The organism is Yinghuangia soli, assembly GCF_021502675.1.
In the GTDB taxonomy this organism is placed as follows: domain Bacteria; phylum Actinomycetota; class Actinomycetes; order Streptomycetales; family Streptomycetaceae; genus Yinghuangia; species Yinghuangia soli.
On sequence record NZ_JAKFHA010000006.1, the window covers coordinates 226,530 to 282,529 of the forward strand.

Annotated in this window: 54 protein-coding genes (1 of these 54 only partly in view); 28 read left to right on the forward strand and 26 right to left on the reverse strand. The window is 71.2% G+C overall.

What is annotated here, in order from left to right; translation table 11 throughout:
• Positions 1-303: 303 nt before the first annotated feature.
• The 3 genes from LZ495_RS14075 to LZ495_RS14085 all read right to left on the reverse strand — a co-directional run bounded on the left by LZ495_RS14075 (position 304) and on the right by LZ495_RS14085 (position 3,376).
• Positions 304-846, reverse strand: coding sequence for a DUF6069 family protein (locus tag LZ495_RS14075; RefSeq protein ID WP_235052498.1), 543 nt, complete (start codon positions 844-846; stop codon positions 304-306).
• A gap of 284 nt (positions 847-1,130) precedes the next feature.
• Complete coding sequence (locus LZ495_RS14080) at positions 1,131-2,174, reverse strand: acyl-CoA dehydrogenase family protein (RefSeq protein ID WP_235052499.1); 1,044 nt, start codon at positions 2,172-2,174, stop codon at positions 1,131-1,133.
• A gap of 35 nt (positions 2,175-2,209) precedes the next feature.
• A complete protein-coding gene (locus LZ495_RS14085; protein WP_235052500.1) occupies positions 2,210-3,376 on the reverse strand; it encodes an acyl-CoA dehydrogenase family protein in 1,167 nt (388 codons plus the stop codon).
• 120 nt (positions 3,377-3,496) lie between these two features.
• Here LZ495_RS14085 and LZ495_RS14090 point away from each other — a divergent pair, with 120 nt between their 5' ends.
• The 5 genes from LZ495_RS14090 (at position 3,497) to LZ495_RS14110 (ending at position 7,297) form a co-directional block, all read left to right on the forward strand.
• Positions 3,497-4,663 carry an acetyl-CoA C-acetyltransferase gene (locus LZ495_RS14090; protein WP_235052501.1) on the forward strand — a complete coding sequence of 389 codons (1,167 nt, stop codon included), beginning with the start codon at positions 3,497-3,499 and terminating at the stop codon, positions 4,661-4,663.
• 316 nt (positions 4,664-4,979) lie between these two features.
• Positions 4,980-5,375: a hypothetical protein gene (locus tag LZ495_RS14095; protein WP_235052502.1), complete on the forward strand. Its 396-nt coding sequence runs from the start codon at positions 4,980-4,982 to the stop codon at positions 5,373-5,375.
• A 257-nt stretch (positions 5,376-5,632) separates the two neighbouring features.
• Positions 5,633-6,415 (forward strand): transcriptional regulator, encoded by a 783-nt coding sequence (locus LZ495_RS14100; protein WP_235052622.1) that lies wholly within the window; start codon positions 5,633-5,635, stop codon positions 6,413-6,415.
• 70 nt (positions 6,416-6,485) lie between these two features.
• A complete protein-coding gene (locus LZ495_RS14105; RefSeq protein ID WP_235052503.1) occupies positions 6,486-6,869 on the forward strand; it encodes a roadblock/LC7 domain-containing protein in 384 nt (127 codons plus the stop codon).
• 44 nt (positions 6,870-6,913) lie between these two features.
• A complete protein-coding gene (locus LZ495_RS14110) occupies positions 6,914-7,297 on the forward strand; it encodes a hypothetical protein (RefSeq protein ID WP_235052504.1) in 384 nt (127 codons plus the stop codon).
• A 146-nt stretch (positions 7,298-7,443) separates the two neighbouring features.
• Here the strand turns inward: LZ495_RS14110 and LZ495_RS14115 are convergent, their stop codons facing one another.
• Positions 7,444-8,133, reverse strand: coding sequence for a hypothetical protein (locus LZ495_RS14115; protein WP_235052505.1), 690 nt, complete (start codon positions 8,131-8,133; stop codon positions 7,444-7,446).
• Positions 8,118-8,882, reverse strand: a complete 765-nt coding sequence (locus tag LZ495_RS14120) for an SDR family oxidoreductase (protein WP_235052506.1) — start codon at positions 8,880-8,882, stop codon at positions 8,118-8,120. Before LZ495_RS14120 ends, LZ495_RS14115 begins: the two co-directional genes overlap by 16 nt.
• 239 nt (positions 8,883-9,121) lie before the next feature.
• Between LZ495_RS14120 and LZ495_RS14125 the strand changes: the two genes are divergently transcribed.
• The 5 genes from LZ495_RS14125 to LZ495_RS14145 all read left to right on the forward strand — a co-directional run bounded on the left by LZ495_RS14125 (position 9,122) and on the right by LZ495_RS14145 (position 13,356).
• The gene (locus LZ495_RS14125) at positions 9,122-9,778 is read left to right on the forward strand and encodes a hypothetical protein (protein ID WP_235052507.1); all 657 of its coding nucleotides are present in this window, start codon (positions 9,122-9,124) and stop codon (positions 9,776-9,778) included.
• A 105-nt stretch (positions 9,779-9,883) separates the two neighbouring features.
• A complete protein-coding gene (locus tag LZ495_RS14130) occupies positions 9,884-10,837 on the forward strand; it encodes a hypothetical protein (protein WP_235052508.1) in 954 nt (317 codons plus the stop codon).
• Positions 10,834-11,547 (forward strand): hypothetical protein, encoded by a 714-nt coding sequence (locus tag LZ495_RS14135; protein WP_235052509.1) that lies wholly within the window; start codon positions 10,834-10,836, stop codon positions 11,545-11,547. The genes LZ495_RS14130 and LZ495_RS14135 overlap by 4 nt, the downstream gene beginning before the upstream one ends.
• A 137-nt stretch (positions 11,548-11,684) precedes the next feature.
• Complete coding sequence (locus LZ495_RS14140; protein ID WP_235052510.1) at positions 11,685-12,896, forward strand: MFS transporter; 1,212 nt, start codon at positions 11,685-11,687, stop codon at positions 12,894-12,896.
• A 61-nt stretch (positions 12,897-12,957) separates the two neighbouring features.
• Positions 12,958-13,356, forward strand: a complete 399-nt coding sequence (locus tag LZ495_RS14145) for a RidA family protein (protein ID WP_235052511.1) — start codon at positions 12,958-12,960, stop codon at positions 13,354-13,356.
• Between the two features lie 49 nt (positions 13,357-13,405).
• Here LZ495_RS14145 and LZ495_RS14150 read toward each other — a convergent pair whose 3' ends face one another.
• A complete protein-coding gene (locus LZ495_RS14150) occupies positions 13,406-13,738 on the reverse strand; it encodes a PASTA domain-containing protein (RefSeq protein WP_235052512.1) in 333 nt (110 codons plus the stop codon).
• A gap of 297 nt (positions 13,739-14,035) precedes the next feature.
• On the opposite strand from LZ495_RS14150, the gene LZ495_RS14155 reads away from it, so the two are divergent.
• From LZ495_RS14155 to LZ495_RS14170, 4 genes are all read left to right on the forward strand, one after another.
• Positions 14,036-14,629 (forward strand): HhH-GPD-type base excision DNA repair protein, encoded by a 594-nt coding sequence (locus LZ495_RS14155; RefSeq protein ID WP_235052513.1) that lies wholly within the window; start codon positions 14,036-14,038, stop codon positions 14,627-14,629.
• A 142-nt stretch (positions 14,630-14,771) separates the two neighbouring features.
• The gene (locus tag LZ495_RS14160) at positions 14,772-15,278 is read left to right on the forward strand and encodes a SigE family RNA polymerase sigma factor (RefSeq protein ID WP_235052514.1); all 507 of its coding nucleotides are present in this window, start codon (positions 14,772-14,774) and stop codon (positions 15,276-15,278) included.
• Between the two features lie 59 nt (positions 15,279-15,337).
• The gene (locus tag LZ495_RS14165; RefSeq protein ID WP_235052515.1) at positions 15,338-16,183 is read left to right on the forward strand and encodes a hypothetical protein; all 846 of its coding nucleotides are present in this window, start codon (positions 15,338-15,340) and stop codon (positions 16,181-16,183) included.
• 22 nt (positions 16,184-16,205) lie between these two features.
• A complete protein-coding gene (locus LZ495_RS14170) occupies positions 16,206-17,336 on the forward strand; it encodes an acyltransferase family protein (protein ID WP_235052516.1) in 1,131 nt (376 codons plus the stop codon).
• Between the two features lie 96 nt (positions 17,337-17,432).
• Here LZ495_RS14170 and LZ495_RS14175 read toward each other — a convergent pair whose 3' ends face one another.
• Genes LZ495_RS14175 through LZ495_RS14190 form a run of 4 tightly spaced genes read right to left on the reverse strand, consistent with a single transcriptional unit; the run spans position 17,433 to position 20,938 of the window.
• Complete coding sequence (locus tag LZ495_RS14175; protein WP_235052517.1) at positions 17,433-18,506, reverse strand: NAD(P)H-dependent flavin oxidoreductase; 1,074 nt, start codon at positions 18,504-18,506, stop codon at positions 17,433-17,435.
• Positions 18,503-19,291, reverse strand: a complete 789-nt coding sequence (locus LZ495_RS14180; RefSeq protein WP_235052518.1) for a CoA-transferase subunit beta — start codon at positions 19,289-19,291, stop codon at positions 18,503-18,505. The genes LZ495_RS14175 and LZ495_RS14180 overlap by 4 nt, the downstream gene beginning before the upstream one ends.
• Entirely contained in the window at positions 19,288-20,160 is an 873-nt protein-coding gene (locus LZ495_RS14185; RefSeq protein ID WP_235052519.1) for a CoA transferase subunit A, read from the reverse strand. Before LZ495_RS14185 ends, LZ495_RS14180 begins: the two co-directional genes overlap by 4 nt.
• Before the next feature lie 19 nt (positions 20,161-20,179).
• On the reverse strand, positions 20,180-20,938 hold the full coding sequence (locus tag LZ495_RS14190; RefSeq protein WP_235052520.1) for an enoyl-CoA hydratase family protein: 759 nt from the start codon (positions 20,936-20,938) through the stop codon (positions 20,180-20,182).
• Positions 20,939-21,219: 281 nt separating this feature from the next.
• Between LZ495_RS14190 and LZ495_RS14195 the strand changes: the two genes are divergently transcribed.
• Together LZ495_RS14195 and LZ495_RS14200 are read left to right on the forward strand one after the other, a co-directional pair.
• Positions 21,220-22,023 (forward strand): SDR family oxidoreductase, encoded by an 804-nt coding sequence (locus LZ495_RS14195; protein WP_235052521.1) that lies wholly within the window; start codon positions 21,220-21,222, stop codon positions 22,021-22,023.
• Between the two features lie 4 nt (positions 22,024-22,027).
• The gene (locus LZ495_RS14200; protein WP_235052522.1) at positions 22,028-22,675 is read left to right on the forward strand and encodes a TetR/AcrR family transcriptional regulator; all 648 of its coding nucleotides are present in this window, start codon (positions 22,028-22,030) and stop codon (positions 22,673-22,675) included.
• A 217-nt stretch (positions 22,676-22,892) separates the two neighbouring features.
• Here the strand turns inward: LZ495_RS14200 and LZ495_RS14205 are convergent, their stop codons facing one another.
• From LZ495_RS14205 to LZ495_RS14245, 9 genes are all read right to left on the reverse strand, one after another.
• Entirely contained in the window at positions 22,893-24,158 is a 1,266-nt protein-coding gene (locus LZ495_RS14205) for a hypothetical protein (protein WP_235052523.1), read from the reverse strand.
• Positions 24,155-25,381 (reverse strand): hypothetical protein, encoded by a 1,227-nt coding sequence (locus tag LZ495_RS14210; protein ID WP_235052524.1) that lies wholly within the window; start codon positions 25,379-25,381, stop codon positions 24,155-24,157. Before LZ495_RS14210 ends, LZ495_RS14205 begins: the two co-directional genes overlap by 4 nt.
• Complete coding sequence (locus LZ495_RS14215; RefSeq protein ID WP_235052525.1) at positions 25,378-26,610, reverse strand: hypothetical protein; 1,233 nt, start codon at positions 26,608-26,610, stop codon at positions 25,378-25,380. Before LZ495_RS14215 ends, LZ495_RS14210 begins: the two co-directional genes overlap by 4 nt.
• Positions 26,611-26,641: 31 nt before the next feature.
• Positions 26,642-27,841 carry a hypothetical protein gene (locus tag LZ495_RS14220; protein ID WP_235052526.1) on the reverse strand — a complete coding sequence of 400 codons (1,200 nt, stop codon included), beginning with the start codon at positions 27,839-27,841 and terminating at the stop codon, positions 26,642-26,644.
• A 31-nt stretch (positions 27,842-27,872) separates the two neighbouring features.
• The gene (locus tag LZ495_RS14225) at positions 27,873-28,844 is read right to left on the reverse strand and encodes a hypothetical protein (protein ID WP_235052527.1); all 972 of its coding nucleotides are present in this window, start codon (positions 28,842-28,844) and stop codon (positions 27,873-27,875) included.
• A gap of 283 nt (positions 28,845-29,127) precedes the next feature.
• Complete coding sequence (locus LZ495_RS14230) at positions 29,128-30,312, reverse strand: hypothetical protein (RefSeq protein WP_235052528.1); 1,185 nt, start codon at positions 30,310-30,312, stop codon at positions 29,128-29,130.
• Between the two features lie 70 nt (positions 30,313-30,382).
• Entirely contained in the window at positions 30,383-31,996 is a 1,614-nt protein-coding gene (locus tag LZ495_RS14235; RefSeq protein WP_235052529.1) for a sigma-70 family RNA polymerase sigma factor, read from the reverse strand.
• A 520-nt stretch (positions 31,997-32,516) separates the two neighbouring features.
• Positions 32,517-33,434: a CAP domain-containing protein gene (locus LZ495_RS14240; RefSeq protein WP_235052530.1), complete on the reverse strand. Its 918-nt coding sequence runs from the start codon at positions 33,432-33,434 to the stop codon at positions 32,517-32,519.
• A 333-nt stretch (positions 33,435-33,767) separates the two neighbouring features.
• Entirely contained in the window at positions 33,768-34,925 is a 1,158-nt protein-coding gene (locus LZ495_RS14245) for an acyl-CoA dehydrogenase family protein (protein ID WP_235052531.1), read from the reverse strand.
• 190 nt (positions 34,926-35,115) lie between these two features.
• Here LZ495_RS14245 and LZ495_RS14250 point away from each other — a divergent pair, with 190 nt between their 5' ends.
• From LZ495_RS14250 to LZ495_RS14275, 6 genes are all read left to right on the forward strand, one after another.
• Positions 35,116-36,633 carry a class I adenylate-forming enzyme family protein gene (locus LZ495_RS14250; RefSeq protein WP_235052532.1) on the forward strand — a complete coding sequence of 506 codons (1,518 nt, stop codon included), beginning with the start codon at positions 35,116-35,118 and terminating at the stop codon, positions 36,631-36,633.
• 257 nt (positions 36,634-36,890) lie between these two features.
• On the forward strand, positions 36,891-39,092 hold the full coding sequence (locus tag LZ495_RS14255; RefSeq protein ID WP_235052533.1) for an acetate--CoA ligase family protein: 2,202 nt from the start codon (positions 36,891-36,893) through the stop codon (positions 39,090-39,092).
• Positions 39,093-39,167: 75 nt separating this feature from the next.
• Positions 39,168-40,031, forward strand: coding sequence for an enoyl-CoA hydratase/isomerase family protein (locus LZ495_RS14260; RefSeq protein WP_235052534.1), 864 nt, complete (start codon positions 39,168-39,170; stop codon positions 40,029-40,031).
• A 267-nt stretch (positions 40,032-40,298) separates the two neighbouring features.
• A complete protein-coding gene (locus LZ495_RS14265) occupies positions 40,299-40,805 on the forward strand; it encodes a flavin reductase family protein (protein WP_235052535.1) in 507 nt (168 codons plus the stop codon).
• Between the two features lie 247 nt (positions 40,806-41,052).
• Positions 41,053-42,063: an SCO4651 family lipoprotein gene (locus tag LZ495_RS14270; protein WP_235052536.1), complete on the forward strand. Its 1,011-nt coding sequence runs from the start codon at positions 41,053-41,055 to the stop codon at positions 42,061-42,063.
• Positions 42,064-42,121: 58 nt separating this feature from the next.
• Positions 42,122-43,144: an SCO4651 family lipoprotein gene (locus LZ495_RS14275; protein ID WP_235052537.1), complete on the forward strand. Its 1,023-nt coding sequence runs from the start codon at positions 42,122-42,124 to the stop codon at positions 43,142-43,144.
• 120 nt (positions 43,145-43,264) lie between these two features.
• Here the strand turns inward: LZ495_RS14275 and LZ495_RS14280 are convergent, their stop codons facing one another.
• The 5 genes from LZ495_RS14280 to LZ495_RS14300 form a co-directional block, all read right to left on the reverse strand.
• The gene (locus LZ495_RS14280) at positions 43,265-44,332 is read right to left on the reverse strand and encodes a Zn-dependent alcohol dehydrogenase (RefSeq protein ID WP_235052538.1); all 1,068 of its coding nucleotides are present in this window, start codon (positions 44,330-44,332) and stop codon (positions 43,265-43,267) included.
• 119 nt (positions 44,333-44,451) lie between these two features.
• Positions 44,452-44,973 (reverse strand): hypothetical protein, encoded by a 522-nt coding sequence (locus LZ495_RS14285; RefSeq protein WP_235052539.1) that lies wholly within the window; start codon positions 44,971-44,973, stop codon positions 44,452-44,454.
• A 179-nt stretch (positions 44,974-45,152) separates the two neighbouring features.
• Complete coding sequence (locus LZ495_RS14290) at positions 45,153-45,932, reverse strand: SDR family oxidoreductase (protein WP_235052540.1); 780 nt, start codon at positions 45,930-45,932, stop codon at positions 45,153-45,155.
• Positions 45,929-47,113, reverse strand: a complete 1,185-nt coding sequence (locus LZ495_RS14295; RefSeq protein WP_235052541.1) for an acyl-CoA dehydrogenase family protein — start codon at positions 47,111-47,113, stop codon at positions 45,929-45,931. The genes LZ495_RS14290 and LZ495_RS14295 overlap by 4 nt, the downstream gene beginning before the upstream one ends.
• Positions 47,114-47,229: 116 nt before the next feature.
• Positions 47,230-48,150, reverse strand: coding sequence for an SDR family oxidoreductase (locus tag LZ495_RS14300; RefSeq protein WP_235052542.1), 921 nt, complete (start codon positions 48,148-48,150; stop codon positions 47,230-47,232).
• Between the two features lie 194 nt (positions 48,151-48,344).
• Between LZ495_RS14300 and LZ495_RS14305 the strand changes: the two genes are divergently transcribed.
• Entirely contained in the window at positions 48,345-49,271 is a 927-nt protein-coding gene (locus LZ495_RS14305; RefSeq protein WP_235052543.1) for a cyclase family protein, read from the forward strand.
• 372 nt (positions 49,272-49,643) lie between these two features.
• On the opposite strand, the gene LZ495_RS14310 is transcribed toward LZ495_RS14305, so the two are convergent.
• Positions 49,644-50,765 carry a PDDEXK nuclease domain-containing protein gene (locus tag LZ495_RS14310; RefSeq protein ID WP_235052544.1) on the reverse strand — a complete coding sequence of 374 codons (1,122 nt, stop codon included), beginning with the start codon at positions 50,763-50,765 and terminating at the stop codon, positions 49,644-49,646.
• Positions 50,766-50,767: 2 nt separating this feature from the next.
• Positions 50,768-51,283: a DUF1016 N-terminal domain-containing protein gene (locus LZ495_RS14315; RefSeq protein ID WP_235052545.1), complete on the reverse strand. Its 516-nt coding sequence runs from the start codon at positions 51,281-51,283 to the stop codon at positions 50,768-50,770.
• 405 nt (positions 51,284-51,688) lie between these two features.
• Here LZ495_RS14315 and LZ495_RS14320 point away from each other — a divergent pair, with 405 nt between their 5' ends.
• The 5 genes in view from LZ495_RS14320 to LZ495_RS14340 are tightly spaced (at most 17 nt apart) and all read left to right on the forward strand, a layout consistent with a single transcriptional unit that may run on beyond the window.
• Positions 51,689-52,876 (forward strand): acyl-CoA dehydrogenase family protein, encoded by a 1,188-nt coding sequence (locus LZ495_RS14320; protein ID WP_235052546.1) that lies wholly within the window; start codon positions 51,689-51,691, stop codon positions 52,874-52,876.
• Positions 52,877-52,893: 17 nt separating this feature from the next.
• On the forward strand, positions 52,894-54,060 hold the full coding sequence (locus LZ495_RS14325) for a CaiB/BaiF CoA transferase family protein (protein ID WP_235052547.1): 1,167 nt from the start codon (positions 52,894-52,896) through the stop codon (positions 54,058-54,060).
• Entirely contained in the window at positions 54,057-54,599 is a 543-nt protein-coding gene (locus LZ495_RS14330; RefSeq protein ID WP_235052548.1) for an FAS1-like dehydratase domain-containing protein, read from the forward strand. Before LZ495_RS14325 ends, LZ495_RS14330 begins: the two co-directional genes overlap by 4 nt.
• Positions 54,596-55,081, forward strand: a complete 486-nt coding sequence (locus tag LZ495_RS14335; RefSeq protein ID WP_235052549.1) for a hotdog family protein — start codon at positions 54,596-54,598, stop codon at positions 55,079-55,081. Before LZ495_RS14330 ends, LZ495_RS14335 begins: the two co-directional genes overlap by 4 nt.
• A gap of 16 nt (positions 55,082-55,097) precedes the next feature.
• A protein-coding gene (locus LZ495_RS14340; RefSeq protein ID WP_235052550.1) for an acyl-CoA dehydrogenase family protein crosses the window boundary here: on the forward strand, positions 55,098-56,000 show its 5' portion. Its footprint extends 225 nt past the window's final position; the window shows 903 of its 1,128 coding nt (coding positions 1-903); the start codon lies at positions 55,098-55,100; its stop codon lies off the right edge, out of view.

The following is a 56,000-nucleotide window of genomic DNA, read 5'->3' on the forward strand; positions in this document are numbered from 1 at the left end:
TGTGGGCCCCCGGCCCCCCCCCCCCCCCGGGGGGGGGGGGGCGGGCCCCCCCCCCCCCCGGGGAGGTTGCACCATGCCGCGCGACCCCCCTCCCGCGGTTGACTCGTCCGTAAGGCAAGGCGACGTATGCCGGGCAGACGGAGAGGAGAGGGCGATGGGCGCCCTCGGAGGGCTGGTCACAGCGGTGGGGCTGCTGCCCGCACTGGTGATCCTGGCCGCGGGTGCGGCCCTGGAACTGCGCTCCTGCGGCCGGCGCACGCGGTCGGGCGGCCCGGTCCGCAAACAGGGAGCCGGGCCCGGAGGTCAGCGCCGCGGAACGACCCCGGACAGCCGGGCGGTGACCGCGGGGATCACGATCGCGGCGACGACCACGTGGGAGACGCACAGCATGAGCTTGGTGGACACCGCGGTGTCGCCGGCCAGCAGCGGCGGCACGAACGACAGCACGGTCAGCGCGAGCGCGGTGCGCAGGTAGGTGCGGGCCGGCGCCTTGGCGAAGCGGGCGATGAGCAGGGCCAGGACCGTGCCGAGCACCACGTTCACCGCGGTGCCCATCGCGAACATGCCGGTCTGGATGGGGTCCGACTCCGAGGCACCCACACCGCCCGCCCGCATCGGGACGCCCAGCGCGTCCGCGGCCAGCCCGTACAGCTCCGCCGCGACAGCCGCGACGACACCGGCGCCGAGGCTCACCAGGGCGAGCGGGCGGGTCCGTACGGTTCTTGCGACCGCCGGGCGGATGCCGGAGCGGGCGGAGGCGGGACCGGAGGCGGGAACAGTGGCGGCAGGGGCAGCAGGGGCGGACTGGGCGGCAGGGGCGGACTGGACGGGCTCGGCGGCGTTCATGGCGGGCTCCCTGAGGCGTGGGCGGCGGTACGTCTGCCCGTAGGTCGAACCACGCCGGGCCGCCTCGACATCGGAGCCGGGATTCCGCGGAAACTTCTTCGGAGCGCCGCGGCAGCCGCAGGAACCCACCACCCGAGCCAAGCAGGTACAACAGGTACGCAGGCATGCGACAGGGGCGGCCTGGAGACCCCTGAGGGTGCTGAAATCTCCAGGCCGCCCCTGTTTCTGCCGCAGGCGGGGCGCTGCCCTGAATGGTTCCCCGTCCGCGGAAGTCCGGCAGGCCGTCAGAACGTCGGCGTCAGCTCCGCAGGCGCGTCGCCGAGCAGGTCGGCCGCCACCCGGGCGCGGTGGTACCCCGCGTCGCCCCACGCCGCGCCGAGGGCCCACGCGCGCTTCATGAAGAGCTGCAGGTCGTGCTCCTCGGTGTAGCCGATCGCGCCGTGCACCTGGAGGCCGTTGCGGGCCGCCAGGTCGGCCGCCTCGCCCGCGTAGATCTTGGCCATCGAGACGTCGCGGGCCGCCGACGGCAGGCCGCGGGCCACCGAGTACGCCGCGCGCATCACGACCGGGCGAGCGAACTCGATCTTGATGAGCACGTTCGCCAGGTGGTGCTGCACCGACTGGTGAGTGCCGATCAGGACGCCGCGCTGCACGCGCTGCTTGGCGTACTCGACGGACATGTCGAGCATGCGCTTGGCCAGGCCGAGCAACTGCGCGGCCGCACCCAGCGCGCCGCGGTCGGCGGCCCGGGCCAGAGCCGCGGCGGCCGCCTCGCCCGAACCCACGAGGGTCTCCGGAGAGGGCGTGAAGCCGACCTTGAAGAGCTTGCGGCTGCGGTCCACCGAGCGCTGCGCGACCAGGTCGCACTCCGCCGGGTCGACGACGTGGATCTCCGCGCCGTCCTCCCCCGCGAGCCCGATGACCAGCAGGTCGGCCTCGCCCGCCTCGATCGCGAAAGGCTGCCCGGGAAGCAGGACCGCGGCGGTGGCCTCGCCTGCGGAGATCTTCTCGAGCCAGCCGGACGCGGGGGCGAACTCGGCCAGCAGGCCGGCCGCGACCGCGGACTCCAGGAGCGGCTCGGGCAGCGCCGCGTAGCCGGCCTCCTCCAGGACCGCGGAGAGCTCCTCGTCGGTCAGACCGAGGCCGTCCTGCTCCTCGGGCACCACAAGGCCGGTGACGCCGATCTTGGCCAGCTCGGCCCAGCGCGCGGACACCGCGGTGTCCGCCGCCCATGCAGCGCGCAGCTGCTCGGTGGTGCAGTTGGCGGCCAGGAAGTCCCGCACGGTCTCCCGGAACATCTGCTGGTCTTCGGTGAATGCCAGACGCATCGTCAGTTTCCTTTACTCACAGAGCTCAGCAGTGCTCACTTGGCCCGGGGAAGGCCGAGGATGCGTTCCGCGATCGTGTTGCGCTGGATCTCGTTGGTGCCCGCGTAGATCGGGCCGCCGAGAGCGAACAGGAAGCCGTCCAGCCAGCGCGCGCCGTCCACGGCGTCCGGCGAGCCCTCGTCCAGCTCGCCGTACCCGCCGAGCAGCTTGAGCGCGGTGGCGTGCAGTTCGACGTCCATCTGCGACCAGAAGACCTTGTTGATGGACGAGTCGGCGCCGATCTGGCCGCCGTCCAGCAGCTTGGTGACGGTGCCGAACGTGAAGAGCCGGTACGCCTCGGCATCCATCCAGGCCTGCACGGCCGCGTCGCGCAGCACCTGGTCGCCGTTGCCGCGCTCCTTGTAGAGCTCCAGGAGGCGGTCCGCGGGGGCCAGGAAGCGGCCCGGGCTGCGCAGGTTGAGGCCGCGCTCGCTGCCGGTGGTGGCGATCATGATCTTCCAGCCCTCGCCCGCGCCGCCGAGCACGTCGGCGTCCGGCACGAAGACGTCGTCGAGGAAGACCTCGGCGAAGCCGGGCTCGCCGTCCAGCTGCGGGATCGGGCGGACCGTGACGCCCGTGGACGCCAGGTCGACCATGAAGTACGTCAGGCCGTGGTGCCGCCGGGACTCCGGGTCGGTGCGGAAGAGGCCGAAGAGGCGGTGCCCGTAGGTGCCGCGCGAGCTCCAGATCTTCTGGCCGTTGAGCACCCAGCCGCCGCGCTCCTCGTCGCGGTCCGCGCGCGAGCGGACGTTGGCGAGGTCGGAGCCGGCCTCGGGCTCGGACCAGCCTTGCACCCAGATCTCCTCGCCGGAGGCCATCTTGGGCAGGTAGCGGTCCTGCTGCTCCTTGGAGCCGAATTCGAAGACCGTCGGGGCGAAGAGGAAGATGCCGTTCTGGCTCACGCGGCCCGGGGCGCCCGCGCGGTAGTACTCCTCCTCGAAGATCAGCCACTCGGTGAGGCCGGCCTCGCGGCCGCCGTACGCCTTGGGCCAGGACACGACCGCCCACCGGGCGTCGAAGAGCTTCTTCTCCCACTCCTGGTGGAGCCGGAAGCCCTCCTCGGTGTCCATCGACGGCAAGGGCGTCGCGGGAACGTTGGCTTCCAGCCAGGAGCGGACCTCCTGACGGAATTCCTGCTCCTTCGGCGAGAACTCGAGATCCACCGGGACACTCCTCACACTGCTCGCCTCTTCGGCGCTTCGCCGGGCGCGAGTAGCATATAACTGACGGACCGTCAGGTAAGCGGTCCAGGGGATGTCCGTTAAATCACTCTGGGAGTTCCGATGCCCGAGGCATACATCGTCGAGGCGGTCCGTACGCCGGTCGGTCGCAAGAAGGGCTCCCTTGCGGGCGTCCACCCGGCCGACCTCGGCGCGCACGCCCTCAAGGCCCTGGTCGAGCGCAGCGGCATCGACCCGGACACGGTCGACGACGTGATGATGGGCTGCGTCGACGCGATCGGCCCGCAGGCGGGCAACGTGGCGCGCACCGCGTGGCTGGCGGCCGGCTACTCGGAGGCCGTACCGGGCGTCACCATCGACCGCCAGTGCGGCTCGTCGCAGCAGGCCATCCACTTCGCCGCGCAGGCCGTGATGTCCGGCACGAACGACGTGGTCATCGCCGGCGGCCTGCAGAACATGAACCAGATCCCGATCTCGGCGGCCATGACCTCGGCCGCTCAGTTCGGCTTCACCGACCCGTTCTCGGGTTCCAAGGGCTGGGTGGACCGATACGGGAACGAGCCGGTCGACCAGTTCTACGGCGCCGAGCTGATCGCCAAGCGCTGGGGCATCACGCGCCGCGAGATGGAGGAGTTCGCGCTCGCCTCGCACGACCGCGCGATCGCCGCCATCGACAACGGGCACTTCGCCAAGGAGATCGCCCCCATCGAGGTCGGCGGCACCCTCGTCGACACCGACGAGCCCCCGCGCCGCGGCACCACGCTGGAGAAGATGGCCGAGCTCAAGGTGCTCATGGAGGACGGCAGCATGACCGCCGCCGTCGCCTCGCAGATCTCGGACGGCGCCGCCGCACTGCTCATCGTCTCGGAGCGCGCGCTGGAGCAGTACGGCCTGACCCCGCGGGCCCGCATCCACCACATCAGCGTGCGCGGCGCGTCGCCGATCGAGATGCTCTCCGCGCCGATCCCGGCCACCGAGTACGCGTTCGCCAAGACCGGTCTCACCATCGACGACATCGACGCGGTCGAGATCAACGAGGCGTTCGCCCCGGTCGTGCTGTCCTGGATGAAGGACATCAAGGCGGACCACGCCAAGGTCAACCCGAACGGCGGCGCCATCGCGCTGGGCCACCCGCTCGGTGCCACCGGCGCGCGCCTGATGACCACCCTGCTGCACCAGCTGGAGCGCACCGGCGGCCGCTACGGCCTGCAGACCATGTGCGAAGGCGGCGGCCTGGCGAACGTCACCATCATCGAGCGCCTGGGCTGATCCGCCCGCGGGCGGCGCACCCGCCGCACCGCACCGCGTACGCCGAAGGGCGGCCTTTCCCCTCCCCGGGAAGGGCCGCCCTTCGGCGTTCCCGGGCAGGCCCGGAAGAACCGATCCCGCAGAGATCCCGCATAGATCCCGGGCAGGCCCGGCACAGATCCCGCACGCGAAATGTTTGGCAACTCCCAGAATGCGGGCGGAGATTCTAGACCCAGGGCACGGGGGGTCCGCTGGGAAACAGCTGATTTCACCCGTTCGCGGAAGGACCCTGCGTAGCGTCTCGGTCACTGTCGCCACGCAGGAAGGGGAGCCCGGCGTGCCAGGGATCGACGAATGCCTACTGGAGGCCATGGACCTGCCAGGGGCGTTGGGTGCCTCGGTGGTCGAGTGGATCAGCGGCTTGGCCCTGGGCGCGGTCGGCGAGTCGCCGAACGGCGATCACGAGGCCACCGCCGCGGAGACCGCCGAACTCGCGCGGCTGGCCGCGGAGTACGCCGCGTTCTCGGCGCGCGAGGTGCGCTACATCGCGGCCGATACGCCGGTGGAGGACATCATCGTCACCACCCGGACCGGGTTCCACCTGCTCCGGTTCGTGGAGACGCAGTTCGACAGCAGCGTGTTCGTGCACCTGTGGCTGGACCGCGCGACCGCCAACCTGGCGCTGTCCCGAATACGGCTCCAGGACCTCGCGGAACGGCTGGCCCTGTCATGACCATCGCCGCGGACACCTGGACATTGGCCACCGTCCCCAGGGCGCCGGGCGACGGGATGCCCTGGGGGCCGGGCGGATTCCTGTCCGCGCCCGAGCCCGCCAGGGGCGGGGCGGGCGCCGACCGGCCGCTCGACGACACCACCCGCGCGACCGGCCCGACCGGCCCTTCCGACACGACCGACACTGCAGCCGCTCCGCAGCCGCCTGCCGACTCGGACGCGCCGTCCGAACCGGCCGAACCGGTCGGCCCGGAAAGCCTGTTCGACGACGAAACGGCGACCGGCACCACGCTGCTCCGGCTCGCCGAGCAGCACGCCACCGGCGTCCTGCTCGGCGACGCCGGGGCGGTCTACCTCCTCGACGGCGAGGTGGTGCACGCCGAAAGCCCCGCCTCCCCCACGCTCGACGTCCTGCTCGCGGCGGCCGGCCGGCTGTCCCCGGAAAGCTGGCAGGACGCCGTCGACCAGGCCGGCCGGCACCATCAGGTCGGCCGCTTCCTGGTCGAGCAAGGCCGTCTGGCCGAGGGCGAGTTGGAGATCTGCCACCTCGGTGCGCTCTTCGACGCCGCGTACTTCGCACTGGGACCGGGCGCCGGGCAGCTCCGCTTCCGGCACGGTGCCGCGCACTGGCTCGGCCCGATCCGCCCGGTCTCGGCCCGGACCGTCGCGCGCGAATCGCGGCGCCGCCGCGAACTCCTCGACCAGGTCTGCCCGCAGCCGCGGCTGGACGTGTCGCCGGTCGCGCGCCGCTGCGGCAGCACCGCCACGGCGTCGTGCAGCGCACGCCAGCAAGCGCTGCTCGACCTCGCCGACGGCGTGCGGACGCCGTGCACGATCGCGCACTTGCTGGGCCGGCCCGCGTACCACGTGCTGGTCGACGTGCGCCGCCTGGCCGCCGCCGGGCTGATCGGCACGCCGTACGACGAAGAACCGCTGAAGCCCACGCCGTTGCCCACGTGGCTCGGCCATGCGGCGACCGCGGAAGAGCCCGATGTCGCGCTCCTGCGGCGTCTCCGGGACCTCCTGGAGGCGCGGCTGTGAGCACGCCTACCGATGAACCGACGTCATGAGGCGTGCGCTGTGGCAGCGCGCCGGGAGGAGGAAACCGAAAGTGCCGGCGGCGGAAGCCGAAGTCCTCGACGAGATACGCCGACTGCGCGCCAGGCTGCCGCAGGTCACCGGTGCGGTGGCGGCCAGCGCGGACGGATTCGTCATCGCCCAGGACGCGGCCGGGCCCGAGGCCGAGGGCATTGCCGCGCTCACCGCGGCATCGCTCGCGGTCGCCGTCCGGCTGGCCGCCGCGACCGGGCGCGGCGAGTTCCGGGAACTCCTCGTGCAGGGCGAGGACGGCTACGTCGCCACCTATGCGGCCGGGCCCACCGCGGTCCTGACCGTCCTCGCGGAGCCGCGTACCAACGTCGGCCGCCTGCACCTGGAGTCGCGGATCTCCGGCGCGCGCATCGCCGAACTGGTCACCAGGAGCGACCCGACATGACAGCACCACGCCCCACCCCACCCAGGAGAGGAAGACCACCCGCGATGGCAGCGAACGCGAACACCGACACCGCCCTCAAGGAAGCGATGACCACGATCGAGGGGACGATCGGCATCGCCCTCGTGGACTACAACAGCGGCATGGCGCTGGGCACACTCGGCGGCGGAAAAGATCTCGATCTGACCGTCGCAGCGGCCGGCAATACCGACGTGGTCCGGGCCAAGGCGCGGACCATGGAAATGCTGGGCCTCAAGGAGGAGATCGAGGACATCCTCATCACCCTCGACACCCAGTACCACATGATCCGGCTGCTCAAGGGCCGCGGGAAGACCGGACTCTTCCTCTACCTGGCCCTCGACAAGAACCGTGCGAACCTCGCCATGGCGCGCCATCAACTCAAGCGCATCGAGGCCGAGTTGGAGGTCTGAGCCGAACCCCCGGGCGAACCGGGGACGGCTGCGGGCCCCGCCTGGGGCTCCGGGGGCGGGTCGCGGGGGTCGCCGCGGCCCGCCCCCGGACCGTTCTCCGGTCCAGTAGCCAGTACGGCCAGGACAGTCAGGACAGTCAGGGCGGCTCAGGCGCCGGTCGGCACGGCCGAGCGCGCGGGCGGCGGTGCGTCCTCGGCCCTGCGCACCACGACGCCGACCGTCACGATCATCACGGCCATCCCGCCCGCGCCCAGCCCCATGGCGGCGCCCGGGTCGAGCGAGGCGAGGGTCCCCAGGCTGGGGGCGACCCGGTTGGCCGGGTCGTACACCGCGAGGAAGCGGTCCCCCGGCGCGCCGGGGCAGGCACCGGACTCGCGCAGTTCGTCGCGGGAGCCGTCCGGCAGGCGTACGACGCAGAACTGCGTGGGCTCGGAGCCCGGCGTCACCTCGCGGGTGCGCTGCTCGACGACGGTGGCGCTGCCGTCCTTGCCGAAGACGTACATGTAGAGGTCGTACGCCTGCAGCGCGGAGGCCAGCAGCAGGAGGCTGCCCAGCGCCCCCGAGATCATCAGGGCCCACGGACGCGGGCGGATGTGCCGCAGCACGTAGTAGCGCAGCAGGGCCAGTTGCAGCAGGAGCGGGGCCGCGACGACGATGCCGCGGGCCATTCCGCCTTCCAGGAAGCTGCTGTTCAGCCCGTACACCTGGACCGGCCAGCACACCGCGCAGACCATGAGGAAGACCGCTGCACGCCACGCGAGGGTGTGGTGGTCGACCGCGGGCAGGCGCCAGCGGGGCAGGATCCGTAACGTGAGTCCACTTACCGGGCCAGGCATGCTCCACCGTCCACGGCCAACGTCGCACCCGTAATGTACGACGCCGCATCGGATGCCAGGAACAGTACGGCGTCCGCGACTTCGTGCCGTGAGCCGTGCCGGCCGAGCGGACTGTGCGTGCGGGTGCCGGTGACGGCGGTGACGCGGCTGTACCCCTCGGTGCCGGTCATCCCGCCGGGGGCGACGACGTTGACGCGGACCTTGTTCTTGCCCCACTCGATCGCGCAGGTGCGGGTGAGGGCGTCCACTCCGGCCTTGGCGGAGGCCACGTGCGCCTGCATCGCCATGCCGGTGTACTGGATGGTCGCCGAGATGTTGACGATCGTGCCGCCGTGCTCGCCGAGGTAGGCGTCGAACGCGGCCCGGGACATGTTGAACGTGCCGAGCAGGTCGATGTCGACGACCGCCTTGAAGCCGTTCGGGCTGAGCCCGGTCAGCGGCGCGGGGAAGTTGCCCGCGGCGTTGTTGACGACGATGTCCAGCCGGCCGTAGGCGTCCAGCGTCTCGGCGACGACCTTCTGAACCTGCGTCATATCCCGTATGTCGCATACCCCGTAGCGCGCGTCTATGCCCTGCGAGACCAGCTCTTTGACGGCCGGCCGCAGGTTGTCCTCCTTGCGGCTGCAAATCGCCACCTTGGCGCCGTGCCGCCCCAGCGTCCGGGCGATCTCCAGCCCCAGTCCGGTTGCTCCGCCGGTCACGACGGCTACCCGGCCCTCCAGGATGTCCTCGCGGAAGATGCTCGTCATACGTCCGTCCCCGCCATCGACCGGCCGACCCCCTGCGCCTACCTGACCACGTGTCAGGCACATTCCACAGCCGAGCCTAGGTCGCCTGCCCGGGACGCGGTAGCGATTCGGACATATTGAGTGATCACCGCCTCCCCGGGTCGATGGAGGTCCCTCTGACGGGAGGGCTCCCCGCGGGGATCCTGAGAGTGGACCATCGGTTGCAGCGGCAAGGACGACCGCACAGGAAGGGGGACCTCATGCCCCTGTTGGATGCTCTCCGGCAGCGCCGGAGCGATGCCCGGGCCAGGCAGCAGGCGCAGTTCGCGCGCGACCTCGCGTACCGGCCCGTCAGCCTTTACCAGGCTGCGCAGTTCACCGGCGGGAGTCCCACCGAAGTGGCCGTGTGGCTGCTGCTGGAGGGCGGCCACGTGCATGTCGCACGCGACGGCCGGGCCCGGGCGGCGAGCGGGGCGTCGCCCGCGAACCTGCCCGATCCCGTACAGCACTTGGTCCTCGCCCTGCTGATGCGCCACCCGGGGGGCCTGAAGCTGCACGAGATGATCGCGGACCCGGAGTGCGCCCTCCACTGCGAGTACGCGCGGCCTGTCGACGTCTGGGAGATCTTCCCGGACGCCAAGCGCAGGGCCGCGACGGCCTTCCTCGACGCGCACTGCCGCCTGATGCTGGCCCGGCGCTTCGCCGGACTCGGGTTCCCCGAGGAGCGGGCCGCCCTGCGGATGTATCGCCACCGGGCGCCGGTCTACCAAGCGCCCGGCTCGGCGGACAGCTACCGGGTGCCGTCCCGGCGGCGCCGGAGCGGCAGTTCGTCGTCGAGTTCCGACGGCGGGGGCTGCGGGACGTCGTGCGGCGGCTCGTGCGGCGGGGGCGGCTGCGGAGGGTGCGGGGGCGGCTGACCGACACGAGGGATGCCCCTCGGACGCGTGTTTCCCGCTCTGCCATCCTGGCCGCAGATGACAAGCAATGCAGCGGCAACGATGACCGCACAGGAGGCAGGCCCGATGGCTTCGCTCGAATTCAGCAGCAACAGCAGTGGCAGTGACGGGGGCAGCTACGAGCCCTTGGCTCCCGATTGGGTGCTCGACGTGCTCGGCCTTTTGGTCGTGGCAGATCTGCTGTTCATCCTCTCCCTTTTCGTCGCACGGGCCTTCCTGATGGCTCGTGTGCGGCGTATGGCCGGTGGCGGTGCGCGCCTCACGGCCTACAGCGCCGCCGAGTTCAACACCGGCGACCTCAAGCCCGCGGACGTCGCGGTCCTGATCCTCGTGCGCGACGGGTTCGCCCACGTCGCCCGCGACGGCCTGGTCCGCGCCGCGAACCGGGACCGGACGGAGCGCCCCGGGGACCCGGTCGCCGCCTCCGTGTACGAGGCACTGGTGGAAGCCGGGGCCGCCGGCCGGCACCCCCACAGCCTCGACATCGTCGCCGAGGGCATCACGCACTACATGCGGCACACCGCCGGCGAGCACTCGTTGCTGTCGCGGTTCCGGCGCAAGCCCGCACACACCCTCGCGCTCTTGAAGGAGCGGGCCCGCTGGGCGGCACGGGCACTGCCGGCCATTGTCCTGGTCATGGGGCTCGCCAGCGGTCCCCCGCAATGGCCGTCGCTGGTCGTCATCGGCATCCTGGCCTGGCCCGCATTCTGCATAGCCGCCGGGCTCGGCATGCTGGCCTCGGTCTTCTTCCGTTCGCGCGTGTACGAACGGGCGCTGCGCAAGCCCCGGCGGTACGCCACCGCGTACGTGGCCGAGTGGCAGCGCGGCTTCGGCTTCGCCGAGGAGCAGCAGGCACTCGCCCGGAGCCGTCAGGCGAAGGCCGCCCAGGACGCCGCGGAAGCCGAAGAAAGGCGCCTGGCTGCGGCGGCGTCCTCGTCCTCATCGTCGTCGGGCGGCTGCGGCAGCTCGGACAGCAGCTGCAGCTCGTGCAGCGGTTGCGGCGGGGGTGGGTGCAGTTGAGTACGGGCTTTGCATTCCTGGTACCGGCCGGCCTCGTCGCCGTGTACGCCGTCCTCGCCCGGCTTTCCCAAGTGGCGCCGTCAGCAGAGGAGTACGCCACGGCGCAGCGCATTGCGGATGGACCGGTCAACGTCTACCAGGCCGCGGCGTTCGCCAGGCAGAGCGTGACCCCGCAGGAGTTGGCGGTCCGGCAGCTGCGCCAGGCCGGACTGGTCCACCTGTCGCGCCACGGCATCGTGCGGGCGCTCGACAAGGACCGGCAGCCTGACGACGACCCGGTGCAGCGGGCCGCCTACGCGCTGCTGCTGGCCGACTTCGACGACGGGCTCACGGTCGACGAGATCGGTGCGGCACGGGAGTTCCGCGCCGCGCTGGAGGAGCACGCACCGCCGTTGCTGCGGCGTGTCCCGGTGGCCCCGGACGCCCGCTACCGGCGCCTGCACCACTGGGCGGTGGCGTGTGCGGTGCTGACGCAGGTCGCGCTGGTGGGGGCCGTATGCCTGTGGCTCGGCCTCACGCTCGGCGCTGCCGTCGGCTCGGCCGTCGTGTTCTCGGCGTTGGTCTGGCCCGCCCCGTTGCTGGCCGGTGCACTCGGCGACCGGTTCTTCCCGTCCGCGCGACACAGCCCGAAGCCGCTGACGCCGCTGACGGCGCGGTGCACGGAGGTCGTCGGGACCCACGCGGCCGACGCCGACGCCGGACAGTCGTGACCTGAGCCCCCGCCCCGACCCGGCAGTGATCGCTTGCGCCTCTAATCCTGGATGTCTAATATCCGGATTAGGAGCTCGACACCGGGCGCCTCCGTTTCCGGCCGCACTGCATGGGCCCTTCGGAAGGGAGATTCTGGATGCCCAATGTCTTGATTGACGATCGGCCCGCGGTCACCCGCCAAGACGGCGGACGCGGAGGCTGGGCGGCAGTCTTCGCGGTCGCGGTCGGGATCTCCTCGCTGATGACCTCCGAGTTGCTCCCGGTCGGCCTGCTCACCCCCGTGGGCAGCGACCTCGATGTCTCCGAGGGCACCGCAGGCCTCATGGTCACCGCCCCCGGCCTGGTCGCCGCGTTCTCGGCCCCGCTGCTCACGGTCGCCGCGGGACGGTTCGACCGCCGCATCGTCCTGGTCGCCCTCATCGCCCTGGTCGGCGCCGCCAATCTGGTCTCGGCGTTCGCGACGAATTTCGCGACCGTGCTGGTGGCGCGGCTGCTGATCGGCATCAGCGTCGGCGGCTTCTGGGCGGTCGCCGGCAGCCTGGCGCTCCGCCTCGTCCCGGCCGACCAGGTCGCCCGCGCCACCGCAGTCGTCTTCGGCGGCGTCTCGACGGCCTCGGTCCTCGGCGTCCCGGCCGGCACCTGGCTGGGCGAACTCGCCGGATGGCGTGTCGCGTTCGGTGCCGTGGGGGTGCTCGGACTACTGGCGCTGGTCGGGCTGCTCACCCTGCTCCCGCCGCTGCCCGCCGAGCGCACCCCCGCACTCGCCGACCTCGGCACCCTGCTGCGCACGAACCGCGGCGTACGCGTCGGGCTGGCCGCGACCTTCCTGCTGATCACCGGCCAGTTCGTGGCCTACACCTTCGTCCGGCCGGTGCTGCAGGACGTGACCGGGACGGGCGGCGGCAGCGTCGGCGCACTGCTCCTCGTCTACGGAATCGCAGGCGTCGTCGGCAACTTCGCGGCCGGCTCGGTCGCCTCGCGCGGCGTCCGCCGCGCTCTCCTCGGCGTCGCGGGCGGCCTGGCGGCGGCGCTCGTCCTGATCGCCGCCATCGGCAGCGCCGGCCATCCGTGGGCCACCGCCGCACCGCTGCTCGTCCTGTGGGGCCTGGCGTACGGCGCGGTCCCGGTCTGCCTCCAGACCTGGATTCTCAAGTCCGCCCCGGCCGAGGGCGAAGCGGCCAGTTCGCTCTTCGTCGCCGTCTTCAACCTGTCCATCGCCCTCGGCGCCCTGCTCGGCGGCTTCGCCGTCGAGGGAATCGCGACCGCCGCGGTGCTGTGGCTCGGCGGGGCACTCGTCCTCGCCACCGCGCTCGCCGTCGGCACCGCCGCCGAACCCGCGGACGCGTGAGCGCACCTGCGCCCAAGCCGTCCCCGTACCTGCCACCTGTACCTCAGCCAAGGAGCATGCAATGCCGCACACCCTCAGCAACCCGGCCGGCCTGCACAACCCCGTCGACTACGGCTACAGCCACGTCGCATCCGTCCCGAAGGCGGACCTGGTCTTCGTCGCCGGGCAGTACGCCTCGGACGAGACCGGCCATGTCGTCGCGGACGACTTCGCCGCCCAGGTCGAGCAGTCGTTCGCCAACATCGGCCGCGCCTTGGCCGCGCAGGGACTGGGCTTCGGCGACGTCGTCCAGCTGCGGACCTTCATCGTCGACCACGACGAGTCGAAGCTGGGCGCGCTGCTCGCGGTGATCTCCCGGATCTGGGGCGACCGCCCGCCGACCCAGACCCTCCTCGGCGTCGCCGCGCTGGCGCTCCCGGACATGAAGTTCGAGGTCGACGCCGTGGCCGCCCGCCACTGAAGGGCATGCATCCCGGGTGCCCGGACCGCCACCGCGGTCCGGGCACCCGCTATTCGGGGCACGACTGGTGGAGTCCCACGACACCCAACTCGACGCGCGTACCGGCCCTCACCGACTTCGCCGCGCCCGGCGACTGCGTGCAGACCTTCCAGCGCCGCTCGAACGCCTGCTCGCTCTCCCGTTCGAGGAGGTCATGGCTCCCGGTCAGCGGAAACCCGGCCTGGTCGAGGACCCGCTTCGCCCGGTCCAGCCGCAGCCCCACGACATCCGGCACCCGCTCCTTCGCGGGCCCGCGCACCCCGTACCCCAGCGCGGCGAGCACCAAGGCCATCGGGATCAGCAGCCCGAAGAAGATCCCGGCGAACACCACACCCCTGCGCACGAACCGCTCCCCGGAGTAGCGCCGACCCCCGATCCAACCACCCGCGCCGCGCGCCCTCTCGACCCCCACCCGGACCGAGAGGACACACCCGGCGCCCGGACCGCACCTCCGGCCGACGCCCCCACGCCAAGCCGAGGCCCGCCCCACCCCGATGCCCACCACCACGTCCGGACCCCGCACTGAGGTTCACCCCGACCCGAGCCGACCGCCGCACAAGTCGGGCAATGTCGGGCACTACCGGGCAAGCCATGGCGCGCCCCGGTCGCCTGCCGGTCCCGTGGCCGGGAGAATCGGGGTATGACCTCGACTATTCGCCTGGCTCAGCAGCCTGAGGCCGATGCTCTTCTCGCCCGCAGTCCGCTGGCTGCCCTTGTGGGGATGCTGCTGGACCAGCAGATTCCCATGGAGTGGGCGTTCGCGGGGCCGTACACGATCGCGCAGCGGATGGAGTCCGACGACCTGGACGCGCATGTGATCGCGGCGTACGACCCGGAGGCGTTCGCGGCGCTGATGTCGGAGAAGCCGGCGGTGCACCGGTACCCGGGGTCGATGGCCAAGCGGGTGCAGCAGCTGTGCCAGTACCTGGTGGAGCACTACGAGGGCGACGCCGAGCAGGTGTGGAAGGGCGTCAAGACCGGTGACGAGTTGTTCAAGCGGTTGTCGGAACTGCCGGGCTACGGAAAGCAGAAGGCGCAGATCTTCACCGCGCTGCTCGGCAAGCAGTACGGCGTGAAGCCCAAGGGCTGGCGGGAGGCCGCCGGGCTGTACGGCGAGCAGGGGTCGTACCGGTCGGTGGCCGACATCACCGGTCCGGACTCGCTGGAGAAGGTGCGGGCCACCAAGCAGGAGGCCAAGAAGGCCGCGAAGGAAGCAAAAGCGGCGAAGAAATAGTCCGCGACGGATCAAGGGCGGGGCCCGTACGGTGCAAGTCGCCGTGCGGGCCTTTTTTGTGCGCGCGGCGACGCAGCGTTTTCCCGTGCCCATCCCGACTGATGAGTGACCTGTTGCGACGGATCGGGAGAACCGGGGCCGGATGAAGCGGAAACACGACAGCGAGTTCGACGATTTCGTGGTCGGCCGCAGTGCGGCGCTGCGGCGGACCGCCTACCTGCTGTGCGGCGACTGGCACCACGCCGAGGATCTCGTCCAGACCACGTTTGCGCAGGTCTACGCAAGATGGCATCGGGTCCGGGACCCGAATGCGATGAACGCGTACGCGCGGAAGATACTCGTCCGCTCGTACGTGGACACGGCGCGCAAGCGCTCCAGCACCGAGACGGCGACCGGTGCGCTGCCGGACGTCGCCGACGCGGGCGGCGGCGACCCCGATACGAGGGTCGCGCTGCTGGCCGCGCTGGACCGCATGACCCCCGCGTACCGGGCGGTGCTGGTGCTGCGCTTCTGGGAGGACCAGAGCGCCGAGCAGACCGCCGTGCTGCTGAACAAGAGCCCTGGGTCGGTGCGTTCGTCCACCGCCCGCGGCCTGGAGCAGCTCCGCGCCATCCTCGGCGACCAGCTCGCCGACCTTTCGCACGCCTGAGCCTGCTTCCTGCGCGTCCGCGTCCCCCTGCCCCGCTCCTCTTCCTCCGGAGGCACTCTGTGATCACCGACGACGACATGCATGACCTTTTCGCCCGCGCGATCCCCGACGACGAGCCGAGCCTGACCGACTTCCGTCCCGTGGCCCGGGCCGAGGGCACCCGGCTGCGCCGGCGGCGGCGCATACGTGTGGGCGCGGCCGCGATCGCCTTCACTGCGGTCCTCGGCGGCACGGCCGTCCTCGCCGTGAGCACCCCCTGGTCCGAATCCGGCGGCCGCGGCTCAGCGGCCGCATCGCCGTCCGTGGATCCCGTCGAGCAGCTCCGCGCCGCGCTGGCCGCGGACCCGGCCCTGGCCGGGTCGACGGTCACCTTGCATCAGGTGGAGGGGCTGCTCATCTACGCGGTGACCCATCCCGACGGCAGCCGGTCCCGGCTCGACGTCCAGCCGCAGTACCGTAAGCCGGTGGGGTCGCCGAGGATGTCCTGCGGCGGACCGGAGCCCCGCGCATGCGAGTGGGCCGTCCTCTCCGACGGCAGCCAGGCCGCGGTCGACGGCCTCCACGAAGGCGGCGGCACCCGCGCGGACGGCTTCAAGCACACGTGGCTGGAGATCGTGCTCCCCGACGGTCAGGTCATCGGCGTCAGCAGCACAAACGTCCTCGACACGAACGCCGGGTTCCTCCCCGGCGATCCCCTCCCGCAGCAGCAACTGCTCGGCCTCGCCAAGAACCCGGCGGTCCTCGCAGCGCTGCGGGCGATCCCGTACACCCCGGTCCTCGACGAGCCGGCCGCTGCGCCGTGCACGAGGCCCCCGACCGAGACCACCCTTCCGGGCGGGAACGGGAAGGGCTGGCTGCAGTACTGCGGGAGCCTCACGCCCCCGAGCCAGGGCGCCGCCAAGTGACGGGCAGGCGCCGCGCGACCACATGACGACCACCGACTGGGCTGCGGCCGCCGCATCGGCACCCATCACTCCGCCGGCCGCAGCCGCACCGAAAAGCACGGCACGGATCCCCGCACTCGACGGCCTGCGCTTCGCCGCGGCGATGGTCGTGGTGCTCTACCACCTGGTGATAGCCGCCTACGCGTGGGGCGGGACCACCACGCAGGTGTTCGCCCCGCTCCTGACCGTGGTGTCCGGCTACGGGTTCCTCGGCGTCGAACTCTTCTTTCTCATCAGCGGGTTCGTGATCTGCATGAGCAGCTGGGGCCGCAGCCTCGGCCAGTTCTTCACCTCGCGCGTGACCCGGCTCTACCCGGCGTACTGGGCGGCGATCGCCGTCACCACCGGCACTCTCTGGTTCGTGGCCGACGGCAAGGCGTCGGTCCCCGTCGACTGGTGGGACCGGCTGGTCAACCTGACCATGTTCCAAGATCCGGCGGGCGTCCCCCACGTCGACATCGTCTACTGGACGCTGTGGATCGAGATGCGCTTCTACCTGCTGTTCGCGGTCGTCGTGTTCCTCGGCGTCACGTACCGCAGGGTCCTCGCCTTCTGCCTGCTGTGGTCGGTGGCGGCCGTCGTCGCGACCGCGCTGGACAGCAAGGCATGGGAGTACGTGCTGATCCCGGATTCGGCGCCGTACTTCGTGGCCGGGATGGCGTTCTACCTGATGCGCCGGAACGGGCCGACGGTGCTGCTGTGGGCCGTGATCGGATTCAGCTTCGCGATGGGCCAGCACCATGTGATCGGCCGGTGGCAGGCCACCGAGCGGATCATGCAGCACAAGATGCCCGAGGCGCCGGTGCATCTCGCGGTGGCTTTGTTCTTCCTGGTCATGGCGGCGCTGGCGCTGGGGTGGCTGGACCGGATCAGGCTCCGGTTCCTCACCACGCTCGGTGCGCTCACGTACCCGGTGTATCTGGTGCACTGCGAGACCGGCTGGGCGCTGATCCGGGAACTCCGCGGCCGGTTCGATGCGCATCTGGTGCTGGCGGCGGTCGTCGCGTGGGTGCTGCTGGTGTCCTGGCTGATCCACGTCGTGGTGGAGAAGCGGCTCGCGCCGCTCCTGGGTGTGGTGACCCGCAAGGCGTTCGCGGACATGCCCCGAGACTGACGCGGGACCGACCCGCCAGGCGCCCGGCACCGGACGCCGGATGCGCGCAGGGCCGGTACGGATCGCTCCGTACCGGCCCTGCCTGCGTCTTCCGGTTCAGCTTTCGAGGTCCCGGAGGATCTCGCTGGCCTGGACCGTGATGCGGTCGATCAGTTCCTGGCAGCTGGGCAGGTCCTCGATGACGCCGACGACCTGGCCGGAGGCCATCACGCCGAGGTCCGGACGGCCGTCCACCATGGCCGCCTTGAGCAGCATGGGGGTGTTGGCGGCCATCAGCACCTGGGGCCACGAGAGGCCCTGGGACTTCTTCATGGCCAGGCCCTCGCGGACCATGTCCTTGATCGGAGTCCCGGACAGCTTCTGGAACTTCAGCGCGTTGGAGATCGCCCGCGGGTAGCGGGCGACGACCGAGCGCTGCTCCAGCCGCTGCACGAAGTCGGTGGCGAGCACGCGGTGCGGGACGCCGTCGACCTCCTTGGAGACCACCGTGCCGTTGACGTCGGTGGCGAGGTAGACCTCCTTGACCGCGAGGCCCACCGGGCTGTCGCTGGTCAGCAGGAAGCGGGTGCCCATCGCGATGGCGTCGGCGCCGTAGGCGAGCGCGGCGACCAGGCCGCGCCCGTCGAAGAAGCCGCCGGCCGCGATGACCGTGACGTCGGTGCCCTTGAGCACGTCGGTGACCTGCGGGAGCAGCAGGGTGGTCGGGATGGAGCCGGTGTGGCCGCCGCCCTCGCCGCCCTGCACGATCACGCCGTCGACGCCCCACTCGGCGACCTTCTGGGCGTGCCGCTTGGCGCCGATGGACGGCACCACGAGCATGCCGAGGTCGTGCGCGCGCTTGATCAGGTCCTTCTTGGGGGCCTGCGCGAACGACGCGACCTTGATGCCCTCGCGGCCCATCAGCTCGATGCGGTCGGCCGCATCGGGCGCGTCGGCGCGCAGGTTGACCGCGAACGGCTTGCTCGTGGCCTTCTTCACCTGCGCGATGGCGGCGACGAGTTCGTCGTACGACATGGTCGCGGAGGCGAGGATGCCCAGGCCGCCGGCCTCGGCGGTGGCCGCGACCAGCTTGGGGTACGAGACGTAGCCCATGCCGGTCTGCACGATCGGGTACTGCACACCGAACTTCTCGGTGAACCCGTTCTTCAGCGACGGGTGCAGGGCGGTCATGCCGGGACCTCGCGCAGCCGCATGCCCCGCGGGTCGAGGACCTCGCGGATCAGGCGCAGTTCCTCGTCGCTCGGCAGCCGGGTCTCGGGGACGTCGGCCGGCACGATGAGCTCGAAGCCGGTGTTGGCGACGATCTCGTCGACCGTGGCGCCCGGGTGCACGGACGCGATGCGCATGGTCGCCGGAGCGCCGTTCACCGACTCGAAGTCCAGGACGCCGAGGTTGGTGACCACGCGGCGCACCTCGTGGAAGCGGGCCGCCTTGCCGACCTGCGCGGCGCGGTCGTACCCGATGCACGAGACCATGTCGACGGCCGCGGTGAGCACGCGGGCCGAGTGCTTGGGGATCCAGTAGCTGGTGGTGTGGTTGATCGTGTTGCCCGGGCCGCCGCGCGAACCCAGCACCTGGCGCTTGGGCTTGGCCCAGTCGCCGATGGCCGAGATGTTGGCGTTGCCGTGCGCGTCGATCTGCACCGGGCCCATCATGACGTGGCGGCGCCCGGAGGCGAGCACGTCGAGGACCTGGCGGTAGGGGATCCAGCCCACGGCCGCGAACTCGTCGGGCCGGGCGCCGAGGCGGTGGGTGCCCTCGAAGAACAGCGACTCGCCGTTCGACAGGACCAGGTCCGGCTCGAAGGTGGCGCGCGCGAGGCGGGCGCCGATGGTCGGGACGGTGCCCATCGGGGAGCCGATGATCTCGCCGTCGCCGCGGAAGCACTCGGCGACCGCGACCACGCAGATGTCGGCGCGGGTGACCTCGGTGGAGGTGTCAGTCGCGGTGCTCACTTGGCGCTCTCCTCACGGAACTTGGCGACCTCGGCCTGGTAGGCGGCCTCGTCGGCCACCTTCAGGAAGCGGTCCTCGAACGCGGTCCAGGCCTCCGGGTCGCCGGCTGCGGTGACGTAGGCCTTCTGGAAGGCCTCGTCGCGGCCGTACTCCGGCGGGCACTCGGTGAAGTGCGCGCCGTTCGGGGTCTCGACGACGCCGGCCGTCATGTAGCGGTGCAGGACCAGAGTGTGGAAGCAGCCGGCTTCCTTGAGCAGGTCCTCGCTGGAGACGACGCGCTCGGCGGAGACGTACGCCTTCTCGGCGGCCAGGCAGAACAGGTCGTCCATGAACTGGTCCGGGCCGGTGAGCGCGGCGTTGCCCTTCTCGTCCGCGACGTTGGCGTGCACGAGCGCCACGTCGAGGTTCAGGGCGGGCATCGCGACGAGCTCCTCGCCGTCCGCGTACGGAGACGCCACGGTCTTCAGGTGCGGCGACACCTTGAGGATGTCCGAGCCCAGGCCCGCGCGGGTGGGCAGGAACGGGAGCCGGTACGCGGCGGCGCGCAGACCGGAGAGGAACATGCCCTCGTCGTACTCGACGGCCTCGACGAGGCCGTTCTCGCGGACGTGCCGGAAGTTCGGCTCCAGCGGGATCGAGTCGAGCGACACGAACGCGTAGACGAGCTTCTTGGCCTTGCCGGCCCGGGCCAGCAGGCCGACGTCCGGACCGCCGTACGAGACGATCGTGAGGTCCTTGAGGTCGGACCGCAGGATGGCGCGGACCAGGGCCATCGGCTTGCGCCGCGAGCCCCAGCCGCCGATGCCGACGGTCATGCCGTCGGAGAGCTGGGCGACGACCTCTTCGGGCGTCATGCGCTTGTCAGCCACGGTGAGTTCCCTCTCCCTGCTACTTCGAGGTGTCCGCGTCGCGGCCTTCGACGAACGCGTCGCGCAGCTCGTCGGAGACGCCGGTGAGGTTCAGTTCGAAGGTGAAGCCCTGCTCGTAGCGGTAGGAGCGCTTCACGTCGACCGGGTCGATGCCGTTGAGCGAGGCCTTCGCGGCGCGGATCACGGTCGGCGACTTCGCGGCGATGCTGCGGGCCACCTCGAACGCGGTCTCGACGAGCTTGTCGCGGTCGACCAGCTTGTAGACCGAGCCGTACGCGTGCAGCTCGGCGGCCGGGGCGTTCTCGCTCGTGTAGACCATCTGGCGCATGCGGTGCTGCGGCACCAGGCGGGCCAGGTGGGTGGCCGCGCCGAGCGCGCCGCGGTCCACCTCGGGGAGGCCGAAGAAGGCGTCGTGGCTGGCCACGATGATGTCCGCGTTGCCGACCAGGCCGATGCCGCCGCCGACGCAGAAGCCGTGCACGGCCGCGACGACCGGGACCTCGCAGTCGTAGACCGCGGCGAACGCCTCGTAGCAGCCCCGGTTGGCGCCGACGAGGGCGTCGTGGCCGGTGGTGTTCTGCATCTCCTTGATGTCGACGCCGGCGTTGAAGCCGCGTCCTTCGGCGCGGAGCACGACGACCCGCACCTGCGGGTCGCGGCTCGCGGCACGCATCTTGTCGGCGAGCTCGAACCAGCCGGCGACGTCGAGAGCGTTCACCGGGGGTGCGTCGAGCACCACCTCGGCGATGCCTTCGCGCACCTCGTAGCGGATAGCCATGGCAATCGGATCCATTCGGCCGCGGTGTCGGACCGGTGGCGACGTGACCTGTACCGGCTGCCTCATGACGAGGCGTCATGTCCGGTCTATCCCGGTTTGACGGCTTCCCGTCGTCCCGGAGTGTGGTACATCACCATCCGATCTGACTGATCGTCAGATTTCTGCCACCATAGTTGACTCTCGACGGGCCGCGCCAGACGGGGCGGCCGTGGCCGACGACACCCTCCGAGTGCCCCGGGCACTCCCCTCCATCCGCCCCGCGTCCCCCTCCGGAGACCCCCATGACCGCACCCTCGAACCCCCTGGACCTGACCGGCAAGGTCGTCCTCGTGACCGGCGGCGGCAAGGGCATCGGACGCGGCATCAGCGAGCGCTTCCTGGCCGCCGGGGCGGACGTCGTGGTCTGCTCGCGCAGCGAACCGGAGAGCCTGCCCACCGCGGGCGGCCGCACCGCGGTCTTCCACCCGGCGGACGTGCGCGACCCGGACACCGCCTTCGCGACCGTGGCCTTCATCGAGGAGAAGTTCGGCCGCCTCGACGTCCTGGTCAACAACGCGGGCGGGGCCCCGATGACGGACGCGGCCACCGCGTCCCCGCGCTTCTCCAAGGCGATCATCGAGCTCAACCTGCTCGGCCCCCTCTACTTCGCGCAGGCCGCGCACCGCCTGATGGCCGCCCAGGAAGAGGGCGGCTCGGTGGTCAACATCTCCAGCGTCAGCGGTGTGCGCCCCTCCCCCGGCACCGCCGCGTACGGCGCCGCCAAGGCCGGCATGAACTCGCTCACCAAGTCGCTGGCCGTCGAGTGGGCCCCGCGGATCCGCACGAACTCCATCGTGGTCGGCCTGGTCAGGACCGAGCAGGCGCACCTGCACTACGGCGACGAGGACGGCATCGCCGCGGTCGGCGAGACCATCCCGCTGGGCCGAATGGCTGAACCTGACGACGTGGCAGATGTCTGCCTTTTCCTCGCGTCCCCGATGTCCCGCTACGTCAGCGGTGCCGAAATCCTCCTGCACGGCGGGGGAGAAATGCCCGCCTTCCTCCGTGCCGCGAACAGCGAGGCTGATCACGCGCCCGTAAACTGACGGCATGACAGGACAAGTTCGCACCGTCGACGGCCGCGTCGCCGGGCGACGCGGCCAGGCGACCCGGCAGAAACTGCTGGACTGCCTGCGCGAGATGCTCGACACGTCGCCGTACCGGGACGTCAAGGTCATCGACGTCGCCCGGATGGCAGGCACCTCGCCGGCCACCTTCTACCAGTACTTCCAGGACGTGGAGAGCGCGATCCTCGAGATCGCGAACGACATGGCCAAGGACGGCCAGCGCCTCAAGGCACTGACCGAGGGCCAGGGGTGGACCGGCAAGGGCGGCTACGCCGCGGCGGAAGCGCTGGTCGACGGGTTCCTGGACTTCTGGCGGGAGTACGAGCCGATCCTGCGCGTCGTGGACCTGGCGTCCGCCGAGGGCGACAAGCGGTTCTACAAGGTCCGGCAGTCCATCCTCACCGCGGTGACCACGGGCCTCACCGAGGCCATCGAAGAAGTCCAGGCCAAGGGCAAGGCGGGCGACGAGGTCGCACCGAACGCCATGGCCGGCACCCTCGTCGCCATGCTGGCCGCCGTCTCCGGCCACCAGAAGGGCTTCGAGACCTGGAAGATCAAGATGAAGGACGTGCGCCCCGCGCTGTCCACCCTGGTCTTCATGGGCATCACCGGCAAGAAGCCGCCGCGCTGAGCAGGCGGCAGCTCTCCCGCCCCGGTCGGCCTTCCCTGCAAAGGAAGGCACCCTCCGACCGGGGCACCTGACGCCGAGGGGCCGCATCCGCGGCGTCGCACGGCACCACCCTGCGGACGGACCGGAACGCCCGTCCGCACTTTGTGCTGTCCGCACACAAGCGGAATCGGCGAGGACTGTGCCTCCTGCGCCTGCGGTCCGCGCCTCGATCGGGCTCCTATACACAGCCTGCACGGGGGTCGGCGACTGCTCTCCGATCGCAGCGCCGCACCGCTGCGGCCGCCGTGGCCAGCAGCTCGGCCGGGGTGCCGGGGAACTCTTCGAGCAGTGTGATGGCGACAGACCAGGCCGCCGCGTCGTCGCCCAGGTGGCCGACGGCGAAGTCGCGAAGCTGCGCGTCGATCCCCTCGCGAAGGGCGGAGCCCTGGTTCAGCAGCAACAGGGCCGCAGCAGCCGGAGCTCCCCGCCCGAAGATCTCGCCGACCGACAACTCGCCCCGCTCGACCGCGGCGCCGAGCGTCCGCTGCTCGTCGTAGTCGAACGGACGCCCTTGCATGTCCTCCAGGCGGGGCACCGGAAGCTCCTCATCGTGCTCCGCGAGCTGCGCCATACGCTGCGCCTGATCCTGCGCACTGCGCCGCAGCAGCTCACCGCGGTGGCGCAGGATCGCTTCGGGACAGCCGACCTGCCGGCCGAGGTAGCTCGCAGCCCCCTCCGGTAGGGGCTTCTCACGATGTGCGGCCTCGACGACCTCCCAATCGAGAGAGCCATGCGGCCAGCGGTCCAATAGTTTGCGGTCGACGTACCGCCGACCGGGCCGACTGAAGAATGCGATCAAACCCGTTGTGCCCCAATGACGTTCGAACAGATCTTCCAGAAGTCCGAGGTCGGCTGGTCCGGTCAACATGTGCCGTACCGCCGGCGAGATGTCGTCGGGCAAGGGCAGGAAGGGCCGTATCGCGTCGCGCGCAGCGACCGGACCGACCGTGCGCAAGAGCCCGAGGTACCCGCGGACGAGCAGCGGTGCATGAACCCCCAGGCGCCTCCGAGTGTGCAGGACCGCGAGTGCCGCCGTGGTGAGCTCCGGGATGTCCAGTTCGACGGCCAGAAGCAGCCGCTTGGTCAGGCCGTAGATGCTGGGCGGCTCGTCAGGGGGCGGCACCAGGTAATGCGCGGGCACAACTCGGGCCGCCGCCAGATAGGCGTCCCGGGATGCGTCCTCGTTCCGGAGCACCCTGTCGGCGATCGCCGGATCGCCGAGACAGGCCAGGGCGAGGACAGTGTCAGGGGCCGCACGCCTGTTGCGGGCGAGCGCTGCCCGCTGGGCCGTCGTCCCTCGGGCGACGATGTGCGAACAGAGCGCCGGGCCGGGACTTCCGGGCCACCCCAGGATCTCGTCCTGCAGTGCGCCGCTCAGCCTGGACAACACGACAGGCCGGAGCGCCTCGGGTGCCGCCTCCAGCAGGAGCAATTGAGGGTTCATCCGCGTGTCCGATCCGGAACGGCCACCGCGGCCGCGGTGTCGAAAAGCTCGGTGGTGGTGCCGGCGAAGTCCTGCAGGAGGCTGAGCGCGATCACCCAGGAGTCGACGTCGTCGCCCAGGCGGGGTCCGGCGAGTGCGGCGAGTGCGCGGCGTACTTCTTCGGCGTCCTCGTCCAGCACGTCCTGGAACAGCTCCAGCGCCGGGTAGGCGGGCGCGGCCCTGGCCAGCAGCGCCGCAGCCGGCGGGCGGTCGGGGCCCGCGGCTGCCGTCCAGTAGCCCTGCAGTCTCGCCCTCGGCAGCGCATTCAGGCGGAAGTCGCCGCCGCTCTCGTGCAATTCACGGATCACCTGCCTGCGCACGTTCGCATCCTTCGCCGGGATCGACTCCTGATACGGCCTGCGCAGGGAGTCGGGGCAGCCGAGCTCAAGCCCCAGGGCCTCCAGTTCCTCGGCGCTGAAGGGCTTCTCGCGGTGCGCTTCGACGACGACGCCCCAGTCGATCGGGGCGCGTGGCGCGAAGAGCGCCTCGCGGGACGTCCAGGAGCCGCCGGTGGACCGCAGCGCGCTCAGCACCGAAGCCGTGTCGGGTATCCGAGCCGCTGCCCTTTCCACCGCAGCTTCGTCCGTCGGGTCGGCAAGGGCCGTGCGGATGGCCTCCGGAAACCACCGGACGTACTCCTCGTCGGGCACTTGGACGTCGGCGAGCAGTGCGGTCACCGCATCCGGGCCGGACGCGCGCAGCATGCCGAGGATCCCGAGCACCAGGGCATCCGGCTGCACCATGCTGCGTGCGTTCCGCATGGCGTACGCAATGAGCTCGGGGTCCCCGGATTCCGCGAGCAGCATGTCCCGGTTCTCCGTCTTGTACCGGATCTGCCGCTGGAATGCGCTCAGTTCGGGCATGAGCACGGAACGGGGGACGGCGGGGATCACCCGCAGGACGACTTCGCGCGGCGACTCCCACCTCTCGTACAAGGCCGCGGCCACGTCCGGATCCGGGATGCCCGCAAGATCGAACAGCACCTCGGGTGATGCGCTGCGGTTGCATGCGAGCGCGACGCGGTCGGCCGTGCTGCCCTGCGTGATGACGAACGCGCAGGTTGCGGCGTCGAGGGTGCCCGGCCCGCCGAGCAGGCTGTTGCGCGCATCCTGGCCGAGTCGCGGCAGGATGTGCCCGCGTAGGGCTTCGGGGGCGCTCTCGAAGAGCAGCAGGTGGGGGTTCACTCGGCGCCGGCCCTGGTAGCGGCTGCGGCCGTGGTCAGGAGCTCCGGAAGCGTCCCGGGGAAATCGGCCAGCAGGCTGCACGCCACCGCCCACGCGTCCAAGTCCGTGCCCAACGTGCTGCGGGTCAGGTCGCCCACTGCCGTGCGAACGTCGTCGAGCCTTCGGTCGCGGGCCTGTTCGAAGACGATCAGGGTCGAGTAGGCGGGTGCTCCGTCCGCGAGGATCCCCGCCGCGGACATCACGCCGAAGTCGTGCGCCTCGCGCAGGTCGCGACCGGGCACCAGGGGCAATGTCGGGAGCTGGGTCAGCAGTTGGCGCTTCGTGGGGCCTGCGGAAAGCAGCCTGCGCCGGGTGGAGCCGCGGCCGCCGCGGAAGGCGTCGTACAGCGGCGTGCGCAGCTCCGGCGGGCAGCCGAGTTGGCGGCTCAGCGCTGCGGTCGTGTTGGGGTCGAGCGGCTGCTGCCGGTGCGCGGATTTCAGCAGCTCCCAGTCGAGCGGCTCGCGCGGGCCCATCAGCAGCATGCCGACCTGCCGGGCCGCGGCACCGGTACGGAAGCGGTCCAGCAGGTACGACGTGCCACCTACGACGGCGAGGGCCCGGGAGTGCAGTTCGGGGTCCCCCGGTGCGGCGAAAGCGTCGCGTACCGCCTCGGGGAGTTCGCCGGTCGACGGCGGCACCGAGGCGAAGGCCGCGGCTGCCGCGTCCGTACCTTCCGTACGCGCCAGTGCGAGGCATCCGCGCAGGACCATCGCCGGGGCGCCCAGCGGGTTGTCCTTGGGGTCGACCGCAGCCAACGCCCGGGTCACGAGGGCGGGGTCGGGCGACTCGACCAGCACCGAAGCGCGCTGCGTACAGGCGTACTTCTCGACGAGGCCGACGGGCGGCTCGGCCGGTAGGAGCAACTCGTCGGGCACCAGGCGGACGACCTTGAGGAGGACCTCGCGCGGCGCCTCGGTGTTGGCGTACAGCGCGGCGGCGACCGACTCGTCGGCGTCGACTTCGGCGTCGTCGGCGAGGCGAAGGTAGGTCTCCGGAGCCAGCTCGCGGTTGGCGACCAAGGCTGCACGTTCCTCGGACGTGCCGCGGTCCAGGACGTGTGCGGCGAGCACCTCCCCCGGCGCGAGCCGCCCGCCCAGGATCACCGCCCGCAGCGGGGTGTCCATCCGGCGCAGCAACTGCGCCTGGAGCTCCGCGGGGGCAGAGTCGATCAGCAGGGCGTACGGGTTCACGCGCACACCGAACCAGATCGCCGCTGCCCCCTCAAGGGGCGGCCACCACGGCTGCGGCGGCGAGAAGTTCTGGGACCGTGCCGGTGAAATCGTCGAGCAGGGTGAGGGCGACCGCCCATGCCTCGACGTCGGCGCCCAGCCGCTCGGCCGCCAGTTTGCCGAGCTCGCGGCGGCCTTCGTCGGCCCACTCCGGGGTTAGCTGCACGTACTCCAGCACGAAGCGGGCCATGGCCTTGACGTGCAGCACTTCCCCGGCCAAGGGCGCGCGCCGACCACCGAGCGCGGCGCGAATCCCGGAGCTCCGGCCGAAGGGCATCGGACGGCCCTCCGTCGGCTCCAAGCGGTGCCGAAGTTCAAGGCGCTCGTCGCCGTAGCGCCCGTACGACGGCCTGGTGGGCGGCCCCGGCGCGGGCCGGAGCTCCGCCGGGCAGCCCAGCTGGAGCCCAAGCTCTCTGCGGGTGTCCGGTGCGAAGGGGGCGTCCTCGTGTGCAGCCGCCAACGCAGCCCAGTCCAGCGGTCCGCGCGGTACGAGCAACTCCACGTCCATGCAATTTCCGCTGCGCAGGCGGGTGATGAGGGCCTCGGACGAGCACAGTTCCGCGTACGCCGCCGCCAAGCGCCGCTCTGTCGGGTCCGCCAGCGCTTCGTACACGGTCGCCGAATACAGGCCGGGTATCGGCGGCAGGAGCGGCAGCTCCGCGGACACGTCGCGCACGGCGTCGAGGCCGGCGCCGTTCAGGATGCCGAGCAGGCTGCGGATGACGATCGGAGGTCCCAGGCGGCGGTCCAGGTGCCGCGCGAGCACGTTCAGCGCCTCGCGCGTCAGATCGGGATCGTCCCGTTCGAGCGCGAACAGCGCTCGGCGCGGACGCCACCCGTGGAGCATCGTCGTCTCGTGCTCGCCTTCGGGCGGGAAGAAGCTCTCGCGCGGGAGCAAGTGCAGTACCGGTAAGAGTGCTTCCCGCGGCGCCCAGTAGTTCTCAAACAGCGCCGCGGCCACTTTCCCGTCGGCGACCCGTCCGAGGGCGACGGTCAGTTCCGCGGGGAAGAGATCCCCTGCGGCATCGACACGCTCATCGGACGTTCCGTGTTCGACGATGAACCGGCTGATGTCCGCACCCGCACCCCAGCTCAGCAGAGACCGCCGGACCGGCAGCCCCAGCCGCCGCAGAACGGCCGCCTGCAGCGAAACCGGCGCGGATGCCAGTAGGAAAGCGCGCGGATTCTCCATCACTGCACCGAAGCAAATGCGCGCGGCGGCTTCAAGGGTTGGCAGCAGCGGTAGTTGCCGTGCTCACGAGCTCGGGGAGCGTGCCGGCAAAGTCCGGAAGGAGCCGCACGGCCACCACCCATCCCTCCACGTCCTCGGCCAGCCTCGGCACCGCCAAGGCAGCCAGCTCACGTTCCGCCTCCGCCCGCACCGCGACCACATCGGCCATACATCCGAGAACCCGCCACGCCGGCGTGCCGCGGAACAGAACCTCTCGCACGGAGAGCCTGCCGAGCGCCATCGCATCGCGCAGCGCGTCTGCCCCATACCGACCGAACACCGGCCGGAAATTCGCACGTTCGGGCATCTCCTCGCCGCTCCCCGCCCTCGGCTGCTCGCGCACCGCCTCCGCCTGACGTCTGGCCCGGATTTCCGCCAAGTGTCCGCGGATTACGGCCGGGCAGCCGAGTTCGCCCACGAAGAACCGGGTCGCTTCCTCACTCAGGGGACGGCGTCCGTGTGCGGACTCCACCTCCGCCCAATCCAGCGGCGGTCGCGGCATGTGCCGGGTACCGCCGGTCGCGTGCGCCGGCAGCCGCCGGAAACGGTCGAGGATCGCCGCAGTCCCGCAGAGGTCGTGGAACGCAGTCTCCAAGGTGCCGAATGCCGTCGGGTCGGCGAGGGCGCGGCGTACCGACTGCGGCACCTCGCCCGAAGGCTGCCGCAGTCGGGCCGCCTCGGCACTCACGGCCTCGGGTCCGGCGGTGTGAAGCAGGCCGATCAGGCCGCGCAGCGCAATCCCGAGGCGGACGGGCGAGGAGCCCGCGGGCGGCGGCTCCGAGAGCGCCCGGATTATCAGCTCCGGGTCGTCCGTCTCGACCGCGATCGAGCGCCGCAGGGTGCGCTGGGCGTGATTCCCCGGCGGCACCGTGCTCGGGAGGAGGACGTGGTCGGGCACCTCGCGGGCAGCGCGGATACGCGCTTCCCGCGGGGCATCGAGCTTGTCCAGGAGCAGTTCGGCCACTTCCGGGCCGCCGACCCTTGCCAGGGCGAGCTGGGATTCCGGCGATGCCGCGGAGTCGGCCAGGGCAAGCCGCTCGCGCCGGGTTCCGCGGGCGATCACATACGCAGAGAGCGCCGAACCCGGTTCGGTGCCCTGGCTCAGTAGCGTGGCGCGCCACTCCGCGTCCAGTCGGGCCACCACCGCCTCCTGGATCCGGGGCGGAGCGGAGTCCAGAAGCAGCGTGAGGGGGTTCACGAGGTCACCGAAGCACAGGCGCACGACGCGCTCGGCATCGCCGCAGCGTTCACCTGGCAACCGCCCCCGCCGTGGCGAGGAGTTCCGGGAGGGTTCCGGCGAAGTCCGGGAGGAGGGTCAGGGCCACGGTCCACGGCTCGCTGTGGGTGCCGAGGGAGGCGGTGGTGAGGGCGGACAGGGCTTGCCTGGTCTCGGTGGTGCGGTTCTGGGCGAGTTGCACGATGCGGAGGGCGTGGAACGCAGGGGCGCCTTGGCCGAGGATGTCGGTGGCGGTCAGCACTCCTGCCTCGTGGACTGCGCCGATGTCGCGGCCGGGGTACTCGCGGATGCCTTCGCGGGGCAACTTCGGGAGCTTGCGGAGGAATTCGTCGCGGTCGACGGTGGCAGGGGCGAGTGATTTCGGCGGGTGCGGACGCACCGCCGCGGCGCGCAGGGTGGGTGGGCAGCCGACCTGTCTGGCCAATGCTTCGCAGGCTCCCTGCTGGAACGGGGAACTCCGGTGCGCGGCCTCGATGGTCGGCCAATCCAGCGGCCCGCGCGGGGCCAGGAGGGCCCAGTCCGGGTGCAGCCGCGTGCGCAGGCGCGCGACTATGCCGTCCGGGCCGGTGAGCCAGTCGAAGGCCGCGTCGAGCCGGGCGGCATCGGTGGGGTTGCGCAGTGCTTCGGCGACGACGCCGACGCGGGCCTCGATGGGCTCGGGCACTGCCGCAGACACCGTACGGACCGCCTCGGCGCCGGCCGTACGCAGGAGCCCCAGATAGCCGCGGACCATGACGGCCGCCGCCCCCTCCGGGTTGCGCGGCAGTCTGCCGGTCAGGACCGCCGCGGTCAGGTGGGGGTCGTCGAGTTCCACGGCCAGGGGCCGGCGGGGGTCGAGGAGTCGCGACTTCACGTCGAGCGGGCGGTCCCGCAGCAGGAGTTCGTCCCGCGGCAGCAGGCGCACGACCGGCAGCAAAGCCTCGCGTGGGGCTTTGGGGTTGGCGCAGAGGGCTTGGGCGATCGCGGCGTCCGCCTGTGCGGACAGCGCCACGAGCGCCTCCGGGGCGATCTGCTGGTTGCCCGCGAGCGCGGCCCGGTCGTCCGAAGTCCCGTACTGCAGCGCGCATGACACCACGGTGGCCCCGAGTGCACCGTCGCTCAGCAGGGCCTTGCGGACGCGCGGGGCCAGCCGCTGCACGAGCGCGGCCTGCACCGGTTCGGGTGCGGCGTCCAGCAGTAGGGCGTAGGGGTTCACATGATCACCGAAGCAGAGCCGGTGGCCGTGCTCAAGGGCGGTACGCGGATTGCGCGCGGGCGGTGCGGGGTCAGGCCGGGGTGGCCAGGACTTGGGTCCACAGCAGGCCGTTGCCACCGCGGGTGGGTGCGGTGCCGATGCCCATGTGGCGGAAGCCGCAGTCGAGCATGTTCTGCCGGTGGTAGGTGCTGCTCATCCAGTCGCGGACCGCGGATGCGGCGGTGACCGGTCCCTGGCCGAGGTTCTCGCCCCACGCGGACCAGCGGTATCCGGCGGCGGTGATGCGCTCGGCCGGGCCCTTGCCGTCCGGGTCGGTGTGGTCCATGAACCGCCGGGCGGCCATCGCATCGGCGTGCCGCTGGGCCGCGGTGTGCAGCTTCGCGTCGAGCCGCAGCGGTGCGCAACCGGTTCGGGCACGCTCGGCGTTGACGAGGTCGAGCACCTGCTGTTCGAGGGAGGGCGGCGGGGTCGTGAGGGCGGGCGGCGTGGGGCTCTCGGGTGCGGTGGTGGGCGGTGGCGGCGGCTCGGTCGGCGCCGGCTGCGCGACGACGGGTGCGGCCGAGGTCGTCGGCATCGGCGGCGGTGCGGCGGCTTCCGGTACCTCGGAGTCGGGCCACAGGAAGAGCGTGAGCAGGACCGCGAGCGTCACGACCGCTGCGGTGCCGGCGAGCGCAAAGGAGCGCGCCGGGGGCGGGGTGGGCAATGCCGGGCCGGAGGCGCTGCCCAGGTCGGAGGCAGTTCCCGGGCCGGGGGCGGATGTTGCGTCCAGGCTGCCCCCGAAGTCGGCGTCCGGAGCACCGCCCGAGCCGGAGTCCGGAGCACCGTCGAGGTGGAACTGCGGATCGCCACCGAGCCCGGGATCAGCATTGCCGGCTCCGGCAGGATCGGTGCCGCCGATCGGCCCCGGCGCCCCCTCGGCTCGGAACGGCACGACCAACGGCAGCCCGGCCAGCAGGCGTTCGGCCGGCACCATCCCCCGCCCCCGCGCGCCGCAGGCGTCGCAGGCGCGCGTGTGCCGCAGGATGCGCTTGCGCCACAGGCCGGACGGGCGGCCGTCCCAGTCGCGCACGACGTCGTCCAGCCCGGGGCAGCGCGGCTGCGCGGCCAGGGCCCGTACGACGCCTCGTGCGGACTCCAGTTGGGTCTTCATGCGCTGGACGCGTACCGCGGCGTGCCGGGCGTCGAGGCCGACCGCGTCGGCGAGTTCGGCGCGGGTCAGCTCGCCGCCGGCCTCCAGCCACCACAAGGCGAGGAGCCCGCGGTCGTCCTCGTCGAGCCAGCGGGTCGCCTCGGCGACCTCGCGGCGCTGCCCGGAAAGCCCGAGGCGCAGGATGGTGAGGTCGACGAAATCTGCTTTGGGGTCGGGGAGTTCGCGTACCGCGTCGAGGTCGGGCGCGGAGCCGCGAGCGTGCGCGGCCGCGGCCCGGTCGCGGACCTGGTTCATCGCGATGGCCACCAGCCAGGACCGGTAGCTGGCCGGGTCGCGCAGGCCGTCGAGCCGGTCGACGACGCGCAGCATGGTCTCCTGCACGATGTCGTCGACGTCGCCGTGCCCGTCGAGGCACCGGCCGACCACGTTGTAGACCAGCGGCAGGGAGGCGGCGAGCAGCGCGTCGCGGGCCTGGCGGTCGCCCGCCTGCGCGGCCGCGGCCAGCTCGGTCACCTCGGGGTTCTGCGCGCGCATGGGCCTTCCTGCCTTTGTCCGGTACGCCCGGCCCCGAGGCGCCCGCGGCGAGGCGGGCGGCGGTTCGGAAGTGCCGGGAGATGACAGCCAACAACACGGGGTACAGACCCGGGGCGGTGGGGTGCGGATCACCCTCCCGGGGTGGCGCCGAGCCCCGCGGGACTTCGCAGCGCCGCACCTGACCGGGCTGCAGGCCCGAGTCGGTGCAGGTCGGGGCGGTGCGGGTCCACCTCCATGGGATGCGGAGCCCGCCCGACCTCGCGGATCCCCAGCGGCCCGCGAGGACCGCTCGTAGGACTGCGTGAGACCTCGCGAAGCCCGGCAGGACCGCGCCGCGCCGGACCGGGACGCGGAGCCGGGGCACACCCGGCCCCCCCGCCCGGCCGGCGCGCGCGGGTGCCGTGGCCACGGCTCCGCGGTGGGAGCGGCGGGACCGCGGCTCTCCGGGCTCCGGTCGCGGGCAGGGGGGCTGCCCGCGTGACGGCCCGGGAGCGGGCGTTCCGCCGCACGCCGGTGCCGCTCAGCGCTTCGCGGCGAAGTTCTGGGTCCAGGTCGGGCCGCCGGAGCGCATGTCCACGCCGACGCCCAGGTCCTTGAAGTTGCAGTTGAGGATGTTGGCGCGGTGGCCGGGGCTGTTCATCCACGCCTCCATGACGGCCGCGGGAGTGCGCTGCCCGGCGGCGATGTTCTCGCCCCAGGTGGACCAGCTGTAGCCGGCCTTGGTGATGCGGTCGCCCGCGCTGGTGCCTTCGGGGCTGGTGTGCGAGAAGTAGTCGCGGTTGGCCATGTCCTCGCTGTGCGCCTGGGCGGCCGCGCGCAGCTTGGGGTCGTCCGCGAGGGGGCCGCAACCGGCCTTCGCGCGCTCGGCGTTGGCGATGCGGACGACCTCCTCCGCGTACGCCGCGGCGGTCGTGGGCACCGGGCTGCTCGGCCGTGCTGTCGTCTTCGCGGGAGTGGGGCTCGCGGGCGGGGCGGACGACGGCGCCTTGGACGCGGGCGGAGCGCTGGTGGGCGGTGTGGTGGCGGGGGCGGCCGTGGTCGCCGGTGCGGGCGAAGCGGGTGCGGCGGAGGTCTCCGTGCCCGGGCCGCCGGATCCGGTGGTGGGCGCGGGTATTCGGGACGCTCCCGGGGGTCCGCCCTGGAGCTGCGCGGACGGGTCGTACGTGGTGCTGCTCGCGTGCGGCACGCGGTCCGTCCCGTCGCCCGCGACCGAACCGCCCTTGCCGCCGTCCCCGCCGGTCAGGGCGCCGACGCCCACGGCCCCGGCCACCCCTACCACGGCGACGGCCGCGGCCACCGCGAACTTGCGTCCGCGCGCGGGTTTCCGGCGCCGTCCGCCGCTCGCCCGGCGGCGGCCGCCCTTGGCCCGGTGGCGGCCGGGTGCCCGCGCCGGCTCCGGGGCGGCCTCGGACCACGCCGTCTCGTCGTCGTACTCCACTCGCGCCCCTATCTCCGGCCATGCCGCCCGATCGGGTCGACGTTCAGGAGACCGGATTGCAGGGCCGCGGATAACGAAAACTCGAGGGTTGCCCGGAGAACGTCGCTATTTGTCCCGGTAAGCGCCGTCCATCGAACGCCCGGAGACGCAACGGAGCACGCACCGGACGCGGATTCCCGCCAACCCCGGCCATGCAGCCAACACCATGAACGGCATATGGCCAAGCCCCGCGGTCACACCGCGGGGCTTGGCCATATGCCGTTTTCACAGGTCAACGCAGGTCTACGCAGGTCCACGCGGGCCTGAGAAGGTCTTCGTGCAGCGAAAGCCCGCTCAGATTCCGGCGAGTGCCGCGATCCGCTCGCGCTGCAGCGTGCGCTGGCCGAAGAGCAGCGCCGAGGTGGTGGCGCGCTTCAGGTACAGGTGCGCGTCGTGCTCCCAGGTGAAGCCGACGCCGCCGTGCAGTTGGATGGTCTCCTCTGCGAGGTGCCGGTACGCCGCCGTCGCGGTCGTCATCGCCAGCGGTGCCATCAGGGCGAGTTCGCCGGCGCCCGGCGCGGCCGGGTCGACGTCCAGGCCCGCGGCCTCGGCCTCGGTGGCCGCCCACGCCGCGTAGTACAGCGCCGAACGGGCCGTCTCCAGCTGGACGTACATGTCCGCGCAGCGGTGCTTGATGCCCTGGAACGAGCCGATCTGGCGGCCGAACTGCACGCGGATCTTGGAGTATTCGACGGTCATGTCGAGGCACCGGTTCGCCCCGCCGACCGACTCGGCCGCGATCGCGACCTCGGTGAGCTGGCGGACCCTCTCCAGTGCGGCGGCAGTCGCCGCGCCGGGGGTGCCGACCAGGCGGGCCGGGGTGTCGGCGAAGTCCAGGCGGCCCTGGCGGCGGGTCTGGTCGAGGACCGGGAGCTGCGTACGGGTCAGCCCGGCCGCGTCCGCGGCGACCGCGAAGAGCGCGACCTCGCCGTCCAGGCGGGCGGCGACCAGGACCAGGTCGGCCAGCGCGCCGTCGATGACGTGGGTCTTGACGCCGTCCAGGCGGTATTCGCCCGCCGAGGTGACGGTCGCGGAGAGGGAGACCTCGGCGACGTCGCGGCTGCCGGGCTCGGCAAGGGCCAGGGTGGCGGTGGTGGTGCCTTCCGCGATGCCGGGCAGGTACTCGGCGCAGGCGGCCTCGTCGCCGCTGTGCACGAGGGCCGACGCGGCCATGACGGCCGAGGCGAGGAACGGCGACGGGTACAGGACCCGGCCCATCTCCTCCAGAGCGATGACGACCTCGGTGAAGGAGAAGCCGACGCCGCCGTACTCCTCGGGGATGCCCAGGCCGGCGAGTCCGGTCTGCTCGCACAGCCGGCGCCACACCGCGGCGTCGTAGCCGTGCTCGGTGACCATGCCGGCGCGGACCGCCGGGGAGTCGCTCGCCTTGTCGAGTGCGTCGCGGAGAGCGCTGCGGATCTCCTGTTGTTCCTCGCTGAACTCGACGTCCATGGCACTGCTCCCTGACTGAATCCCGGACTGCGCGTCGCCCCCGGCCCCATTGCCGGTGCCGCGGCCCGGACACCAGTATCTGACACACCGTCACATCATGCGAACATCGCCTTCGTCACACCCCCGAACCGTGGTGCCAGGGGCCCGATCCGTGCTGTTCTCGGAGGGGAGCCCGGCAGGAGGAGTCCTGATGACCGTAGTCGCCGCAGTGTTGCGGGACGCCGCCCGACGCTTTCCGGAGCGCCGTGCGCTGGTCCAGGGCAGTACAGCGTTCACCTACGCCGGCCTGGACGCGCTCGCGGACCAGGTCGCGGCCGGTCTCGCCAAGCGCGGCGTACGCTCCGGCGACCTGGCCGCGCTCGTACTGCCGTCCGGCCCGGAGTACGTCGTGGCGTACCTCGCGCTGGCCCGGCTCGGCGCGGTGACCACCGGCGTCGGCCCGCGCTACACCGCGGACGAGCGGGCCCGGGTCCTGGAGCAGGCGAAGCCCGAGCTCGTGATCGCCACCGAGGAGCTCGCCGAGGGCGTCCCGGGCGGGCTCGAACTGCTGCACTGCACGCCCGCCAAGCAGGCCTGCGACGTGTGGGGCGACCTGCGCCTGGACGCCATCCCGCCGGCGCCGCGCACCACCGGCATCGACGACCCCGACCTGCCCGAGACGGTGGTGTTCACCTCCGGCACGACCGGGACTCCCAAGGGCGCGCTGTTCACCTCGCGGCAGATCGCCGCGATCACCGAGATGGACACCGGCGGCCGGTGGGGCGAGGGCGGTCCGCAGCTCGTCGCCACCGGGCTGCCGCACGTCGGGTTCATGGCGAAGCTCGCCGGATACCTCAAGCTCGGCGCCACCATGCACGTGCTCGGCCGCTGGCGGGCCGAGGACGCCCTGCGCATCGTGGCGCGCGAGCGCATCCCGTACATCGGCGGCGTGGCGGCCCAGGTGTCGCTGCTCCTGCGCCGCCCGGAGTTCGACAGCTACGACTTCTCGTGCGTGAAGGGCCTGATCGTCGGGGCGGGTCCGTCCCCCGCACCGGTGGTGCGCGAGGCCCGGGAGCGCTTCGGGGCGGGCTACTCGATCCGGTACTCCATGACCGAGTCGGGCGGCCTGGGCACGCTGACCTCGTTCGACGCACCCGACGAGGAAGCGCTGCACACCGTGGGCCGGCCGCGGCCCGGCACCGAGCTGGAGATCCGCGACCCGGACTCCGGACGGGTGCTGGGGACGGGCGAAGCCGGGCAGATATGCCTGCGCGCACCGTCCGTGATGGCCGGCTACTGGCGGAACCCCGAGGACACCGCAAAGGCATTGGACGCCCAGGGATGGCTGCGCACCGGCGACCTGGGCGTGATCGACGAAATGGGATGTCTGCGGATTACCGGTCGGATCTCCGACATGTATATCCGCGGTGGTTACAACGTCTTTCCGCTCGAGGTCGAGTCCGTCCTCCTGGCGCACCCTGCCGTCGCGTCCGTCGCGGTCACCCCGCGGCCCAGCGACGTCATGGGCGAGATCGGGGTGGCGGTCGTCGTGCCGAGGGCCGGTACGCCGGCCCCGACGCTGGAGGAGCTGCGCGCCTTCGCGGCGCCGCGGCTGGCGGCCTACAAGCTGCCCGAGGCGCTGCGGATCGTCGACGAGCTGCCGCTCACCGGGATGGACAAGGTCGACCGCAAGGCCCTCGCCGACCGCGAGCGCCGCGCGGATTTCTGAAGCAGGCGTTTGAGCTGCCGGAGTCGTGGGGCAACGCTCCGCAAGGCAAAACCCTCCGGCTGGGAGACCCCCTTTGACCGGCGGCTTCTTCGAAAAATATTGACCAAGTCACCAGAAATCCCCATGATCGGACAGAAATGCAAGACCACGGGGAGATGAGACGGTAGACAGTCCTGACGTCCCATCAGCAAGCTAACTGACTGACCGTCAGGTCAGAGGATCACTGATGGATCGAAAGACGAGGGACGGGCCAGACGATGCTTCGTGACAGCAGGCAACAGCACGCTCCGGGACACGCCCGTACCGGTTCCGCGAGCCCGAGCCCCGTCGACCGGACCCTCCCGGTCGACGTCACCGGCAGGCCGCTGCAATTGCGGCCCGCCGACCTCGACCGGTTCTTCCGGCCGCGCACCGTCGCGGTCATCGGCGCCTCGGACACCGAGGGCCGCCCCGGCGCCCGCATCACCGCGCAACTGCGGGCGTGGTCCGACCGCGTCGGGGCGCGGATGTTCCCGGTCAACCCCAAGCACGCCGAGATCGGCGGGCAGGTCTGCCACCCCGACATCGCCTCCGTACCCGAGGTGGTCGATCTCGCGGTGATCCTGGTCGGCGACCCGCAGGAAGTGCTGGCCGACCTGGCCGCCGCGGGCGTCGCCTTCGCCGTCGTCTTCGCGGCCGGCTTCGCCGAATCCGGCGAGGCGGGCGCCGAGGCGCAGCGGCGGCTGGCCGAACTGACCGCAGGCGGACCGCTGCGGCTGCTCGGCCCGAACACCAACCTCAACGCCTTCGAGGAGTTCCGCGAGGACCTGGAAGGCCCCTCGATCGCGCTCATCACGCAGAGCGGCCACCAGGGCCGGCCGGTCTTCGCGTCCCAGGAGATCGGCGTCAAGGTCTCGCACTGGGCCCCGGTGGGCAACGAGGCGGACCTGGAAACCGCGGACTTCATCCGGTACTTCGCCGACCAGCCCGAGGTCGGCGTGATCGCCGCGTACATCGAGGGCTTCAAGGACGGGCGCACCTTCGCGCTGGCCGCCGACTACGCGGCCCAGCAGCGCAAGCCGATCGTCCTGGTCAAGGTCGGCCGCACCGAGTCCGGCGCGAAGATGGCCGCGTCGCACACCGGCAAGCTCACCGGCAAGGACCGCGTCGCGTCCGCGGTGTTCCGGCAGTTCGGCGTCACGCGCGTCGACGGCCTGGACGAACTCATCGACACCTCGCAGATGTTCGCCCGCACCACGCGGCCGAAGGCGAACGGCGTCTGCGTCTACTCGATCTCCGGCGGGACCGGCGCGCACATGGCCGACCTGGCGGCGGCCGAGGGCCTGGAGCTCCCGCAGCTCGCGAACGGCACGCAGGAGTCGCTGCGCGAGTGGATCCCGGGCTACCTGACCATCTCCAACCCGGTGGACAACGGCGGCCACCCGGCCGGCGACGAGCGCGGCCGCAAGATCATCGACGCGATCCTCGCGGACCCGGGCATCGGGGTCCTGGTGTGTCCCATCACCGGCGCGTTCCCGCCCATGAGCGACAAGCTCGCCCAGGACCTGGTCGACGCGGCGGAGGCGACGGACAAGGTCGTGTGCGTGATCTGGGGCTCGCCGGTAGGCGACGAGTCCGCCTACCGCGACATTCTGCTCAAATCCCACCGAATCGTTGTCTTCCGGACGTTCGGCAACTGCGTGAAGGCGCTCAAGGCGTACTTCGACTACCACCGTTTCCGGGACAACTACACCTCGCCGTTCGACGACGTGGCGCGCACCGCGTCGCCCGCCGCGGCCAAGGCCCGCCGGCTGCTCACCACCGGCAAGCCGCTCTCCGAGCACTCCGCCAAGCAGCTGCTGCGCACGTACGGCATCCGCGTGCCGCGCGAGCAGCTGGTCACCTCGGCGGCCGCCGCGGTGCGCGCCGCGGGGCTGATCGGCTACCCCGTGGTGATGAAGGCGTGCGCTCCGCAGCTGCCGCACAAGAGCGACCTCGGGCTGGTCAAGCTCGGACTGCGCTCGGCCAGCCAGGTGCGCGACGCGTACCGCGAGATAGTCGACGCGGCGCGCGACAACGGCGCCGGGCGCCTGGAAGGCGTGCTGGTGTGCCAGCAGGTCGACAAGGGCGTCGAGATGGTCGTCGGCATCTCGCACGACGACCTGTTCGGGCCGACCGTGACGGTGGGCCTGGGCGGGATCTTCGTCGAGGTCTTCGACGACATCGCCATCGGCGTACCGCCGTTCGGCCCGGTCGAGGTACGCCGCATGCTCGGCGAACTGCGCGGCCTCAAGTGCCTGCAGGGCATGCGCGGGCAGCCGCCCGCCGACCTCGACGCGCTGGTCGACGTGGTCATGCGGGTCCAGCGCATGGCCCTGGAGCTCGGCGACGACCTGGTCGAGCTGGACATCAACCCGCTCATGGTCATGCCGCGCGGCGGCGGCACGGTGGCCCTGGACGCGCTGGCCATCCCGCGATGACATCCCGCGTTGATCCGCAGCCGCGGACAGCGACCCACGCAGTCTGACGAAGTCCCGAAAGGAACGACCCCCACGATGAGTGCGACCCCCGAGACGACCGAGCCGGAGCTGCTCCACCGCGTCGAGAACGGCGTCCTGTGGATCACCCTGAACCGCCCCAAGGCCAGCAACGCCATCACCTGGGACCAGCGCGAGACCATCATCACGCTGCTCGGCGAGGCGTCCGCGAACGAGGCGGTGCGCGCGGTCGTGCTCGGCGCGGCGGGCGAGAAGCACTTCTGCACCGGCATGGACCTGCGCAGCTCGCCGGGCACCAAGTCGCTGCTCGCGGACGCCGCACCGGCCGAGGAGGGCGCGCCCCAGCCGCCCGCCCGGCCGACCGGTTACGCATCGCGCATGATGAAGAACGGCGTGCTGCGGCTGACCACCGCGGTGCTGGAGTGCGAGAAGCCGGTCATCGCGGCGATCAACGGCACCACGGCCGGCTACGGCATGAGCCTGGCGCTGGCCTGCGACCTGGTAATCGCGGCGGACACCGCGCGGTTCATCCAGATCTTCACCCGCCGCGGCCTGATCCCGGACGGCGGCAGCGCCTACCTGCTGCCGCGCCTGGTCGGTCCGCAGAAGGCGAAGGAGCTCATGTTCTTCGGCGACGACCTGCCGGCCGCCGAGGCGCTGCGCATCGGCGTCGTCAACAAGGTCGTGGCGGCCGACGAGCTGGCGGCCACCGTCAAGGAGTGGGCCGAGCGCCTGGCCACCGGCCCGACCCGGGCCCTGGCCATCACCAAGCGCCTGGTCAACCGCTCGCTGGACAGCGACCGCGCGACCGCCTTCGGCGAGGAGGCGGACTCGGTGGAGCTCAACATGACCACCCGGGATGCCAACGAGGGCGTGGCGAGCCTGATGGAGCGCCGCAAGCCGGAGTACTACGGCTGGTGACGCCTCCCGCAGCCGCGGCGGCCGGATCCGAGGGGTCCGGCGGCCGCGGCCGCGAGGTGTCCGCTTGCCGGCCGGGAGGTGGGTCGACGGGGTCGAACCGGCCCCGCCGAGCACCCGCGTCCCGACCCGATTCCCTTGCTCGACAAGTCAACTGACTATCCGTCAGATGTGACGCACGCCCTGTCGCTTTTTGATTGACGCAAGGATTTTGGCTGGCATAGCTTCTCAGGGCCGCCACTCGACTCCGACGATTCTCTGCGAGGACCCATGGGCCAGCTCGACGCTCCCGCCGTCGACTCCGCCGCGTTCCGGCACGTGCTCGGGCACTTCTGCAGCGGCGTCACGATCATCACGGCGCAGGACGGCGAGGCCCCGGTCGGCTTCGCCTGCCAGTCCTTCTCGGCGCTCTCGCTGGACCCGCCGCTGGTGACGTTCTTCGTGGCCAAGACCTCGACCACCTGGCCGCGCATCCAGCCGGGCGGCAAGTTCTGCGTCAACGTGCTGGCCGACGACCAGGAGCAGCTGTGCCGCGGCTTCGCGGTCAGCGGCGCGGACAAGTTCGCCGGCGTCGCGTACAAGCCCGCCCCGGCCACCGGCTCGCCGCTGCTGGAAGGCACCCTGGCGTACATCGACTGCACGCTGGAGCAGGTCGTGGACGGCGGCGACCACGAGATCGTCATCGGCCGCGTGCAGGCGCTCGAGGCGCCGCGCGAGGACGCCGGCCCGCTGCTGTTCTACAAGGGCAAGTTCGGGCACCCGGCGCAGAACGCCTGACCTCCGCTCCTCCCGGATCCCGGTCTCCCCGGATCTTCGACTCCCCGGCTCCCGGGCCGCCTCCGCAGGCGGTCCGCCCCCGAGTCCCGTAGGCCCCGGACGCGCTCGCCGCTCCGGGGCCTATGCGCGTCCGGGGGCGTTCCGAAGGCGGGACTTCCGGCCCGAAAACGAGGGACTACCCGCGCGACCAAGATCCAGAGCGGCTGTTACGTTGCAAATCCCCCACCGTCCCCCTTGGGAGATTTCGATGCGCAAGCACCTGCTCGGCACGGCCGTCGGTGCCATGTCCCTGGCCCTGCTCCTGGCCGGCTGCTCAGGCGGCTCGGACGACCCGGAGAGCACCGCAGGCAGCGCGTCCGGCACGCCGACCGGCGAGGCCTCCCCCGCGCCGTCCGGCACCGCCGCGGACAGCACTGCCGCGTCCGGCAGTTCGGCCGCCAAGGCGCAGAGCCCGGCGGTCGCCGCACTCGCCGCGAAGCTCGGTTCGTCCCGGACCAAGCTGGCCGCGGTCACCTCCGTGGAGATGAAGATGACGCAGGTCATCGACGGGCAGCGGACCTTCGACATCGACGCCGAGTCGCGGTTCGCGCCGGACAACGTGGCCCGCATGACGATGACGTACGACGCCAAGTTCCTGTCCCAGCTGCGCGGCACGCGTGTCACCGAGCCGATGAGCATAGAGACGCTCGTCACACCGACCGCCATGTACATGAACCTCGGACCGGAGGCGGCTGCCAAGAACGGCGCCCCCTGGGTCAAGCTCGACGCCGAGGAAATGCGCAAGGCGGACAAGACCGGTGCCGTCGAGCAGTACCAGAAGATGGCGGAGGAGGGCAGCGGCGGGCAGCAGGACCCGGCCGCGCAGCTCGCCCTGCTGCAAAAGTCGGGCGACATCAAGGAGATCGGCGAGGAGACTGTCGGCGGGGTCAAGACCACGCATTACAAGGGCGTCGTGGACTTGCCGCTGCTGCAGGCGAACAACGCCGCGAGCCTGGGCCTGCAGGACAAGGACTACAAGCAGCTGAGCGACCTGTTCTCGAAGATGGGGGTGCGCGAGGCGGGCATCGACCTGTGGATCGGCGCCGACCAGCTGCCGGTGAAGCAGACCACCACGATCACGGTGAAGGCCAAGGGCCAGACCGCCGAGGTGGCCACCACGGTCGAGTACGTGAAGTGGAACGTCCCGGTCGACGTCACGCCGCCGCCCGCGGGACAGACGGTGTCCATCACGGACCTGATCGCACGAGGCAAAATGTAGTCCGGTCGGATTCGTGATCCGACCATCAGCTTTCCACTTTCTTCCCGGGAGCCTTCCAGTGCGCAAGCGCAGTCTCGGCGCCGCCATCGGCGCCATAGCCCTCTCGATGGCCGTGACCGGCTGCGGAGCGGGCGGCGCCAACACGGCATCCGACTTCTACGAAGCCGCGCAGCAGGAGTCCTCGGCGGCCACGCCGACGCCGGGCAGCGGGAGCGGCGGGAGCGGCTCCAGCAAGCCCCCGGTGCCCTCCGCCACGGTCGCCACGCTGGCCGCGAAGCTGGGCGGCGCACGGGCCAAGGCGGATGCCGCCACGGCCGTCACGATGGCGGTCACCACGAAGATCGACGGCAAGCTGATGATGGCGATGACCGGGGCCGTCCAGTCGAAGCCCGAGCTGGCGATGCGCATGCACATGAAGTTCGGCGAGGCGTTCGCCGACATGATGGAGGACTTCGACGGCACCGAGCCGACCGCGGAGGCGACGGGGCTGCCCGCGATGCAGATGCTCCTCACCCCGAAGGCCATGTACATCTCCATGACCGGGATGTACGACGCCGACGTCCTCGACGGGAAGCACTGGCTCCAGGTCGACATGGACGACCTCAAGGCGGCCGACAAGTACGGCAGCCTCGCCGAGCTGCAGGCGATGATCGACAGCGGCGCCGGCATCGGTCCCGGCGCGGACCTGGCGCTGCTGGCCAAGTCGCAGGACATCGTCGAGGTGGGCCAGGAGACCGTGGACGGCGTCCGGACCACGCATTACCGGGTCGTGGTCGACGACGACCTGATCGGCGACCACACGCCCCAGAGCCTCGGCGTGACGAAGTCCGACTACGACATGCTCGACGACCAGTACGGCGGCATGAGCGGCGATGCGACCGTGGACGTCTGGGTCGACGCCGCCCAACTGCCGGTGAAGCACAGCGTGTCGCTCAAGATGGGCGGCTTCAAAGGCAAGGGCTCGATGCAGGTCGAGACGCGCTTCTCCGACTGGGGCAAGCCGGTCGACCAGACTCCCCCGCCGGCCTCGGACACCAAGAAGTGGACGCCCGAGCTCGACCGGAAGCTCGAAGAGGCCTGAGCCTCTCCGGCGCGGCCGCGCAACGCCGCGCCCGCCGCGAAGTCCTCGAACGCCGCAGGGCCGGTGCGCTCCCCGAGGGGAGGGCACCGGCCCTGCGGCGTATGCGGGTGGCGGGGTCCGTCAGAAGACGAAGACGCCGCGCGCGACCTTGCCCGCCTCGGCGTCCTCCACCGCGTGGTGGAAGTCGTCCAGGGCGTAGGTCTGGGTGACCAGCTCGTCGAGCTTCAGGGCGCCGGTGCCGTACAGGTCGGCGTACCGGGCGATGTCGTACTGCGGGCGCGACGAGCCGTACCGGCAGCCCATGATCGACTTGTCCAGGAACATCGAGGACACGTGGAACGAGGCCTCGGCGTCGGACGGGGCAACGCCCAGGATGACCGCCTGGCCGCCGCGGCCCAGCATGTCGATGGCGTTGCGGATGACCGCGACGTGGCCGACGCACTCGAAGGCGTGGTCGACGCCGCCGGGCACCAGCTCCTGGACCGCCTTGACCGAGCTCTCCACGGCCTTGGCGTCCACGAAGTCGGTGGCGCCGAACTCGCGGGCCACCGCCTCCTTGGCCGGGTTGGCGTCCACCGCGACGATCTTCACGGCGCCGGCCAGCTTGGCGGCCTGGATGACGTTGAGGCCGATGCCGCCGGTGCCGATGACCGCGACGGTGTCGCCGGGCTGCACCTTGGCGCGGTTGAGCACCGCGCCGACGCCGGTGAGCACGCCGCAGCCGATGAGCGCGGCCGAGGCCAGCGGGATCGACTTGGGGATCTTCACCGCCTGGACGCCCTTGACCACGATCTTCTCGGTGAAGACCGAGAGGCCCGCGAAGCTCCAGACGTCCTTGCCGCCGCGCTTGAACGGCGCGCTCAGGTTGCCGAAGCTCTTGGCGCACATGGTCGGACGCCCGCGGTCGCACTCGCGGCAGGTGCCGCACGCGGCCAGCGTGGACAGCGCCACGTGGTCGCCGGGCGCGACGTGCGTGACCAGCTCGCCGACCGACTCGACGATGCCCGCGCCCTCGTGCCCGAGCACGACCGGCGGCGGGAACGGGATGGTGCCGTTGATGACGCTGATGTCGGAGTGGCACAGACCGGCGGCGCCGATCTTCACCAGAACCTCGTTCGGCCCCGGGTCGCGGACCTCGAGGTCGTCGACCACCAGGGCCTCTTTGCCGTCGAACAGAACGCCTTTCACCGGCTACTCCTCCGTGGATGGCTGATCACCGTCGTGCGGACCGGTTTCGACGGCGGTCCGGCAGTGTCCTCCCCAACCTAGCGCCCATCTGACGATGAGTCAGCCTGTTGTGACAGTGCTCATGGTCGCGTTTTGGGGTGTTCGCGACGATCGTCGTACGCCAGGCGGCTCACCGCGTCCTCGATGCCCACGCCCAGGTCGGGGGCCACCCCGCGGGCCGGGCAGGCGGCGAACGACACGTCCGCGCGCAGCAGCACGAAATCCCGCGCGCCGCCCAGCGGAGTCGACACGTGCAGCACCGGTGCATACGGCGGCCGGCGCGCGGTACCCAGCGCGAAGCCGACGGTGAACGCCGGATCGCCGCGCCACTCCAGCTCGTCCCACTCCACCGCGTCCCGCTCCGCGGTGAGGCCGAACGCGCACCATATGTCGAGCACTTCGAGGGTCTCGGACCCGGTGGCCCGCCACCGGAACCCGACCACCTCGACGCCGCCGGCCCCGGACGCCCACTCCGTCCACCCCATGCCGTTGGCCAGGAAGGCCACTTCACTGCGCCGCGTGGCCGCCGGATCGGCCGGCTTCCCCTGCCACTGGCCTACGAGGCCTGCGGGGCCTACGGGCCCCGCGAGCGGATCGGTCATGTCCCGTCTCCTTCTGGTGTCCGCCCCCAAGAACCCAAGCTTGGCGCAAGAGATCGCCTGAGGAGGGAGCAACAACCAGGTCGCACGCGGGGCATGCCCGGATCCCGCGCGGACGGCCGCCGAAACGCCGGACGGGGCATCCGGATGGCCCCGGATGCCCCGTCCTCGCGCGGCAGCGGTCAGGCGCGCTGGCTGCTGACCGAGACGACCTCGCCGGTCATGTACGACGAGTAGTCGGAGGCCAGGAACACCATGACGTTGGCAATCTCCCACGGCTCGGCGGCGCGGCCGAAGGCCTCGGCGCTGCTGAGCTGGGTGAGCAGTTCCTCGCTGGACGCCTTCGCGAGGAAGGCGTGCATCGCGATGCTGGGCGCGACCGCGTTGACCCGGACCCCGAACTCGGCGGCCTCGACCGCGGAGCAGCGGGTCAGCGCCATGACGCCGGCCTTGGCGGCGGCGTAGTGCGCCTGGCCCTTCTGGGCGCGCCAGCCGAGCACCGAGGCGTTGTTGACGATGACGCCCTTGCCGCGCGGCTGCATGTGGCGCAGTGCCGCGCGGGTCATGCGGAAGGTGCCGTTGAGGGTGACGTCCAGGACCAGGTTCCACTGGTCGTCGGTCATGTCGACGAGGTCGACCTGGCCGCCGAGGCCGGCGTTGTTGATCAGGATGTCGATGCCGCCCAGCTCGGCCGCCGCGGTGTCGACCAGGTTCTGGACGTCCGTCTCGACGGTGACATCGCACGGCACCGCGAGCGGGCGCGCGCCGGTGAGCTTGGCGAGCTCGTCGGCGGCCTCGCCGAGGCGGCGCTCGTGCTTGTCGCTGATCGCGATCGTGGCGCCTTCCTCGGCGGCCTTCTTCGCGGCGGCGAAGCCGATGCCGGTGCCCGCGGCCGCGGTGACCAGGACGGTCTTGCCGGCCAGCAGGCCGTGTCCGGCCACGTACTCGGGGGCGCTGGTCACTTGGCTTCTCCTCGGGGTTCGCGGGGCATGCCGAGGACGCGCTCGGCGATGATGTTGCGCTGCACCTCGTTCGACCCGCCGTAGATGGTGTCCGACTTGGTGAACAGGAACAGCCGCTGGGGCTCGGTGAGTTCGTACGGCAGCTCGGCGGCGAGCGTGGACTCCGCGCCGCCGACGTCCATCGCCAGGGTGCCGAGCCGCTGGTGCCAGGTGCCCCAGACCAGCTTGGCCACGCTCGGCGCGCCGGGGTCGGGCGAGCCGAGGGTGCGCAGCGCGTTGCAGCGCAGCACCTTCAGCTCGATCCAGGCCTGCAGCAGGCGCTCGCGCAGGGCCGGGTCCTCGATCGCGCCGTTGGCCTTGGCGGTGTCGATGACGGCCTGGAGCTCCAGCTCGAAGCCGATCTGCTGGGCCAGCGTGGAGACGCCGCGCTCGAAGGCCAGCAGGCCCATCGCGACGCCCCAGCCCTGGCCGAGCTGCCCGACGACGTGCTCGTTCTTGGCGCGGGCGCCGTCGAAGAACACCTCGTTGAACTCGCTGGTGCCGGTGAGCTGCACGATCGGCCGGATCTCGATGCCGGGCTGGTCCATCGGGGCCAGGAAGAACGAGATGCCCTTGTGCTTGGCCGAGCCGGGCTCGGTGCGGGCCAGCACGAAGATCCAGTCGGCCTCGTGGGCCAGCGAGGTCCACACCTTCTGGCCGCTGATCAGCCAGTCCCCGGTCTCCGGGTCCTGGGTGCCCGAGGTGCGCAGCGCGGCCAGGTCGGAGCCGGCGCCCGGCTCCGAGTAGCCCTGGCACCACAGCTCCTCGCCGCGCGCGATGGGCGGCAGGAAGCGGGCCTTCTGCTCGTCGGTGCCGAAGGCCAGGACGGTCGGGCCGAGCAGGTTCTCGCCCATGTGGTTGACGCGGCCGGGGGCCTTGGCGCGGGCGTACTCCTCGCCGAAGATCACCTGCTGCATCAGGGTCGCCTCGCGGCCCCCGTATTCCTTGGGCCAGTCCAGGCCGATCCAGCCGCCCTCGCCGAGGCGGCGCTCCCACGCGCGGCGGATCTCGAAATGCTCGTGCTCGCTGCCGGGGCCGCCGGTGCCGACGGCCGCGGCGAACTCGCCGGAGAGGTTCTCGCGGAGCCACTCGCGGACCTCCGCCCGGAACTCCTCGTCCTCGTCGCTGTAGCGAAAGTCCACGGGGTGTCACCTTCTCGGATGTGGATGCGCGGGAATGCGCGGGGCCGCGGGCCGGGCGCCCCGCCTCGCGGCAGGGCGCCCGGTCCCGCGACCGACAGCGGTGGTACGGGAGTGCGTCAGCCCTGCGCGGCGGCCTCGGCGGCCTTCTTCGCGGCGGCCGCGGCGGCGTACTCCTTGAGCTGCGCGAGGACCGGCATCGGGTCCTGGCCGATGGCGCCGGGCAGCGTGGCGGCGATGGACTCGGCGGTCCACTTCTCCTCGCTGTACATCGACTTGATCTCGTGCGGCTGGTCCCACAGCGCGATCTTCGGGCCCGCGGTCGTGTAGACCTGGCCGGTGATGTCCTTGGCGTGGTCGGAGAGCAGGAAGACGACCAGCTCCGCGACGTCCTCGGGGTCGCCGATCTCCTTCAGCGTCATCGGGACGTTCTCGGACATGCGGGTGCGCGCGACGGGCGCGACGCAGTTGGCGTTGACGCCGTACTTGTTCAGGCCCAGCGCGGCGGAGCGGACGAACGAGACGATGCCGCCCTTGGCCGCGGCGTAGTTCGCCTGCGCGACCGAGCCGAGCGCGTACACGCCCGAGGTGAAGCCGACGATCGAGCCGAAGCCCTGCTGCTTCATGACCTTGGACGCCGCCTGCACGACGGTGAAGGTGCCCTTGAGGTGGGTGGCGATGACGCTGTCCCACTCGTCCTCGGTCATGTTGAACAGCATGCGCTCGCGCAGGTTGCCCGCGACGGTGACGACGCCGTCGATGCGGCCCCACTTCTCCACGCCGGCGTTCACGATGCGGGCGCCGCCCTCCATCGTGGCGACCGAGTCGGCGACCGCGACGGCCTCGCCGCCGAGGGCCTCGATCTCCTTGACGACGGCGTCGGCGACCTCGCTGGTCGGCTCGGAGCCGTCCATCGCGACGCCGTAGTCGTTCACGACGACCTTGGCGCCGTGGGCGGCGGCGGCGAGCGCCACCGCGCGGCCGATACCGCGGCCCGCGCCGGTCACCGCGATGACCTTGCCGGTCAGGAAGTCACCCATGTTCTGCCCCTTCGGATCGGCCTGCGACATGTCCGCGTGGACCCTGTCCAACGGCCCTGTTGGTCCCTAGCATGGTCGCCGTATCTTGATCGACGCCATGTGAGAACTGCCTCTCCCGACAGTATCTGACGGTACGTTAGTTTCTACGGGTAGAGTGCCGCACCCCACAGCCAGGCTTGCCCAGGAGGTCCGCGATGCCCATGCCCGCCGAGTTCTACGAACTGGCCAAGCGCGTCAACAACTGGGGGCGCTGGGGCAAGGACGACCAGATCGGGACGATGAACCTGATCACCGACGACGTCGTCAAGGCCGCCGCCTCCTGCGTCAAGACCGGCAAGCGCTTCTCGCTCGCCGTCGAGCTGCGCGAGGACGGCATCCAGAACGGGATGATCCCGGGACGCGACAACCCCAAGCGCACCACCTTCCTCGTGAACCACGAAGTCTTCGGCCCCGGCACGGTCGCCACGAGCGACGACTCCGTCGTGATGGGCATTCAGGCGGGTACCCACTGGGACGGTTTCACGCACGCCACGTACGAGGACCGCCTCTACAACGGCTTCTCCGCGAAGGAGTCGGTCACCGCCGAGGCGGGCGCCGTCAACCTGGGCATCGAGAAGATCAAGTCGCTGGTGACACGTGGCGTATTGCTCGACGTCGCGCGCGCCAAGGGCGTCGACATCCTCGACCCCGAGTACGCCGTCACCCCCGAGGACCTGGAAGCCGCCGAGGAGTTCGGCAACGTCAAGGTCCGGGCCGGCGACGTGGTCCTGGTCCGCACCGGCCAGATCACCAAGTACCTCGGCGGCGACCGGGACGGCTACTTCTACGGCCCGGGCCTCTCGGTCCGCTGCCCCGAGTGGTTCCACGCCCGCGACGTGGCCGCGGTCGCCAACGACACCGTGGTCTTCGAGGTCTTCCCGCCCGAGATCGAGGACTGCTTCATGGCCGTCCACGCGCTGCACCTGGTCGAGATGGGCATGCTGCAGGGCCAGAACTGGAACCTCGAAGAACTCTCCGCGGACTGCGCCGCGGACGGCGTCTACGAGTTCCTCCTCGACGCCTCCCCCCAGCCGTTCGTCGGCGGCGTCGGCACCCCGGTGAACCCCATCGCCATCAAGTAGCACGCGAGCCCCACGGGCACCGGACGCACCACAACCGAACAGCTCCGCCAACGCCCGATGACGGCGTTTCGACCCGGCCCCGAGCCCGGCTGAAACGCCGTCATCCGGCGTTGTGGCGACCCCACTTCGCCAAGGAGACCACGGACCCTCCGAGCACCCGCACCGCCTCGACGTCCCCTCGCAGAAGGTCGCCCTACCTAGGGTGATCACCACTTGACGATCGGTCAACACCTGAGTCCGATCACAGATCGGATTCGTTCGATCGCGCCACGAGACCGCGGAAATTGTCCAACAGGCTGCTGGACAATTTGGCCAGGAACTTGGCGTGACACCGGCCGTGGCAGCTCGCGACCAACGGGCTCATTTAATGGGTCAGCAACTTGTTGACCCATTAGACTCGTCGCCCTCACGCGGCCTGGGCAACTCCACGGACTCACCTCGCGCCTCCAGTACCCGCCGGGCCACCCGCCCGAGATCGTCCGCACTAGGCAGCAGTGCCTGCATCTCGGGCGTCAGCGCACCGTAGGTGGACACCGCCATAGGCTGGCGCGAGTTGTTCAAGGCGTACTGCACGACCGAAGCGTTGCGTCCTGCCGCGATGAGGATCCCGATCGTCGGATCGTCGCGTGAGCTGTCGCGGACCAGGTCGTCCACCACCGCCACATAGAACCCGAGCTTGCCGATGTGCTCCGGCGTGGCCTTGACGGTCTTGAGCTCGATGACGACGTAGCGGTGCAGCTTGAGGTGGTAGAAGAGCAGGTCGATCAGGAACTCGTCGCCGCCGACGTCGAGGCGATACTGGCGCCCCACGAAAGCGAAGCCGACCCCGAGCTCCTGCAGGAAAGCCACGAGTTGGGCGACGAGCGCGTCCTCGAGCTCACGCTCGGCATGGTCGTCGGCGAGCCGCAGGAACTCCAGGTTGTACGGCTCGCGCGTGATCTGGCGGAGCAAGTCCGACTGCTCCGGCACCACAGCGTCGAAGTTGTGCAGTGCGACGCCTTCGCGCAGATGCAGTCCGCTCCGGATCATGTGCGTCATGACGGCGCGCGACCAGCCGTGCTGAACTGCCTTCGCGGCGTAGAAGTCCTGCTCGGCGCGGGTGTCGAGGCTGCCTAGCAAGATCGTGATGTGCCCCCAGGGCAATTGGTCAACAGCCTGTTGACCAATTCCGTTCGGCCACAATGCTGCGAACTTCCGCATGTACTTGAGGTTGGTCCGGGAGAAGCCTGTCCGCTCAGGAAACTCGGCTCGAAGGTCCACAGCCAAGCGATCCATGACCTTCGTGCCCCACCCCTCCTGCCGCTGCCGATCCAGGATGATCTTGCCGATGCGCCAGTAGTGCGCAATCAACTCGGCATTGACGGCCCTGACGACCCGCGACTGCGCAGTCGCGATCTCGCCCCGGATGTCGTCGAGCATCTCCGTGTAGGAAGCAGGCAGCGCGACGCCGGCCAGGCCCTCGTTCTCGGAGTTGTGGTCCACGGGCTTGGACATGGTCAGCTCTCCTCCGCTTCACCGTCGGCGAGGTCGCGGCTGTGGAGGTCGATGTCGATCATGTGGATGAGGACGTTGCGGGACCAGCCGTACTCGACGGTTCGGCCGGCGTAGAAGTCGCGTTCGGCGCGGGTGAGGGTGTCGTCGAGGAGGACGACGATGTGGCCCCACGGGAGGCGGGTGACGGCGCGGAGGCCCAGGCCCTCGGGCCAGGCTTCGGCGAGGGACTGCATGTTGCGCAGGGCGCCGGCCGAGAAGCCCTTGCGGTCCGGGTACTCGCGGGCGAGCTGGCGGGCGAGGCGCTCGTACAGGCGCTGGCCTGCGTGCTCGCGGAGTTGCCACATGCTGATCGCCCGGCCGATGCGCCAGTAGCGGCGGATGGCGTCGGGGTTGGGGCCGATGACCTTGCCGATCGGGGCGTAGGCCACCTCTGCTGCCACCGCGCCATGCAGTTCGCCATACGTAGGCGGCAGTTCGGGTTCATCGGCGGCGCTGAATGTGTCCGGATAACGCGTCATGCCGACAACGTCGAGCATCCGTTCCCACCGCCGCGGGAGAACAAACCGGAGTCACCCGAGCGCCCGCATAGATCCGGGGTTGTGCGCCCCACGTCGGAGTGACGACCGCGCGCGGTGATGAGAGAGGCAACGTTTCTGCATGGTCGGCGCACTCGCGGGTGGTGGCGGGGTACGCCAGGGTGGCGAGGGTGGATTCGGAGGCCGGGCGGCCCTCCCCGCGAGCCTGATACCAGCGATCTGACGGTCCGTCGGAAATTCTTGATCTTTCTCACAAGATCATTGCCGCGTCCCTCGATTTGATCTTGACCCGGTGCTACGTTGATCTGACTGTCCGTCAGGTTTCCGTGGTGACCGGCGTTCGTGTACCTCCCGTCGGTCTCTGCACGCGCGCCCCCAGGAGGTGCCGTGGACTTCGAACTGACTCCCGACCAGCGCTCTTTTGCCGAAGAAGTGGAGCGCTTCCTCAACGAGAACCAAGATCCCGAGGTGTTCGACGTCACCCGGGAGAACATGGCCCAGATCGTCGACACCCCTGCCCGCCGCGCCTTCATGCGCAAGATCGCCGACCGCGGATGGCTCGGCATCACCTGGCCCGAGGAATGGGGCGGCCAGGACGGCGACGGCATCTACGAGTACGTGCTCAACGAGGCCCTCGCCGGCCGCGGCGGCCCGCAGATCGGCAAGGGCGTCGGCATCATCGGCAAGACCCTCCTCGCGGTGGGCAGCGACAAGCTCAAGGCCGAGTTCCTGCCCAAGATCCTCCGCAACGAGGTCGAGTTCGCGGTCGGCTACAGCGAGCCCGAGGCCGGCTCGGACGCCGCGTCCATGAAGCTCCGCGCGGTCCGCGACGAAGGCCGCGGCGGCTGGGTGCTCAACGGCCAGAAGACCTGGACCACCTCGGCGCACTTCGCCGAGTGGTACTGGGTCGGCGCCCGAACCGACCCCGACGCCCCCAAGCACTACGGCATCACGCTGTTCCTGGTGCCGCTGGACCACCCGCAGATCACCATCCGCGGCATCTGGACCATGGGCGACGAGCGCACCAACGACGTGTTCTTCGACGACGTCTTCGTCTCCGACGACTACGTGGTCGGCGAGCTCAACAAGGGCTTCCAGTACATATCCCAGGCCCTGGACCTCGAGCGCTTCACGATGTTCTCCTTCGCGCCCATCGCGCAGCGCCTCGACCTGCTCACCGACTACGTCAAGGGCGCGACGCGCGACGACGAGCCGATGAGCGCCGACCCCGTCGTCCGGCAGAAGATGGCCACGCTGGCCACCGAGGCCGAGGTCGCCCGGCTGCTCGGCCTGCGGGTCGTGGCCGCCGCGGAGAAGGGCGGCGCGCCGCCCACCACCGAGGCGTCCGAGTACAAGCTGTACGCCACCGAGCTGTCCAAGCGGCTCGCGAACGCCTCGATGGACCTCGGCGGGCCCGGCGCCCAGCTGAAGGTAGGCACCGAGGAGGCCCCGATGAAGGGACGCGCCGAGTCGACGTACCGCTACACGGTGCTCGACACCATCGGCGGCGGCACTTCCGAGGTGCAGAAGAACATCCTGTCCCGTCGCAAGCTCGGCCTCCCGAAGAACTTCTGACGGAGACCTGGACCCCGATGGGCAGCGAGCTCCTCGAAGGCGTCACCGTTCTGGATCTCGCGAGTGTGGGCCCCGCGGCCCGCGCCTCGCGCTGGCTCGCCGACTACGGCGCGGACGTGGTGAAGGTCGGCCCCGTCCCCGCGAAGAGCGGCGTGCAGATCGCTCCTCCCTTCTTCTCGTACAGCGCACACCGCCGCATGAAGCGGGTCCTGCTCGACATCAAGGCGCCGGACGGCCGCGACGCGTTCCTCGCGCTCGCCGCCAAGGCCGACGTGGTGATCGAGAGCTTCCGGCCCGGCGTGGTGGACCGGCTCGGCATCGGGTACGCGGCCGTCTCGGCGGTCAACCCGGGCGTCGTGTACTGCTCGACCTCCGGGTTCGGTCAGTCCGGACCCAAGTCGCAGCACGCCGGCCACGACCTGAACTATCTGGGCACCGGCGGCTTCCTGCACCTGACCGGCAAGGACGGCGACGGCCGGCCGCCCATCCCGGGCGCCACGGTCGCGGACAGCGCGGGCGGTGGCATGCACGCCGTCATCGCGGTCCTCGCCGCCCTCCTGCACCGGCAGCAGGACGGCCTCGGCCGGCACCTCGACGTGTCGGTCGCGGACGGCGTCCTGGCCCTGATGGCCCTGTCGGTGGACGAGCACCTCGCCACCGGCGCGGACGTCGAGGTCGGCTCCAACCTGCTGCTCGGCCGCTACGCCTGCTACGACAACTACCAGGCAGCGGACGGCAAATGGCTCGCCGTCGCGTCGATCGAGCCGCGCTTCTGGGCCAATCTGTGCAAGCTGCTCGGCCTGGAAAAGTGGACCCGGCACCAGAACGACGACGCGGTCCAGGACGACATCCGGCGCGACATGGCCGCGGTGTTCCGCACCAAGGACCGCGACACCTGGGTGGCCGAGCTCGCCCCGGCCGACACCTGCGTCTCCGCGGTGCTCTCCATCCCGGAGCTGGTCGCGGACGAGCAGTTCGCGGCGCGCGGCGCGTTCGCCACCGCAAAGCACCCCACGCACGGCACGTTCCGGCAGATCGGCGCGGTGCTGGCCGGCATGGTCCCGGCCGAGGACCCGTACCTGGTACGCGAGTCGGACGTCACCGACACCGACGAACTGCTCGCCGCGGCCGGCTTCGCCGCCGACCGCATCACCGCACTACGCGACGAAGGAGTGGTGGCGTGACAGACACACCCCAGGCACCGCTGGACGACACCCTCCCCGAGGACGTCGCGGCACTCATCGGCGCCATCCAGTACGAGAAGACCGCCGCGTTCCCGGTCGAGCAGGGCTACGTGTGGACCAGCTGCGCGTCGGTCTTCAACGCGAACCCCATCTACTGGGACGCCAAGGTCGCGGACGACATCACCGGCGGGCCCATCTCCCCGCCGAGCCTGATCTCCGCGTACGCCCGGCCGCACTACTGGGCGCCCGGTGCGGAGGGCGAACAGCTGTCCCTCCAGGTGCACTTCGACCTCAAGAAGCGCCTCGGCCTGCCCGAGGCGATCATGACCGACAACACCAACGTCTTCTACGAGCCGGTCCGCATCGGCGACTACGTGACGTCCCGCCAGGTGCTCAAGTCGGTCAGCGGCGAGAAGCGCACCAAGCTCGGCATCGGCCGCTTCTGGGTCATCGACGTCGAGTACCACAACCAGAACGGCGACCTGCTGGGCACCGAGTCGTACACCGGCTACGGCTACCGCCGGGAGGCAACCGCATGACCACCACCGCCACCCCGCTGACCCTCGACCAGGTCAAGGTCGGCGACACCCTCCCGGAGCTGTCCCACGACGTCACCGCCACCACGGTGATCCTCGGCGCGCTCGCGTCGCGCGACTGGCGGCCCATGCACCACGACTACAAGTTCGCGGTGGAACGCCAGGGCGTGCAGGACATCTTCCTCAACACCCCCAACCAGGGCGCCTGGTTCGAGCGGTACCTCACCGACTGGACCGGCCCCACCGGGCGCATCGGCCGGGTCGTCTTCCGGATGACCTCACCGGTCTTCCCGGGCGACACGATGGTCTACAACGCCACGGTCACCGGCGTCGAGACCGACGAGCACGGCTGCGGCTGGGTGAAGCTCGACGTCTCGCTCACCGTGGACGGCAAGCCCAAGACCACCTGCGAGGCACGCGTGGCCGTGCCGACCGCGGCCGATGACAACCCCTGGGACCGGCGCGGCGAGCGCTGGGCCCCGTGACGCGGGAGGGCCTTCGATGGACCTGACATTCAGCGAGGAGCAGGAAGTCCTCCGCGACACCGTGCGCGGCCTCGCCGCGCGCCACGCCGACCTGAGCGTGGTGCGGGCGATGGAGGAGGACGAGAAGGGCTACCCGGCGGGCTTCTGGGCCAAGCTCGGCGAGAGCGGCCTGGTGGGCCTGACCATCCCCGAGAAGTGGGGCGGGTCGCAGATGTCCATGCTGGACGCGGTCGTCGTCTACGACGAACTCGGCCGCGCCCTGTCCCCGTCGCCGCACTTCGCCAGCTCGGTCATGGCCGGCGGCGTCCTCACCGCGGCGGGCACCGACGAGCAGCGCCAGGAGTGGCTGCCGAAGATCGCCGACGGCTCCGCCGTGGTCACCACCGCCTGGGTCGAACCCGACCGCGGCTACGGCCCCAAGGGCGTCGCCCTGACCGCCGCCCGCGACGGCGACGGCTGGGTGCTGTCCGGCGTCAAGCGCCACGTCCCGTACGCGAACTCCGCGGACCGCATCCTGGTCCTCGCCCGCACCGGCACCGGAGCCGAGGACATCACGCTCTTCCTCCTCGACCCCACCGCCGCCGGCGTCACCCTGACCGCCCAGCGCACGGTCGCCTCCGACACGCAGCACCGCCTCGACCTGGACGGCGTCCGCGTCGGCCCGGACGCGGTGGTCGGCAACGTCGACGGCGGCTGGCCCGTGTGGTCCGAGGTCCTGCACGACGGCATCATCCTCCTGGCCGCCCTCGCGGTCGGCGGCGCCCGCCGCGTCCTGGAGATCACCGTCGACTACGCCAAGACCCGGCAGCAGTTCGACAAGCCCCTGGGCGCCTTCCAGGCCATCGCGCACAACCTCTCGGACGCGGTCACCGCCGTCGACGGCGCCGAGACCCTGGTCTGGGAAGCCGCCTGGGCCCGC

What these genes read in the sequence shown, in the direction of transcription:
- LZ495_RS14145 (WP_235052511.1), top strand. Translation starts at nt 12,958, where the DNA reads ATGCCGCACACCCTCAGCAACCCGGCCGGCCTGCACAACCCCGTCGAC.
- LZ495_RS14260 (WP_235052534.1), top strand. Translation starts at nt 39,168, where the DNA reads ATGAGTGCGACCCCCGAGACGACCGAGCCGGAGCTGCTCCACCGCGTC.
- LZ495_RS14325 (WP_235052547.1), top strand. Translation starts at nt 52,894, where the DNA reads ATGGGCAGCGAGCTCCTCGAAGGCGTCACCGTTCTGGATCTCGCGAGT.
- LZ495_RS14315 (WP_235052545.1), bottom strand. Translation starts at nt 51,283, where the DNA reads ATGACGCGTTATCCGGACACATTCAGCGCCGCCGATGAACCCGAACTG.
- LZ495_RS14205 (WP_235052523.1), bottom strand. Translation starts at nt 24,158, where the DNA reads ATGAACCCTCAATTGCTCCTGCTGGAGGCGGCACCCGAGGCGCTCCGG.
- LZ495_RS14220 (WP_235052526.1), bottom strand. Translation starts at nt 27,841, where the DNA reads ATGGAGAATCCGCGCGCTTTCCTACTGGCATCCGCGCCGGTTTCGCTG.
- LZ495_RS14335 (WP_235052549.1), top strand. Translation starts at nt 54,596, where the DNA reads ATGACCACCACCGCCACCCCGCTGACCCTCGACCAGGTCAAGGTCGGC.
- LZ495_RS14130 (WP_235052508.1), top strand. Translation starts at nt 9,884, where the DNA reads ATGGCTTCGCTCGAATTCAGCAGCAACAGCAGTGGCAGTGACGGGGGC.
- LZ495_RS14245 (WP_235052531.1), bottom strand. Translation starts at nt 34,925, where the DNA reads ATGGACGTCGAGTTCAGCGAGGAACAACAGGAGATCCGCAGCGCTCTC.
- LZ495_RS14195 (WP_235052521.1), top strand. Translation starts at nt 21,220, where the DNA reads ATGACCGCACCCTCGAACCCCCTGGACCTGACCGGCAAGGTCGTCCTC.
- LZ495_RS14285 (WP_235052539.1), bottom strand. Translation starts at nt 44,973, where the DNA reads ATGACCGATCCGCTCGCGGGGCCCGTAGGCCCCGCAGGCCTCGTAGGC.
- LZ495_RS14120 (WP_235052506.1), bottom strand. Translation starts at nt 8,882, where the DNA reads ATGACGAGCATCTTCCGCGAGGACATCCTGGAGGGCCGGGTAGCCGTC.
- LZ495_RS14080 (WP_235052499.1), bottom strand. Translation starts at nt 2,174, where the DNA reads ATGCGTCTGGCATTCACCGAAGACCAGCAGATGTTCCGGGAGACCGTG.
- LZ495_RS14115 (WP_235052505.1), bottom strand. Translation starts at nt 8,133, where the DNA reads ATGCCTGGCCCGGTAAGTGGACTCACGTTACGGATCCTGCCCCGCTGG.
- LZ495_RS14075 (WP_235052498.1), bottom strand. Translation starts at nt 846, where the DNA reads ATGAACGCCGCCGAGCCCGTCCAGTCCGCCCCTGCCGCCCAGTCCGCC.
- LZ495_RS14305 (WP_235052543.1), top strand. Translation starts at nt 48,345, where the DNA reads ATGCCCATGCCCGCCGAGTTCTACGAACTGGCCAAGCGCGTCAACAAC.
- LZ495_RS14090 (WP_235052501.1), top strand. Translation starts at nt 3,497, where the DNA reads ATGCCCGAGGCATACATCGTCGAGGCGGTCCGTACGCCGGTCGGTCGC.
- LZ495_RS14110 (WP_235052504.1), top strand. Translation starts at nt 6,914, where the DNA reads ATGGCAGCGAACGCGAACACCGACACCGCCCTCAAGGAAGCGATGACC.
- LZ495_RS14175 (WP_235052517.1), bottom strand. Translation starts at nt 18,506, where the DNA reads ATGACCGCCCTGCACCCGTCGCTGAAGAACGGGTTCACCGAGAAGTTC.
- LZ495_RS14155 (WP_235052513.1), top strand. Translation starts at nt 14,036, where the DNA reads ATGACCTCGACTATTCGCCTGGCTCAGCAGCCTGAGGCCGATGCTCTT.
- LZ495_RS14125 (WP_235052507.1), top strand. Translation starts at nt 9,122, where the DNA reads ATGCCCCTGTTGGATGCTCTCCGGCAGCGCCGGAGCGATGCCCGGGCC.
- LZ495_RS14250 (WP_235052532.1), top strand. Translation starts at nt 35,116, where the DNA reads ATGACCGTAGTCGCCGCAGTGTTGCGGGACGCCGCCCGACGCTTTCCG.
- LZ495_RS14255 (WP_235052533.1), top strand. Translation starts at nt 36,891, where the DNA reads ATGCTTCGTGACAGCAGGCAACAGCACGCTCCGGGACACGCCCGTACC.
- LZ495_RS14170 (WP_235052516.1), top strand. Translation starts at nt 16,206, where the DNA reads ATGACGACCACCGACTGGGCTGCGGCCGCCGCATCGGCACCCATCACT.
- LZ495_RS14235 (WP_235052529.1), bottom strand. Translation starts at nt 31,996, where the DNA reads ATGCGCGCGCAGAACCCCGAGGTGACCGAGCTGGCCGCGGCCGCGCAG.
- LZ495_RS14160 (WP_235052514.1), top strand. Translation starts at nt 14,772, where the DNA reads ATGAAGCGGAAACACGACAGCGAGTTCGACGATTTCGTGGTCGGCCGC.
- LZ495_RS14300 (WP_235052542.1), bottom strand. Translation starts at nt 48,150, where the DNA reads ATGGGTGACTTCCTGACCGGCAAGGTCATCGCGGTGACCGGCGCGGGC.
- LZ495_RS14310 (WP_235052544.1), bottom strand. Translation starts at nt 50,765, where the DNA reads ATGTCCAAGCCCGTGGACCACAACTCCGAGAACGAGGGCCTGGCCGGC.
- LZ495_RS14200 (WP_235052522.1), top strand. Translation starts at nt 22,028, where the DNA reads ATGACAGGACAAGTTCGCACCGTCGACGGCCGCGTCGCCGGGCGACGC.
- LZ495_RS14270 (WP_235052536.1), top strand. Translation starts at nt 41,053, where the DNA reads ATGCGCAAGCACCTGCTCGGCACGGCCGTCGGTGCCATGTCCCTGGCC.
- LZ495_RS14140 (WP_235052510.1), top strand. Translation starts at nt 11,685, where the DNA reads ATGCCCAATGTCTTGATTGACGATCGGCCCGCGGTCACCCGCCAAGAC.
- LZ495_RS14265 (WP_235052535.1), top strand. Translation starts at nt 40,299, where the DNA reads ATGGGCCAGCTCGACGCTCCCGCCGTCGACTCCGCCGCGTTCCGGCAC.
- LZ495_RS14190 (WP_235052520.1), bottom strand. Translation starts at nt 20,938, where the DNA reads ATGGCTATCCGCTACGAGGTGCGCGAAGGCATCGCCGAGGTGGTGCTC.